The sequence below is a fragment of the Bradyrhizobium sp. Kon10 genome (assembly GCF_055807395.1).
Genome location: NZ_JBVVOZ010000004.1, coordinates 1 through 54700 on the forward strand (window position 1 = coordinate 1; position 54700 = coordinate 54700).

Below are 54700 nucleotides of genomic sequence, written 5' to 3' on the forward strand. Positions count from 1 at the left end.
ACCAGCGGAAGCTCTCGACGTATTGCTACGGATGAGCCATACACGAACTGTTGCGACGACCGGTTGAATCCGCCCAGTACGCCGCGGCTTCCCGGCTCAACAATGGTCGCTCTGGGATACTGGGTCGTCCGGTCAAGCCGGACGACGACACCGCGTGTACGCGCGACCATGTGAACGCTTGCGGGCTTGACGGCTTCTCCTGCGATGCCACGTTCTGGTCATGTGGCGCGGCATCCTTGTTTTCCTCCTCCTGCTGGCGATCTCGACGATCGCCGCCGATGCGCGGCCGCGACAAATCAACCCAATTCCGTTTTCGCACGAGCCGTGCAGCGTCCTCGATGGCAGGCCCTGCACGCCGTCCTATTGCAGCCCGCTTGAGCCTGGTCCCTGTATTCCCGAGATCGACTATCCCTACGGCCAGAACCTCCAGCTCACGATCCAAAGCGTGCCAGCGGAGGCCGATCGCGTCAAATACCAAAAGCCGACTCACGATCTCGATACGATCGGCGACCTCTTCGCCGAGCTGCGCAGCTGCTGGTCGCCGCCATCGGACAATGCGCGCGCGGGCATGCAGATCGCCGTGCGTTTCAGCTTCAACAGGTCGGGCGGCCTGATCGGCGCACCGCGTCTGACCTTTGTGACCGCGGGCGTGCCCGCCGAGACGAGAACCACCTATCTCAATGCGATCAATTCATCGCTGAACGCCTGCCTGCCGCTGAAATTCACCGGCGGTCTTGGCGGTGCCATCGCCGGGCGGCCGATCGCGATCCGGTATGTCGACAATCGCGAGATCGGCAAGTAGCGCTTCAGTTGCGACCTGGCGCCAATCAATGATACGCCATAAGCAGGCGCGCTGGTTGAGGGGAGGACGTCGTGGGTCTGCTGGTTATGATCCTTGGGCTCGTGCTGTTTTTCGCACCGCATGTGTTCACCACCAAACGGGACGCGCGCGCGCAGGCGATCGCAAGGCTGGGCGAGGGGACCTACAAGATCCTCTACGCGCTGGTGTCTCTGGCAGGTCTGGCGCTGATCGTCTGGGGCTTTGCGCATTATCGCGCGACCGGTTGGATCGACGTCTGGTATCCGCCCAAGGCCATGAAGCACATCACGATCGCGCTGATGCTGCCCGCCGTCATCCTGGTGGTCGCCTCATATCTGCGCGGCCGCATCTATGCGACGCTGAAGCATCCGATGCTGGCCGGCGTCAAGCTGTGGGCAGTGGCGCATCTGCTGGCGAACGGCGATCTCGGCTCCATCATCCTGTTCGGCTCGTTCCTGGGCTGGGCGGTGTATGATCGCATTTCGCTGAAGCACCGCACCGATGGCGGCGCCCCGCCGATTCCGGTGGGCGGCGTGACCAACGACCTGATTGCGGTGGCAGTCGGCGTCGTGGCCTATCTGGCGCTGGCGTTTGCGTTCCATCCCGTGGTGATTGGTGTTCCCGTGATGGGGAGCTAAGCTGAGACCGCCGCGCGCCATGCGCGGAAGATGATAAAAACAAGAAGCTCAGGGCGTTCCGATGGACTGGTCACAATCTCTGATCCCGCCAATGCGGCTCGAGACGCGCTTTGGCGATCGCGTGGTGCCGGCCTTCGCCGACCGGCCCGCGAACATCTGGGCGATGATCGCAGATGCCTGCGCGCGCAATGCCGATGGCGAGGCGCTGATCTGCGGCAACATCCGGCTGAGCTGGCGGCAGGCGATGGATCAGGCCGCGCGGATTGCGTCGGGTCTGCGCAAGCTCGGATTGCAACGCGGTGACCGCGTTGCAATCCTGCTCGGCAACCGCATTGAATTTCCGCTGCTGCTGTTCGCGGCCGCGCATGAGGGCCTCGTCACAGTCCTGCTCAGCACGCGGCAGCAGAAGCCGGAGATCGCCTATGTCCTCACGGATTGCGGCGCCAGGATCCTGATTCACGAGGCCGCGCTCGCCGAGCGGCTGCCCGATGCGCGCGATGTTCCCGACGTGATCCACCGCATCGCCGTCGATCACGATCCGCAGCTCTCGAGCTTCGCGGTGCTCGCAGACAATGCACCGGCGCCAGCGCCGGTGGAGACGAGCGAGGAGGACACCGCGATGATCCTCTACACCTCGGGCACGACCGGCAAGCCGAAGGGCGCGATGCTGGCCCATTGCAACATCGTCCATTCCTCGATGGTGTTCGTGTCCTGCCTGCAATTGACCGCGGCGGACCGTTCGATCGCGGCGGTGCCGCTCGGCCACGTCACCGGCGTTGTCGCCAACATCACGACCATGATCCGCTGCGGCGGCGCGCTGATCATCATGCCGGAGTTCAAGGCCGCCGAATATCTCAAGCTCGCCGCGCGCGAGCGCGTCACCTACACCGTGATGGTGCCGGCGATGTACAATCTCTGCCTGCTGCAGCCGGATTTCGAGAATTATGACCTGTCGAGCTGGCGCATCGGCGGCTTCGGTGGAGCGCCGATGCCGGTCGCGGCCATCGAGAGGCTCACGGCAAAAATTCCCGGCCTGAAGCTTGCGAACTGCTACGGCGCAACCGAGACGACATCGCCGTCCACGATCATGCCGGGCGAGCTGACGGCGAGCCATATCGACAGTGTCGGCCTGCCGTGTCCCGGCGCGCAGATCATCGCGATGAGTGCGGTCGGGTGCGAGCTGCCGCCCGGCGAGATCGGCGAGCTCTGGATCCAGAGCGCCTCCGTCATTAAGGGCTATTGGAACAACCCCAAGGCCACGGCCGAAAGTTTCACCGGCGGCTTCTGGCATTCCGGCGATCTCGGCTCGGTCGATGTCGACGGCTTTGTTCGTGTGTTCGACCGGCAGAAGGACATGATCAACCGCGGTGGCCTGAAAATCTATTCGGCCGAGGTCGAATCCGTGCTGGCCGGTCATCCCGCCGTGGTCGAGAGCGCGATCATCGCAAAACCGTGCCCGGTGCTGGGCGAGCGCGTCCACGCCGTGGTGGTGGCGCGCACGCAGATCGGCAGCGACGATTTGCGGGCCTGGTGCGCCGAGCGGTTGTCCGACTACAAGGTGCCGGAGACAATGACCGTCACCGCCGAGCCACTGCCGCGCAATGCCAATGGCAAGGTGCTGAAGCGGCAGCTGCGCGAGCTGGTGGTGGGGGCCTGAGCGGGGCGGGCGGCCTCCGGCCTGTCCCGCGCGTTGGGTTAACGCCTTGATCGGGCTTGCTTTGCCTTGCCTCCGCCATATCGATAGGCTATCGCCGCCGCACGTGGGGACGGGTTTTCGACGCGCACAATCTGGCGCGCGCTCCCGGCCGGGCATGGGATTATCTTAAGTGTCTGAATTATTTGACGAAGTCGACGAGGAAGTCCGTCGCGAACAGCTCAAGCGGCTGTGGGACCGATATTCGATCTATTTCATCGCTTTGATGGTGCTGATCGTGGCCGCCGTCGGCGGCTGGCGCGGCTACCAGTACCTCGAGGCCAAGAAAGCCGCCGAGGCCGGCGCCGTCTTCGAGAAGGCCGTCGCGCTGTCCGAGCAGGACAAGCACGCCGAGGCCGAGGCCGCCTTTACGGATCTCGCCGCCAAGGCCCCCTCCGGCTACCGCACTTTGGCGCGGATGCGCGCTGCCGCCGAAGCATCGGCCCGCGATCCCAAGGCTGCGGCCAAGATTTACGACGACATCGCCGCCGACCGCAGCGTCGGCAGCGAGTGGCAGGATTTGGCAAAGGTTCGCGCGGCTGCCTTGCTGCTCGATAGCGCCGGTTACGGTGAGATACAGCGGCGGTTGGAGGCCTCCGCCACGCCGCAATCGACCTTCCGCCACAGCGCCCGCGAGATGTTGGCGTTGTCGGCCTGGCGCAACAACGACATGACCGCGGCCCACAAGTGGCTCGATGCGATCGCCGAGGACGGCGAAACCCCGCCGGGCCTGCGCTCGCGCGCCGAGGCGCTCCAGGCCCTGCTGCCGCCCGTCGCCAAGAGCTGACGGCCAAGTAAGCCAAGCCAAAGTGAGCTGAGACGAGATATCGATATGCGCCGTACGTCCCGCTTGATCGCAGCCGCCGTCCTGATCGCCTTCACGGGCGTCCTGGGCGGCTGCTCGAACTTCGATCCGAGCGATCTTATGGACTTCCTCGACACCAAGAAGAAGCTGCCTGGCGAGCGCAAGCCGGTGTTCCCCGAGGGCGTGCCGGGGCTCGAGCAGGGCGTGCCGAAAGAGATGTACAAGGGCGCCCAGCAGCAGGCGGATCCAAACGCGCCTGCCGTTGCAGCGTTGCCCGCGGAGCCGCCGCCCGCTGAACCGGCCAAATCGTCGAAATCCAAGGCGAAGAAGACCAGACAGCCGGTCGCGGCCGCTCCGGCCGAAGCGCCGGCCGGTGAAGTCGACGGCGAGGCCCAGCCAGAGGCAGCGCCCGCGCCTGCCGCAGCGCCACCGAAGCGGAAGATCGTCCGCAAGCGCACCACGGCGCCCCCGCCGGACCAACCCGCGCAGCAGCCGGCGCAATCGGCTCAGACCACCCAGCAACAGCAGCCGCAGGCGGCTTTCCCCGCACCGTTGCCCAGCGGCAGTTTCTCTCGCTGATATTTTTCACTGAATTGACAGTCGCCACCTCCACGGCGCACGAATGACCAATGTCCTTTACGATCGCCATTATCGGCCGGCCCAATGTCGGCAAGTCGACGCTGTTCAACCGCCTGGTCGGACAGAAGCTCGCGCTGGTCGATGACCTGCCCGGCGTCACCCGCGATCGCCGCGAGGGCGAGGCCAGGCTCGGCGATCTCGAATTCACCATCATCGACACCGCCGGCCTCGACGAAGGCGCCAAGGGCTCGCTGACTGCGCGGATGCAGGAGCAGACCGAGACCGCGATTGCGCTGGCCGATGCCTTGTTCTTCGTGATCGATGCCCGCATTGGTCTCACGCCGACCGATCGCTCCTTTGCCGATTTCGCCCGACGCGCCAACAAGCCGGTGCTGCTGGTGGCCAACAAGAGCGAGGGCAAGCACGGCGACGCCGGCGCGATGGAGGCGTTTGCACTCGGTCTCGGCGATCCCATCCAGGTCTCGGCCGAGCATGGCGAGGGGATGGGTGAGCTCTATGACGCCCTGAGCAAGCTGATGCCGGAGCCTGTCGACGAGGACGAGGCCGAGGACGACGAGCCGCTGACGGAGGAAGAGGCCGCCACGCGTCCGATCCGGGTTGCCATCGTCGGCCGCCCCAATGCCGGCAAGTCGACGCTGATCAACTATTTGCTCGGCGAGGAGCGGCTGCTGACGAGCCCGGAAGCCGGCACCACGCGCGATTCCATTGCGGTCGAGATCAATTGGAAGGGTCGCGAGTTTCGCGTGTTCGACACCGCCGGCCTGCGCCGGCGGTCGCGGATCGAGGAGAAGCTGGAGAAGCTCTCGGTCGCCGACGCGTTGCGCGCGGTGCGCTTTGCCGAAGTCGTGGTGATGACGATGGATGCGCAGAACCGCTTCGAGGAGCAGGATTTGCGCATCGCCGACCTGATCGAGCGCGAGGGCCGCGCCGTCGTGCTCGCCGTCAACAAATGGGATCTGATGGAAAGCAAGGGCGGCGGCGCCATCTCCGGCTTGCGCCGCGATGCCGACCATCTGCTGCCGCAGATCAAGGGCGTGCCGATCGTCGCCATCTCCGGCTTGATGGGCGAGGGCATCGATCGCCTGATGCAGGCCATCCAGGACGCCTATGCGCTCTGGAACAGGCGCGTCTCGACCTCGGCCTTGAACCGCTGGTTCGAGGAAGCGGTCCAGGCCAATCCGCCGCCCGCCGTCTCCGGCCGCCGCCTCAAGCTGAACTACATCACGCAAACCAAAGCGCGACCGCCGAGCTTCGTGCTGTTCTGCTCGCGCGCGGACGCGGTACCGCAGTCCTATTTGCGCTATCTGACCAATTCGATGCGTGAGGCCTTCGAACTGCCGGGTACGCCGGTGCGCATCACCTTGCGCGAGAAGGCCAATCCCTTCGCGCACAAACGCAAACGGCCGTCGTGAGCCCGGCGCCGTTCCTGCTCGCGGCGGCGTTGATGGTGGTGTGTGTCGCGATCGCGATGCGGATGTTGGCTGCCACGAAGACGATCTCGTAGGGTGGGCAAAGGCGCTCTTGCGCCGTGCCCACCATCTTCATGATCCGAAGAAGCGGTGGGCACGCTACGCTTTGCCCACCCTACGGCACCTATGCCCTTACTTCTTCACCAGCGGACACTCGCTGTCCTTGAGCGGCTTGGCCGCGTCTTCCGCCGGGATGGTGGCGACCAGCTTGTAATAGTCCCACGGTCCCTTCGATTCTTCCGGCTTCTTCACTTCGAACAGATAGGCCGGGATGAGGCGGCGGCCGTCCTCGCGCAGCGGGCCCTTGCCGAACAGCGGGTCGTCGGTCGGCAGCTCCTTCATCTTGGCGACGACCTTGGCGCCGTCATGCGGGTTGCCGCCGAGCGCTTCCATCGCCTTGAGATAATGCATCACCATCGCGTAATTGCCGGCCTGCGTCATCGAGGGCATCGCATTCTTGCTGGCCAGCGCCGCGAAGCGCTTCGACCAGGCGCGGGTCTGGTCGTTCATGTCCCAGTAGAAGGACTCCGTGAAGGTCAGGCCCTGGGCGGTCTTCAGGCCCAGCGAATGCACGTCGTTGATGAACAGCAGCAGCGCGGCGAGCTTTTGCCCGCCCTGCACAATGCCGAACTCGGAGGCCTGCTTGATCGCGTTGGTGGTGTCGCCGCCGGCGTTGGCGAGGCCCACAACCTTGGCTTTTGACGATTGCGCCTGGAGCAGGAAGGACGAGAAGTCCGCGGTATTGATCGGATGCCTGACGCTGCCGAGCACCTTGCCGCCGTTGGCGGTGACCACGGCCGAGGTGTCGCGTTCGAGCGCGTGGCCGAAGGCATAGTCGGAGGTGAGAAAGAACCAGGTGTCGCCGCCGGCCTTGGTCAGCGCTTTGCCGGTGCCGTTGGCCAGCATGTAGGTGTCATAGGTGTAGGAGACGGTGTTCGGCGTGCAGGCTTTGCCAGTCAGATCGGCGGACGCCGCGCCGGAATTCAGTAGCACCGCATTCTTTTCCTTGACGAGGTTGCTAACCGCCAGTGCGACGCCAGAGTTCGGCGTATCCGCGATCGCATCGACCTTCTCGTTGTCGATCCACTGCCGCGCGATGTTGACACCGACGTCCGGCTTGTTCTGGTGATCGCCGCTCAGCACGTCGATCTTCCAGCCCTTCTTCAGCAGGCCGGAATCCTCGACCGCCATCTTGATGGCGACCACGGAGTTCGGGCCGCCGATATCGGCATAGAGGCTCGACATGTCGTTGAGTACGCCGATCTTGACGGTCTTGTCCTGGGCGTAAGCGGATGTGGCAAAACCGAAAGCGGCGCAGGCCAAAAGGGCCGCATAGCGGCGCGCGAACGTCGTCGTCATGAAAGGTTTCCTCCATTGTCAAATATGCGGACGGCTCTCTTGCGGAGCCTTGTTCCGGCTGATGGCTCTAGCGTGTCCCACGGGGGTCGGCAATGCGCCTAAAGCCGGATGACGCTGCGTCCCGGCGTCATCCGTGGGTTAACCTTTGGGCAAAATGCGTTGAGACGCTATTTGAGCGCGTCCGCCGTCAGCTTGAATTTCTGGATCCGCTTTCCGGTGTCGACCTCGGCGGTATAGACGTTACCCTTGGCGGGGAAGTCGTCGAGTCAATCAGGCCGGCGCGCGGAAGCTCATCAGCGTGCGCGTCTTGTAGTCGTAGAACTTGCCGGTCTCGGTCCAGTCCGGCGCGCACATCGGCACGATGAATTCGGCGACCTGCTCGGGCGTCTCCAGCGTCGCCGGATCTTCGCCCGGCATCAGGGTGGCGCGCATGCGGGTGCGGACCGGGCCGGGATTGAACAGGTTGACGCGCAGCCTGGTGTTGGCCGTCTCCTGTGCCCAGGCGCGCGCCAGCGTTTCCAGCGCCGCCTTGGAGGCGGCGTAGGGGCTCACATAGGCCGTCGCCTTGTTGGCGGCGCCGGAGGTGATGAACACGGCGCGACCGGAATCGGACTGCTTCAGCAGCGGCTCCATGCAGCGGATCAGCTGGAAGTTCGCGGAGACGTTGACGGCCATGACGTCGTTGAAGGTCTTCAACTCGATATGGCCGACCGGAGACGAGGGGCCGAGCACGCCGGCATTGCCGACGAGGATGTCGAGCTTGCCGTAGCGTTCGTGCAGGCCGGCGCCGAGCCGCGCGATGCCGTCGAAATCGGTGAGGTTGAGCGGCACCAGCGTGGCACTGCCGCCCTCTTTCCGGATCTCGTCGTCGAGCTCCTCGAGCGCGCCTTGCGTGCGCGCCACCGCGACGATATGCGCGCCGGCTTTCGCCAGCGCCTTTGCCGTGGCGAAGCCGATGCCGCGCGAGGCGCCGGTGACGAGAGCGATGCGATTGGCGAGAGGGGATGTCATGGCGGGGTTTTACAGGCGTGGACCGCCGGGGCAAGCCCCCCGCACAACTGTCATTCCGGGATGGTGCGAAGCACCAGACCCGGAATCTCGAGATCCTCAGGTGCGCAATTGCGCACCATAGTTCGGTCCTGCTGGACCGCCCCGGGATGACGGCTGCGCCGTCAGCTCGCCTCCGCCAGCAACGACAGCTGCCGCGGCTGCGGCTCGGACTGGGTCTGGTCGGTGAGGTGGGTCGGGTAGGCGCCGGTGAAGCAATGATCCGAGAATTTCGGATTGGCGGGGTCGCGGCCGGGCTCGCCCATGGCGCGGTACATGCCGTCGATCGACAGGAAGGCGAGCGAGTCCGCGCCGATGATCTCGCGCATCTCTTCCAGCGAATGGGTCGCTGCCAGAAGGCCGCCACGATCGGGCAGGTCGATGCCGTAATAATCGGGATAGAGGATCGGCGGCGAAGCGAGACGGAAGTGCACTTCCTTGGCGCCGGCGTCGCGCATCATGCGCACGATCTTCTTCGAAGTGGTGCCGCGCACCAGCGAATCGTCGATCAGGATGATGCGCTTGCCTTCGATCGCGGCGCGGTTGGCCGAATGCTTCATGCGGACGCCGGATTCGCGGATCGCCTGCGTCGGCTGGATGAAGGTGCGGCCGACATAGTGATTGCGGATGATGCCGAGCTCGAACGGCACGCCGGAATGCTGGCTGTAGCCGACCGCGGCGGGCACGCCGGAATCCGGCACCGGCACGACGACGTCGACCGGCACATGGCTCTCGCGCGCGAGCTGCGCGCCAAAGGCCTTGCGCACCTCGTAGACGGAGCGGCCGTGGACGATGGAATCCGGACGGGAGAAATAGATGTACTCGAAGATGCAGGGCCGCGGTGCGATCCGCGGGAACGGCTTGTGGACGTCCTGGCCGTTCTCGTCGAACACGATGACTTCGCCGGGCTCGATGTCGCGCACGAAACGTGCGCCGATGATGTCGAGGGCGCAGGTCTCGGACGTCAGGATCGGGCAGCCGTCGAGATCGCCGAGCACCAGCGGGCGGATACCGCGCGGGTCGCGCGCGCCGACCAGCTTCTTGTTGGTCAGCGAGACCAGCGCATAGGCGCCTTCGATCTCGCGCAACGCGTCGATATAGCGCTCGATGAAGCGGCTGCGCCGGGAGCGCGCAACCAGATGCAGGATCACTTCGGTGTCGGTGGTCGACTGCATCATCGCGCCGCTCTTCACGAGCTCGCGGCGCAGCGTCAGGCCGTTGGTGAGGTTGCCGTTATGGGCGACGGCGAGGCCGCCGGCATTGAGCTCGGCGAACAGCGGCTGCACGTTGCGCAGGATGGTGGCGCCGGTGGTGGAATAGCGGACATGGCCCACCGCCATGTTGCCGGGCAGGCGGTCGATCACCTCGCGGCGCGAGAAGGTGTCGCCGACGAGGCCGAGGCGGCGTTCGCTGTGAAAGCGGCTGCCGTCGTAGGAGACGATACCGGCGGCCTCCTGGCCGCGGTGCTGAAGCGCGTGAAGTCCGAGGGCGGTGATGGCGGCGGCGTCGGGGTGTCCGTAGATGCCGAAGACGCCGCATTCCTCGCGCAGCGTATCTCCCTCCAGGTCGTCCTGAAGCTCCAGCGCGGCCGGACTCACTTGGGCGTTTGGATCGAGATCAAGCCGGGCGTCCTGGTCAGGGTGTCGCATCTCGTCCGCGCCTCTCTCTGGGTCGACTAACGTGCCGCAGGTTTCTCGATCAGCTTTTTCAGGCCGTCACGAGCCGGTTTGCTGTATCCGTCGCCACTGCCCGCGGGCTGTTGCTCGGTATCAGCTTGATCATCATCTGGTTTGTTTTTCTTGAATCTCTTCAAGATGGTGTTCTCGGGGTCATCCGGCAAGAGGGACATCAGCCAATCCCCGGTTCCCTGGAGCACCACGCGGGATTTGGCCCCCGTGACCCAGTCCGGGCGCTGCTTGTCCGGCACCAGCCAGGTGAAGAACAGGAACGCCACCACCACGATCAGAAGCCCCCGAGCCAGCCCGAACAGGAAGCCCAGGGTGCGGTCCAGCGCGCCGATCCGCGAATCCAGGATCATGTCCGAGATCCGGACCGTGATCACGGAGACCACGACCAGGGTACCGACGAACACGCCGGCGACGACGACCACGCTCGCGACCGTATCGTTGTTGAAATAGGTCTTTGCGGTCGGCAGCAGCTTGGAGAAGGAGTACAGCGTCACGATGGCCGCCGTGCCCCAGGCCGCGATCGACAGGATTTCGCGCATGAAGCCGCGGACCATCGCAAGCAGGCCCGAAATCAGCATCACACCGAGCAGGATCAGGTCGAGGAGTGTTACAGGCATCGGCTGGTCTGGTCCGCTCGTACGTCGAAGGTGCTCAGCGAATCGGTGCTTGGCCGCCGCCCTAAGTGAGGGCCAGACAGCGTTCCCGGCAAGGCCGTAACCACGCAATCCCGTGCTGCTTTTGTGACGGCTGTATAGCGGCGGGGGCGCGGGACGTCACCTCCAGCTAACCCTCTCCGCGGCGGAATCTTGCCGGTGTGGCATTTTTCTCTGCCGGAGCGCTCGACTCGCCCCGGCGGGAGCCGCGCGCGGCGATCTCGGCCACCAGGGTGGTCAGGCTGTTGATCGCATTGAGCGAGAGTCCGGCGTCGCCGCCAGCGTCGCCCCGGGCCGATTCGGGCAGCACGGCGCGCTGGAAGCCGAGTTTTGCCGCTTCCTTGAGCCGGGCCGGCGTCTGCGCCACCGGGCGGACCACGCCGGACAATGAAATCTCGCCGAAATAGACCGCATCGGTCGGTAACTGTGCGTTAACCAGCGACGAAACCAGTGCGGCCGCCGCGGCGAGGTCGGCCGCCGGCTCGTGGATGCGCAGGCCGCCCGCGACGTTCAGATAGACGTCGTGGCCGGACAGCTTGACCCCGCAATGGGCCTCCAGCACCGCGAGCACCATCGACAGCCGGCTCGGATCCCAGCCGACCACCGCCCGGCGCGGGGTGCCGAGCGAGGTTGGCGCCACCAGCGCCTGCAATTCGACCAGAAGCGGCCTTGTGCCTTCGATACCCGCGAACACGGCGGTGCCGGGCGTGCCGAGATCGCGCTCCGACAGGAACAGCTCGGACGGGTTGGTGACCTCGCGCAGGCCAAGCCCGGTCATCTCGAACACGCCGATCTCGTCGGTCGGGCCGAAGCGGTTCTTGACGGCGCGCAGGATGCGGAATTGCTGCGAGCCTTCGCCCTCGAACGACAGCACGGCATCGACCATGTGCTCGACCACGCGGGGGCCGGCGATCTGGCCGTCCTTGGTGACATGGCCGACCAGGATGATGGCCGCACCGGTTTTCTTGGCAAAACGAATCAGCGCCTGCGCCGAGGCGCGCACCTGCGTGACCGTGCCGGGGGCGGATTCCACCGTGTCGGTCCACATGGTCTGGATCGAGTCGATCACGATCAGCCGCGGCACTGCGCCTTCCGACAGCGTCGAGACGATGTCCTCCACCGAGGTTTCGGCGGCGAGCTGCACCGGCGCATCCGACAGCCCGAGCCGTTCGGCGCGCAGCCGCACTTGCGCGATCGCCTCTTCGCCGGAGATGTAGACGATGCGATGTCCGGCGCGCGCCATCAGGCTCGTCGCCTGCGTGAGCAGCGTCGATTTGCCGATGCCGGGATCGCCGCCGACCAGCAGCACCGAGCCGCGGACAAAGCCGCCACCGGTGACGCGGTCGAGCTCGGTCATGCCCGAGGACAAGCGAGGCGCGTCCTGGGTCTTTCCGGACAGGCTCTCCAGCGCGAACGTCCGGCCCTTGCGCTTGGAGCGGATCGAGACCGGCACGCTGCCGGTCGCGTCCTCCTCGGCCAGCGTGTTCCACTCGCCGCAGGACTCGCACTTGCCCTGCCAACGGTTATAGGCCGCGCCGCAGTTCTGACAGACGAAGGAGAGCGTGTTCTTGGCCATGGGGGACAGTTGAGTCGAGGTGTCGGGGGCTGCTGATAGCACGGAATGGCGCGGGCGAGGGGACATCCGCGTTGCGGGCCCCCGGCGCCCGGGAACGTCGCTTCGCATCCGGCGTTCAAGACCGTGATGCCTGTGCGCGCCGCGGTGGTCCATTCCCCGTTGTCACTCGCCCAACACCGGATCCGGGGCGACTATGGTCGACCAGCAACTTCTGACGGCCATTGTCTTCTCCGGCGGCCTCGGGCTTGGCGTCTATCATGCCGGTGCATTCGAGGCCTTCACGTCCGGCGGCGGTCCATTCGATTGGGTGACCGGCTCATCGGCCGGGGCCATCACCGCCGCGCTGGTCGCGGGCAGTGCCACGGCCGATCGCATCGGGAACTTGCGCCGCTACTGGCACGGGCCAACGAGCCCAACCCCGGTGCCCGATACCAACCGTCATTTGCTGGCCTGGTTGAGCTCGATCAACACGCGCCTTGTGGGTCATGCCCGCTTCTTCCATCCTCGGCTGCCGATTCCAGCACCGCACTTCGGCGGCCTCTACGATCTCGGCCCGACGCGGCAGCGCCTGCAACAGCTGATCGACTTCGGACGCCTCAATGCCGGTGATCTCCGCATCACCATCTGCGCGACGGATCTCGAAACCGGCGGCGCCGTATTATTCGATTCCCAGACCTTCCACCGGTTTCGTCACGCCCTCGAAGCCCGCCGGCTGCGCGCCGAGCTGCAGGGCCCTGATCGCGACGCCCTGATTTGGCTGCTGAGCTACCGGCCAGGCGCCGAGGAGGCGGGGCCGGAGAAGTCCTTTGATCTGTCGGAAGTCGCGATGGCCCAAAGGTGGCAGGCGGGCTTCCTCGACATGCAGCATGCCGCAGGACTCGCTCCCGACAAGGATGGGATCTGCAGCGTGCGCCGGCGCTAGCGCTATCCCTGCGGACTCGCTCTATGCCTTCGCGTCGAGACGCTTGCGGATGTCGCGCAGAAAGCGTGTGAGGCCCTCGTCGGCGGTCATGCCCTCAGGCGCGCCGACGGTGGTGATGCCCCAGTTCGCCAACACCGCCTCCTGCACCGGGTTGGGCTGAGACACGAATGCGAACGATCGTGGCCGGTCCTGACGGTGCCCCGATTGCTCCCATGTCTGCCAGATACGGTGCAGCAGGAGGCGGATATTCGGATCCGACATGCTGTAGCCGATGAACAGCAGCGTGCTTCCGAGAGCGTCGGCGCGAAAGCGGACATCGAGCGGCGAATTGAATGCGAGCCGGTTGAGAAAATCCGTCTCGGTCAGGACGAGCGAGGCGTCATCGTCGAAGTCGCCATGAAATTTGATGATGTGCGTGACACCGACGGTGGCGCTCGCAATCTCCTTGGCGTTGCTGATCTTGGCGTAGGGTTTTTCCAGGACGTCGAATGCGGTCTCGAGATTGCGGTCGTAGTTCGTCGTATAAATGATCGGGAAATCCAGCTCGACGATCAGCTTGTGGAGCTTCGAGGCAGCGATCTTGTCCGGATCGACCCGCCAGGTGCGGTCCAGCCAGCTCCGCAGAGGGCCAATGCCGCCGCGCTTCAGCCGATAATACTCCGCCAGCGTCTGATAGCCGCCATGCATTCCCTCGATGACGTCGCGTTCGAGACAGAGATCATCCAGCAGATGGTCGATCAGGGATTGCCAGGATGGCAGGCCGACCGCCATCGACACTCCCGCGCCGACGAACAGGATGGCTCGGCGCTGCAATATCGCGGCGGCAAGGATGTCCTGGGGCGAACGCTCCCGGTACGCAAGCCTTGTCGTCTGTTGGTCCATCTAACCTGAATGGCGCGATGAGGTGAGGGTTCCTAACGGGATGCCGCTCGGTCAGCGGGCGATGACGCGCTCTTCTCGGTCTGCTTGACGAAGCGGGCGATCAGCCGCCGCAGCTCCGCCTTGTGCACCATGCGGGCCGCGGTTTCCGCCGACAAGCGCGCGCCGCAGCCATCATTCCTCCGGCGGCGTGATCTCGAGGCAGGTCAGAACTTCCGCTCGACCATCTTGAGACGCAGCCCGGCTATTGCTTCCCCGGGATTCAAGCCTTTCGGACAAGCCTTCGCGCAATTGAGGATGGTGTGACAGCGATACGCGCAGCGGCTCGCCTTCCGGAAGTCCTCCATCATGGACTTGGTACAGGCCAGCGTGTTCTGGCCGGCGATGTTCATCGAGCAGGAGCCGCACACGCCTTCGCGGCAAGACCGCCTGAAGGTGAGGGTGGAATCGATGTTGTTTTTGATCCAGAGCAGGCCATCGAGAACCATGGGCCCGCAATCGCTCATGTCGACGAAGTAGGTATCGAGCCGCGGATTGCGGCCATCGTCCTGATTCCAGCGATAGACCTGGAATTCGCGCAACGACGTGCTGTCTGGCTTGGGCCAGATCTTGCCTGTTTCGACGCGGGAGTTTTTCGGGAGCCTGAATTCGACCATGTGGACCAAGCCATCTCGCATGCGGCCGTTCCCATGAACATGACGCACGCTGCGTGCCAATAACTTGCGTTAAGCTGCGGGTCCGCTGGATCGCGCCGACCATGTGATCGGAGTGCCTTGCTGGCGGCAATTGGAACGTTCAACACAAAGCTGCGTCATGTGAACTCCAGATTGGAGCTTCATCATGCTGAGAAGATTGTTCTTGCTTGCTTTGGGCGGGTTCGGACTCGCGGCCGACATTGAGCATCACCTCGCGATCCTGAGCAATCTCAGCGAAGTGGGATAGCGGGTGAGGAGGCCGCCATGGCGTACGCCTTGTTCAAAGACCGCGAAAAACTGAGCCGGACCTTTGTGACAAAGGAGGAGGCCTTGCAAAAGGCCGACGAAGCCGGGTTGGTCGAAGATCGCGACAAGCCTGTGCTTGAGGACGACCTCAAGATTGAGCCGTGCCCACCCGACCCCGAACCTCGCAGCGACGAAGATCTCGATTGGACGCCGGCGAGGCCGGCGTCCTGAAACCGTCCGGCTCAGCTTCTCTCGCGATCATTGTGCGTGTGATGCTGATCGCGCTCTCCGCCCCCTCCCGAGACGTGTGACTTTCGATCGTTGGTCGGCGTTCCCGGCGCGGGAACCTCGTGGTCGCGTCCTCCCTTTTCGGGATGCTTGCGGTCCTGCCGGGAAGATCCCGGACCGCCAAAGCGTTCAGTGTCTGAGTTCTTGTGCGGCATTCATCGATCCTGCTGGTAGCCTTGATTGGTCGTGTTCTGCTTGATGTTGCCGTGACGGCCCTGAGTGTCGAAGTTTTCGCGGCCGGGGACCTTTTCATCCGCCTCGATCTTCGGATCCGATCCCGGGCCCTTGTCGCTACGCTGCTCTGGCGGGACGGGGGGCATTTTGGACATGGCTTGCTCCTGTTTCGAGTTTCCGCGACCGCATGCAGAGTCGCGACCTCACACAGAGAGCAATCAGGTGCGGCGACGGTCGTTCCCTGCGCTGACGCATGTCCTTGGGACACGCACCATTGGTGGAACGAACGATTTGCGCCCGTGTTGGCCAGACAGTTGCCAGCAAGGGTTTTTCTTCATGGTCAAGGATCTGTCCCGCGAAACCGAGAAAGGCGGCACTCGCAAGGTGATGATGGCGGGATACGCGCTGGCCGCGGTCGTGTTTGCAGGTTTCATTCTCTGGTTTGCCGTTCCCCAGATGTTTGGTGCGACGGATTACCTCGGCCGCCCCTCGACAGGAGCGGACAAGGGGGCACCGGCGACGACGGTCGGCACCGGAGTTCCGACGCAGCGGGAAGGGGTCAGCAAAGCCGCCAAAGACAATCCCGCCGGCAATGAAGATTCGACCGGCGGTCGTGCGCGCGATGTCCAGCAGACCGCGAGCGCGGTGAATCTCAGCGATCAGCAACGCCAGCAGCTTCGCTCGATTATCTCAGCGGCGCATGGCCCGACCATGGATCGTCCCAATTTCGAGATGATGATCGGCACCTCCGTGCCGCGCCAGACCCAGGTTGCCGACCTGCCGCCCGAGGTCACGCAGGTGCTGAACGGCTTCTGGGGCGACCAATATCTGATCGCCGGGAATGATCTCGTCATCGTCGATCAACATTCGCGCCGCGTGGCCGGAATTATCGCCGAAGTTCGCTAAGCATGAACCGCCGCGTGCCCTCACTCAAGAGAGGAAAATGCCATGCCGAAGACGCCTGAAAACGATCCCCGGGAAACACCGCGCGACGATCCGCGACAACAAAACGATCTGCCGACGCACAGGCAGACGGACGAGCCCTGGCGCGGCAATCCGGAGAAGGAGCAGATCGATCCCAAGCGCCCGCCGATCGATCTGGAGCGATGGCAGAAGTCCAACACTCACTAGAGCGGAATGGCTTTGAGCTGAATCGATTGGCCGTGGGCTCGCTCGACCTCTCCCGCTTGCGGGAGAGGTCGGCGCGAAGCGCGACGTGAGGGTTCTCTCCACACAGGGCTTCTCGATTGCGGAGACACCCCATGCAACCTTCCCGCAAGCGCAGGGTGATCGCGTTGAGAGACTGCTCCCTGCGGGCGATCCTTCGAGACGCCCGCTTTGGCGGGCTCCTCAGGATGAGGGCGGAGCGCGCGGTAGCAGTTTCAACGGGCGCCGATGCGGCTTAGCCTCATCCTGAGGAGACCGCGGAGCGGTCGTCTCGAAGGACGAGGCGCGCGCTCAGGCCGGCCAACAACCAGATGCGACAGTCCTGTCCGCAAGCGGGAGATGGAGAGCACCTTCGCCGTGGCGAGCAGTCAAATCCTGATTTCACGATGCTCTGATGGCTGGAGAACTGGACATGGCCTGACTTCGCTTGCGGCATCTGCTCACGATGGGCGGCAGCTTTCGAAGCGATTATGCGTAGGGCGGCCCCGGGGAGACGCCTCTCGGTGATGGTCAAGCTTGCGCCGGTTATTCCCATCGCTCTCACCTGTCGAGGTGATGAATCATGGGCTGCAGAGCGCCGGTCTCGTCCAGATCGAGCGTTGCCAACGTGATCGGCAAATGGAAGCGCCTCGGCCCGGCGCTTCCGGGGTTCAGGAAGAGTATTCCGTTGATCGTCTTGATCTGCACCCGGTGCGAGTGGCCGGAAATGACGGCATCAATGTCATGCGCGGCCGGATCGATCTCCAGAGTCTTGAGATCGTGCAGGAGATAGAAGCCGCGGCCGCCAAGGCGTAGCGTTTCGGTTTCAGGATAGTGCCTCGCCCAATCGCCGACATCGACGTTTCCCCTGATCGCCGTGACGGGCGCAATTCGGCGCAGCCGCTCCAGAATGTCCGGCGTGCCGATATCACCGGCATGGATGATGTGGGACACGCCGGCGAGGTAATGTTCGACTTCCGGCCTCAGGAGACCGTGGGTGTCCGAGATCACTCCGATCCTCAACGACATGTCGGGCCGAAACTCCACTGCGAGGGTCTGCTGCAAGATTCGAGTGTAAAAGACTCTACTGCAACGCTTCAGTGCAGCACATCCAGTGGCACCTTTCCGATCTCCTCACCCTCCTGGTTCGTGATCAGAATGGAGAAGTTGCGGCCCTTGAGCTCGGGCCGCTCGGCAAGCAGTCGCCTGGCAATGACTTCGGCAACGTCCAAAGCCTGAATGTCGTCCGGCAGCTCCGAGCCGCCTTCGTCGGTCACGGTTCTCGAATCCACCAGATCGAAATGATAGCGTGGCACGTCCATCCTCGAGGTTTCCTCGGGGAACGCGCGGTCTCAGGAGTTCGTTCCGGCACGGGACTCTCGCGGTGGACCCACAGGCTTTGAGACGTATTCCAGAGCATCATACCGGCCGATACATCCTTTGTTAGCTCTATGCCGCCGCGCCGCACCGGACTTTGCGAAATGTTAGCGGACCCGGGTCCAGTTTCGGAACCGACAAAGGGATCGCGAAAAGAATGACGGTAGTTTTGCGGATATTGCTCGCCATGGGAATGGCCTGCGGCCTGCTCACGCCGACCGGCGGCGCCCTCGCGGCTGATGCAAAACCCCTCAACGTCGTCTTCGTCAATCCAGGCAAGACCGGCGAGGTCTACTGGGACATGGTCGCGCAGACCATGCAGGCCGCCGGCCGCAAGCTCAGCGTGCATGTCGAGGTGCTCACCAGCGAGCGCAATTACCGCACCATGCAGGAGCTCGGGCTCGGCGTGGTCGCACGCAGCGACAAGCCCGACGTCCTCATCCTGTCGAACGAGGAATCGGCTGCCGTCCCGATCCTCGAGGCGGCCGAGGCTGCCGGCGTCAAGACGCTGCTGCTATCGAACACCCTGCTAGGCGAGGATGCGGCTCGCCTCGGACCGCCGCGTCTAAAGCTGAAGACCTGGCTCGGCGATATCACGACCGATCTGCAGACCGCGGGCGCACGAATGGCCAATGCGCTGATCGGCGCCGCGCGCTCCGAAAAATGGCAGAGCCCGGACGGCAAGATCCACATTCTCGGCATTGGCGGCGACGAGACCACGCCGGCCTCGATTGCCCGCAATGCCGGTCTTCAGCTTGCGGTGGCGGCCGCCCCAGATGTGGTGGTGGACCGGATGCTGTTTGCAAACTGGACACAATCCGAAGCCGAGCAGGTGACGGCGAATTATCTGGGCTGGGCCTCGCGCAAGGGGATTCGTCCTGCAGGAATATGGGCCGGAAACGATCCTATGGCGCTGGGAGCGCTCAAGGCCGTCGCGGCCGCAGGCCTCGCGCCGGGTCAGGACATTCAGGTTGTCGGCCTCAACTGGTCGGAAGATGCGCTGCGCGAGATCAGGGCAGGCCGTCTGCTTTTGACCGACGGAGGCCACTTCCTGCTCGGCGGCTGGTCCATCGTTCTTTTGCGCGACTATGTCGACGGCTGCGATTTCGCAGCCAGTTCGTCCCACGTCGAGCTCAAGACGTCCGCAATCACGCGCGACAATCTTGCTTCGGTCGCCGACCTCATCGAGAGGCGTGCCTTCGACCGGATCGACTTCGCTCGCTTCAGGGCGAAGGCCGGAGCATGCGGCCGCTATGATTTCTCGGTCGATGCGCTCGTTTCTTCGCTGTCGGCCCCGGATGGCGCCAGTGATTGACGCGGATGGTGACGGTATGACCGAGCCGGATCGCAATCGGCAGGCGGCGCGTTCGCGCCCGGTCGTCCACGCGATGATCTGCGCGACCGTCCCGGTGTTGCTGCTGGTGCAGTTGCTGGCCTCGGCGGGTGTGGAAGTCTCCAGCTTCTGGTCGCAGATCAGGCAGCTCGACGCCCACATTGTCCGCGTCGCCGACAGCGGCGCCGAACTGATCGCCGAGCCGCTCTGGAAACTGCGTTACGACCAGGTCACCAGCGTGCTCAACGAGATCATGCATGACGAGACGATCGTCGCGGCGGTGGTCTATGACGACACCGGTGTTGCGATTGCCCGCATGGCGGCAGCACCGGCGGGGCAGGCTGTCGCGGAGGTCTCGCGTCCGATCAATTACAGCAACGGCAATATGGCGGTTCAGGCCGGCCGCATCGCGATCGCCTACTCCCACGCCACGCTTTACGCGGGCACGGGAGGCCGGCTCATGCTGCTCCTGGCCGTGGGCCTGCTCGGAACGCTTGCGACCGTGGTCGCGATGCGGATCTCGGCCAACATCTTCATCGGCAGGCCGCTGGCGGTCATGATGTCGGCGATCCAGCGCAGCAAGCAGGACGGCCGCGCCTATCCTGCGGACATCAGATCGTCGAACGAATTCGGTCAGCTCGCGCGCGCCTTCAACGCCATGCAGCACACGACATCAGAGGCGCTCGACCGGCTCGGGCACATGGCCTCGCATGATCCGCTCACCGGACTGCCCAATCGACGCTCCCTGACCGAGCGCCTCGCCCTCGAGAACCGGGACGCCGGTTCGTCCGACGCCCTGGTCGCGTTCTGCTTCATCGATCTCGACGACTTCAAGGGCATCAACGACACTTTCGGGCATGATGCCGGGGACAAGTTCCTGGTCTGCATTTCCGAACGGCTTCGCGGCGCAGTCGAACCAGGGGATTGGGTCGCAAGGCTCGGGGGCGATGAATTCGTGGTCATTCGACCTGAGGTCAGCGACGAGGCCGCCGCACAGGCCTTTGCAAAGCGATTGCTGGATGCCATCTCCGAGCCGATCCGGCTGCACGACAAGCAGATCGCCCCGCGCGCCAGCATCGGCGTAGCCGTGCGCCACGTCGACGATCCCGAGCTTTCACATTTGCCGGCGCTCGCCGACATTGCGCTCTACCATGTCAAGAGCAGGGCGCCCGGCACGGTCGCCGTGCTGGATGAAGCGCTGCAGCGCGACTACCGCCGCCGCAGGGATCTCGAGCTTGCCATTCCCACCGGCTTTTCCGAGCGGCAGTTCGAGGTCTGGTATCAGAGCCAGGTCGATCTCGACACCCAGGATGTCGTCGGCCTGGAGGCGCTGATCCGCTGGCGTCATCCCGAGCATGGCGTGATCGGTCCCGGCGAATTCCTGCCGCTTATCGAGCGCAGCGGCCACAACGCGCGGCTGACGCGCTACGTGCTGACCGACGCCTGCAACGCGCTGCAACTGTTAGCCGCCGCGGGCAAGGCAGACATCCGGATCGCGATCAATCTGCCGCCGTCCGAGCTTGCGGACCATTCGCTCGCCGCCGCGCTGCGCGAGACCTGCGTGCATTTCGGTGTCCCGGCCTCGTCGCTCGAACTCGAGATCACCGAGGGGTCGCTGATCAACAACATCGCCACCGCGTCCGAGACGCTGCAACGGCTGCGGCGCCTCGGTGCTACCATCGCGCTCGACGATTTCGGCACCGGCTACAGCTCGCTCGCCCATCTTCGCCGCTTTCCGATCGACAAGGTCAAGATCGACAAGGCCTTCATTCGCGAGATACCGCAAAGCGCCGAGGACAACGCGATCGTTGGGGTGATCGCATCGCTCGCGGACACGCTTGGGCTCACTTTGGTCGCCGAAGGTATCGAACGGGCTGAGCAGGCGCGGGCTATGCGCGAGATGGGCGTCAAGTTCGGCCAGGGCTTTCTCTATCACAGGCCGCAGCCGATTGATGCCGTGCTGCAATGGCTCGCGGGGCAGGCGATGTCCGGGAAGACCGAGACAATCACCGAAACGGCGCGCCTCGTCGCCGACAGCCCCTCGATCGTGCCTGAATTCGCCGTCTGAGCGCGGCTATGGCTGCATCGCGTTCCAGAGCATCGAGAGCCCGGCTGCGATCATGATCGCGTCCATCACCAGACGGAACATCTCCGGCTTGAGGTGCAGGACGAAGCGTTTGGCGATGAAGGCGCCGGCCATCAGCGACGAGCCGGCGACCAGGCCCTTGATGAAGACATCCTGCGTCAGCGCGCCGAAGCGCTCGAACGTCACGGATTTGGCGACGTAGAGGCCGAGCGAGGAGGCGGCCTCGGTCGCGAGAAAGGCGCCCTTGCTCAGGCCGTAGAACAGGAATAGCGGAACGCTGAGCGGACCGGTCGAGACCACGATCCCGGTGAGATAGCCGATCACCGCCCCGCCGATGGCGAGGTGCCAGAGATTGGCCTTGAGGTCATGCCGGGCGAGCCAGTGCCGGACCGGCACCATCGCGATCAGAAAGATGCCGATGGCGAGATCGACCGCGTGCGAGGGCAGCGCCAGCAGCGTGCGCGCGCCGAGGACCGCGGCTGGAATACCCGTGATCGAATAGGCCGCGCAGGCCCGCCAGTCGACCTCGCGCCACCACGCCAGAATCCTGGAAAAATTCGCCATGACGGAGGCGACCGCCATGATCGGCACGGCCTCCTTCGGCCCATAGGCGTAGACCAGCACCGGCATCAGCATGATCGACGAGCCCGTGCCGACGATGCCTGAGATGGTGCCGGCGACGAGGCCGACGGCGAGGACGAACAGGAAGGCCAAGGGAGCAGGAAGTGAGCTGGGAGTGAGCAGGGGCCAGTTCTTCGATGATGGCATCGTGCCGGTGTTTTGCCCGACGAGTCAAATTCGGATTCGCGAGGCTGCGCAAGCCATTGATCCGACTACGCTCGTCTACTGTGCATGGGGTTGTTCTTCACGTTTTTGGTTGGACCGTCCGGCACGCCGGTGGCCGTGATCCATCGAAAGCACAGGAGTGCGGCGCACTGCTGACAGCATGTTGGCAGCAGGGGCTCGCTATGACCACCTCCTGAGAAAACTGGAGAGAGTGGGTCATGCCGGTCGAGGGAAGCTGTCATTGCGGTGAAACGGTATTCGAGGCGACCGAGGCGCCCTCCAGCGTGACGCGCTGCACCTGTTCGCTCTGCGCCAAGCGCGGCGCGCTATGGGCCTACTACACGCCGGCGCAGTTTCGCCTGCTGTCGCCGCCGGAGAACGTCGCGACCTATCAATGGGGCACCCGCACGGTCAAACATCATTACTGTGCGAAATGCGGCTGCGGCACCTATTCGGAGTCGCCGGATTGGTCGACAGGCAAGCCCGATTTCGACAATCCCAAGATCGGCGTCAATGCGCGGCTGTTCGACGATTTCGATCTGGATGCGGTGCCGGTGAATGTGATCGACGGCAAGAATTTGTGGTGAGCGTCGTCACCGCAGCACCACCCACGCCGGCGCGTGATCGCTTGCGCCATCCTCGCCGCGGATTTGTTTGTCCACGCCGGCTTTGGCCAGGCGCGGGACGAGGGCGGGGCTGAGCAGGAGGTGATCGAGCCGCAGGCCCGCATCGCGCGGCCAGCGGTTTCGCTTGTAGTCCCAGAAGGTGTAGATGCGCTGCTCCGGATGCAGCTCGCGGATCGCGTCACACCAGCCTTGCGCGACCAGCGAGGCAAACGCGGCGCGGCTCTTCGGCTGGATCAAGGCGTCCTTGTCCCATGAGCGCGTCGGATAGATGTCGATCGCCGTCGGCGCCACGTTGTAATCGCCGGCGAGCACCACGGGCAGATCCTGCTTGACGAGCGTTTTGGTATGGCGCTTCAGCCGTGCAAACCAATCGAGCTTGTAGTCGAATTTCGGCCCCGGCTGCGGATTGCCATTCGGCAGATAGATGCTGGTGACGATGACACCGCGCACCGCGGCCTCGAGATAGCGCGCCTCGTGATCATCGGGCCTTCCCGGCAACCGGTCGCGGGTCAGCAGGGGCTCGGCGTTGCGGGCGAGGATGGCGACGCCGTTCCAGGTCTTCTGCCCGCGCCAGACGGCGCCATAGCCGGCCTTTTCGAGCGCGGCCGCCGGAAATTCGCCATCACTTGCCTTCAACTCCTGAAGCGCAACGACATCGGGCTTTGCCGCGCGCAGCCATGCCAGCAGATTGGGCAGGCGGCGGTTGATGTTGTTGATGTTGAATGTCGCAATCTTCATGTAGAGCTGATTCGGTTCTGACGTTTCGACCACCGGAGATAAAATGTCCAAGTTGAGCTTTGCCGCTATCCTCGTCGTCGCGTTCTCCGGGGTTGCGTCGGCACAATCGTCCGATCCGCGCGGTGCGTGCAAGGCGGACTATGACAAATTCTGCGCCGGCATCGCGCCGGGCGGCGGCATCGTCGCCTGCCTGAACGGCAAGCGCGATCAGCTCAGCGCGAGCTGCAAGACGGCGCTGGACAACAGGAAGAAGAAGTAGGTACCCGACAGCTCAGTTCGGCAGCCGCGGCGGGCCCGTCGGTTGCTCGACCGCCGGCGGGGAGGGCGGCTGCTCTGCGGCTTGGACCGGCCGCGCCAGCGGTTCGACCGCGTTGCCGCCCTTGTAGATGCGGGCATAGCGGCGGCCGAGGCTGGTCAGCACCTCATAGCCGATGGTGCCGAAATGATGCGCGAGCTCGTCGACGGTGATGCCGTCGCCGAGCAGTGTCACCAGATGGCCGCGTCGCGCCGCGTTGGGCGGCAGATCGGTGATGTCGATCGCGATCAGGTCCATGGACACGCGGCCCGCGACCGGGCAACGCTTGCCGGCGACGATCACCTCGGCACCGCGGGTGCCGTCATTGGAGCTGGCGGCGCGGAAGTAGCCGTCGGCATAGCCGACCGCGATGATGGCAAGCTTGGTCGGCCGCCGCGCGGTCCAGGTGCCGCCATAGCCGACGCTCTCGCCGCGCTCGACATTGCGGACCTGCACGATGCGCGCCTTGAGGTCGACCACCGGCTGCATCGGATTGTCGGATTCCGGCGTCGGGTTGACGCCGTAGAGCGCGGCGCCAGGCCGCACCAGATCGAACTGGAACGGCGCGCCCAGGAAGATGCCGGACGAATTGGCCAGCGACGCCGGCACGCCGGAAAATTCGCTGGCGATGCCACGGAAGGCGGCGAGCTGTCTGGCGTTCACGGGGCTGTTGAGCTGCTCGGCCGAGACCAGATGGCTCATGACCAGCGTGATGCCGTGATCGCCGGCATTGATGCGGGGGATGATGGCCTGCGCTTCCGCAAGCGTCAGTCCGAGCCGGTTCATGCCGGTGTCGATGTGGATCGCGGCGCCGCCGGACCAGCCGGTGCGGCGGCAGAACACGTCCCATTCGGCGAGTTCATTGAGATCGCCGATCACGGGACGGCAGTTGATTTTGGCGTAGTGCTCGCCGGTGTTCTGGAAATAGCCGCCGAGCACGTAGATCGTAGCCTCCGGCACCGACGCGCGCGCCGTGCGCGCTTCCTCGATGGTGGCGACGAAGAAGGTCTTGCAGCCGGCCTTGTTCAGCGCATGGGCGACTTGCCCGGCGCCGCAGCCATAGGCATCGGCCTTGATCACCGCCGAACATTCGGCCGGCACCGCGGTCTTCTCGAGCTTGCGCCAGTTGGCCATGATGGCGTCGAGATCGACTGTGAGCACCCCGCCATAGGCGGCGAGCGCGGCAGCCTGATTGGCTTCCGCGGAAAGAAGGCCGGATTGCGGGATCATTTTCGGGTCGGACGCCATTGTCATGGCGCCGTTTTACGCAAGAGACCGGCGCGGTTCAACCCACGGAACTCGGCAGAAACCCTAGTAGTCGCTGCCGCGGTCCGGCAAATGGCTGCCCTCGGCGAGGTCGCCGAAACGGGTGACCATGGAATCGAACTGCAGGGCAACAGTGCCGGTTGGGCCATGACGCTGTTTGCCGATGATGACTTCGGCCTTACCCAGCGCGCGATCCATCTCCTGCTGCCACTTGTGATGCTCTTCTGTGCCGGGGTTCGGCTGTTTCATGGCCAGGTAGTACTCTTCGCGGTAAACGAACAGCACGACGTCGGCGTCCTGCTCGATCGAACCGGATTCGCGCAGGTCCGAGAGCTGCGGCCGCTTGTCCTCGCGGGATTCGACCTGACGCGAGAGCTGTGACAGCGCGATGATGGGAACGCTGAGCTCCTTCGCCAGCGCCTTCAGGCTGGTCGTGATCTCCGTGATTTCCTGCACCCGGTTTTCGCTCCGCTTGCCCGAGCCGGACAGCAGCTGGATGTAGTCGATGACGATGAGATCGAGGCCCTTCTGCCGCTTCAGCCGGCGCGCCCGCGCCATCAGCTGCGCGATCGAGAGGCCGCCGGTCTCGTCGACATAGAAGGGAAGCGATTGCAGCTCGATCGAGACCTGGCGGATCTTCTCGAAGTCGGCCTCCGAGATGCCGCCACGGCGGATATTGGAGGAGGGAATGCCGGTGCGCTCGGCCACGATACGCGTGGCAAGCTGGTCGGCCGACATTTCGCAGGAGAAGAAGCCGATGACGCCGCCATTGGCGGCCTTGGTTGTGCCGTCCGCCTGGACTTCGGGCACGTAGGCCTGGGCGACGTTGTAGGCGATGTTGGTCGCAAGCGAGGTCTTGCCCATGCCGGGACGTCCCGCCACGATGATGAGGTCCGACTGCTGCAAGCCGCCCATCTTGGTGTCGAGGTCGCGCAGACCGGTGGAAATGCCGGACAGCTTTCCGTCGCGCTGGAACGCTTTTGCCGCGAGATCGACCGCGAGCGTCAGCGCCTGCGAGAATTTCTGGAAGCCGCCGTCATAGCGGCCGGACTCGGCGAGCTCGTAGAGCCGGCGCTCGGCGTCCTCGATCTGCGCTCGCGGCGCGAAATCGACCGGGGCGTCATACGCCACATTGACCATGTCCTCGCCGATGCCGATCAGGTCACGCCGCAACGCCAGATCGTAGATGGTGCGGCCGTAGTCCTGGGCGTTGATGATGGTGGTCGCTTCCGCCGCCAGCCGCGCCAGATATTGGCCGATGGTCATGCCGCCGACGTCAGTATCGGCAGGCAGAAACGTCTTCAGCGTGACGGGCGTGGCGATCTTGCCCATCCGGATCAGGCTGCTGGCGGTCTCGAAGATGGTCTGGTGCAGCGGCTCGAAATAATGCTTCGGCTCCAGGAAGTCGGAGACGCGATAGAAGGCGTCGTTGTTGACCAGGATCGCGCCGAGAAGGCTCTGTTCGGCCTCGATATTATGCGGCGCACTCCGATACGCGGGAGTTCCGGCGTCGGGCGCAAGTTTGAGAACGTTCGAATCAGTCAGGGCCATGGTCGGAATTGCTTAGCAATTTTCTTGGGCGGATGCGGGGCCGGGATAAAGCGCCGCCGCAGCCCGAAGCGGAAGCGAAAGCTCGTCGCTATCAACCGATCATTAAAGCGGTGGATGATTGGCGGTCGCGGCACGCGCCGCGCTTGACGGATTTTTGCGGAACTCGCCGGGTCCGGAAGCGGTCACGACTGCACCACGGAAATAGCCGGACATCATGAACCTAATGGATTGAGGTGCAGACGTATCAAAGAGCGCGCGATTTGGCGCGCTGGCCGCTTTCGGCGCGGGTTCAGACCAGCAGGAGATAGACCAGCGCAACCAGGGCCGCACCGACGCCGGTGGCGATCAGGGCGTAATCGGTGCGGAGGTCGTCCTGCACGTCGAATGAGGTTTGGGTCTTCTTGCTCATAGCGACGATCTAGGCCAGGGCCGACCAGACTTATGTGAAGCAGATCACATCTCCCCGGATTCTTTCGGGGGTATGACCGGAACAGGCAGGCGGGCCGGGGATTATCTCCGACGCCCCCCGAAGACGAGGCAGCGATGCGGCCAGAACGGCAGTCCCAGATTTGGCGAAGCGAGGCAGGCAGCCGGCTTTGGCTGTGCGGGCTGATCGCCGCCATGGAGCAGGCCTCGCAGCCGGAGCTGCGGCGTCAGCCGGTCGCGCCCGAAATCCTCGCGGAATTGCGCGTGCAGCTGGCGTTAGCCGCCACTTTCCCGCTGCCGCCGATTTCGACTGCTCGCCATTAGGACCTATTCACCTGCAAGCTTCAGTCTCGGTTCGGCGCCGCCCTCGAGGGTGCGCAGCCGGGCTTCTTCATGCGCGATATAGTCGCGGGTCATCGGAACCACGCCCTGGCGCCTGGTGAGCTGAACCTGGAAGTTCATCATGTGCTGCTTGCGGAACGTCATCTCGCTGGCCGCGAGATAGAACTCCCACATCAGGGCGAAACGCTCGTCGTAGAGTTGCACCGCTTCCTCGCGCCGCGCCATGAAGCGCTCCCGCCATGCCTTCAATGTCTCGGCGTAGTGCAAGCGCAGGATCTCGATGTCGCAGACCAGCAGCCCGGCGCGCTCGATCGAGGGCAGCACCTCCGAGAGCGCCGGGATGTAGCCGCCGGGAAAGATGTATTTGGCGATCCAGGGATTGGTCGAATCCGGGCCTTGCGAGCGGCCGATCGAGTGCAGCAGCATGACGCCGTCCTCGCTCAGGAGCTCGGCGCAGCGTTTGAAATAGGTGTCGTAGAACTTGACCCCGACATGCTCGAACATGCCGACAGAGACGATACGGTCGAACGGCCCGTCGATGTCACGGTAGTCCTGGAGCAGGAATCGCGCCGACCGCGCCAAACCCTTCTCGGCGGCGCGCGCGTTCGCGACCTGCAACTGTTCCGTCGAGAGCGTGACGCCGGTGACGTCGCAACCTGCGATCTCGGCCAGATAAAGGCCGAGCCCGCCCCAGCCCGAGCCGATGTCGAGCACGCGCTCGCCGCCTCTGAGGCGCAGCTTCGCTGTGACGTGCCGCTTCTTGGCGAGTTGCGCGTCGTCGAGCGTGGCCTCGGGGGTCTCGAAATAGGCGCAGCTATATTGCTTGTCGGCGTCGAGAAAGAGCGAATAGAGCCTGCCGTCGAGATCATAGTGATGCGCGACATTGCGGCGGGCGCGCGTCCGCGGATTGAATTGCTTCAGGTGCCGCGTGAGATAGCGCAGGTGCCACCACGGTTTTGCCCATTGCGGCAACAGGTCAGGCTGGTCGAGCAGGATTGCGAGGGCGTCGGCTATGGTGCCGCGCTCGACGACGAACTCGCCATCCATGTAAGCCTCGCCAAGCCCGAGTTCGGGATTGATGAGGATTCTCCGTTCCGCGTCGGCAGTGACGAAACGGACTTCGACCGGCTCGCCGGAGCCGTCGCCGGCGCAGAATTTCGTGCCGGCCGCCGTGGTCACCGTCATCGACCCGCGGCGGATGAATTGAGACAGGGATCTACGCAACAAGCCGTCCATCCGCACCTACCTCTCGAGCGCACCCGAAAAGAAGCGACTAACCCAGCTTTCACTTCCTACGCCCAGGAGCCGGCAGGGTTCCTATGCGTTTGCATGGAGATCTAAACAGCCTATTCGTGGCCTGCTATTGCGTTGTGTTCAAAGCCGATATTCCAAAATTGCAGGGTCAAATCCTTGCGCGATGAGCCTGCTTCCATTCGCGTCATAATCCGCTAAAAGGTGGCCGCCGCGCGCCGGAGGCGGGCTGCACCTCTCGGAATTCTATGGAGATGATGGGAATGTCGAGCCGCGCGCTCAGCCTCGCAACGGTGCTGTTTTTGATCGGCTTCGGCAGCGATGCCGTTCTGGCGCAGGTGACGAACCTTGAGGCCGGCAAGGCCCCGTCCCAGATCTTCGCGCAGACCTGCAATGCCTGTCACAAGAGCCCGAGAGGGCTGTTGAAAACGGTCGCGCCGGGCTCGCTGCCAGGCTTCCTGCGTCAGCACTACACGACCAGCCCCGACATGGCCGGCGTGCTGGCCTCCTATCTCGTCTCCAATGGTGCCACCGACGCCCGCTACCAGTCCAAGGACGGTGGCAAGGATGGCAAGGAGAAGAAGGATGGCGCCAAGGAGAAGGACGCCAACACCAACCCGGCGCAATCCCCCGAACGTCAGGGCCGCCGCCAGCGCTCGCAAGAGGCCGCCAAGCCGGAGGGAGAGGGCGCAACCCCGGCGCCTGAGGGGCGTCAGAAGCGCGCGGCGCGGCCGAGCGAAGAGGGTGCCAAGGAAGGTGCTAAGGAAAGTGCCAAGCCCGAGGGCCAGGCCAACGAACAACAGCCCGAGGGCCGCAAGGCCAAGCGGCTCAGCAAGCGCGCCAAGCCTGAGACCGAGGACGCCGGCGACAAGAAGGCTGAACCCAAATCCGAGCCGAAGAGCGACAGCGGCAAGATCGATTCTGGTCGCGACGAATCCAAGCCTGACAGCAGCAAGGCACCCGAGAAGCCAGCCGAGGCCAAGCCGGAAAGCGCCAAGGTCGAGCCGAGCGGCACCGAGGCGCCGGGGCTGCGTCCCGATCCGGTGCCGGCTGTGACACCGGCACCCCCGGCGGCTGCCGCGAAGCCTGCTGAGCCGTCCATGGCCAAGCCCGCTGAGGTCGCCGCTCCCAAGCCTGCTGAGGTGGCCGCGCCCAAGCCGGCTGAGCCGGCTGCCAGCGGCAGCTCCGAGCCTGCGGCCAAGTCGGAGGAGCCGTCGCCGCCCGCGACCGCAGCCGCCCCGGCGCCGGCCGAACAGTCCGGTCCGCCGGCCCCGCCGATCTCACGCTAAGGATTTTCTGGATTGATCCACGGAGGTCGCGTCCCATCGCGGCCTCGCGGCGGACGTGTTCTGCGTGAGCGAGGGCATCGAGAAGCATACGGCGACGGCGCTGGCTTCGATCGCGATGCTGAGCGAGGCCGCCGCCAAAATAAAAAGCCCGGCTGCCTGAGGCAGCCGGGCTTCGTTGCCTGCGCGAACGCGAGGCTTACTTCTCGGTCTCTTCCGCAGCCGGCGCCGGCTCGGCGTCCTGCTGGGCTTCCGGATCGAAGAACTCGCCGGCGGCCGCAATGGCTTCGGCGGCCGCATCGCGGTCCTCGTTGCGGGTCGAGATGTCCTCGCCGCGGTTGATGCGCTCGGCCTCGTCTTGGCTGCGCGCAACGGTCACGGTCACGTCGACCTCGACCTCGGGGTGGATCGCGACGGTGATAGTGTGCTTGCCGATGGTCTTGATCGGCGCGTCGAGCTGGACCTGCGGGCGCTCGAGCGCAACGCCGTCGGCTTCGAAGGCCGTGACCACGTCACGCACCGTCACCGAGCCGAACAGCTGGCCGGCTTCCGAGGCCTGACGGATCACGATGATGTTCTTGCCCTGAACCTTCTCGGCGATCTTGGACGCCTCGCCCTTGCTCTGGAGATTGCGAGCCTCGAGCTCGGCCTTCATGCCGTCGTACTTGGCGCGGTTGTCGGCCGTGGCGCGCAGCGCCTTGCCGCGCTTGAGCAGGAAATTGCGGGCATAGCCGTCGCGAACCTTCACGACTTCGCCCATGTGGCCGAGCTTGTTGACGCGTTCCAGCAAAATGACTTCCATATTCGTTCTCCTTTGAAGTGCTCTGAGTTGCAGGTTTCGGGTTTGGACTTAAGAGGTCGGCAGCGGCGGCGGCAGCCGGTTGCGCAGAAAGCGTTCGCGGAAGCCGAACACGGCGTCCGCAAGGCCGAGGATCACCATTGCGATCACCGGCCAGCCGAACACGACGACGACGGCATAGGTGGAGCCGAGCCAGAAGGCGCGGCTCTTCAGCGCGAGCGTCAGCGTATGCAGCACGGCGAAGCCGGTCAGCGCGTAGGCCATCATCAGCGCCGCCGTCGTGATCTGCGCGAACATCGCGAGCAGCCCGCCGGTAAAGCAGAACGCGAGCGCGATGCAGAGCACGGCGAGCGTCATCGGCGGCAGTTCGGCCGTCATCAAATCCGGCCAGGGACGTCGCAACCGGCCCGACGTCGCGGTCACCCTGGCGCCGAGCCAGAGGTTGAGGGTGAGGGTCATCATGGCGACGATGGTGGCGGCGGCCGGCGCGATCGTCACGAGCGCGTCGACGAACTGGTCGACCTCGCCCGAGACCTGCGGGTCGGCGGCGCGCAGGATGCGCATCAGGCCGCGCCGCAGCGCGCCGGTGATGGTCTCGGCGTCGGTGCCGAGCGTGAGCAGGGCGGCGATCGTGGTCAGGGTGGCAAAGCCCGCGATCCACAGCAGCAGGCGGCCGACCGGATACCATTCGATCTCGGGTTCGGCCGGCGCCTCGGCAACGGGAGAGGCGGTGACCTGTCGACCGAGCAGGACGAGATGACCGAGCCACCAGGCCGGCAGCGCGACGGTGACGGCGAAGGCGAGGCAGTAGGGCAGGCCGAACAGGGCGCCGAGGCCGAGCGCGGCGCCGATTCCGCCGAGTGTCGCGCAAAGCGGCCCCCAGCCGATCGAGGCCACCATCAGAGGCAGCGGTGCGAGATAGAACAGGACGAGCGAGATCAGCGCGCCCGATACGATCGAGGCGAACATCAGGGCCGACGCGGCGCCGGCGATCAGGGCTATCAGTCCGAAGGTCATCATCAGCTGTCCCGCTCCCTTCGAGCGGTTAGAGGCATCTCGCCCCAACCATCGGCGACCGGACGAGCCGGAAGCCTTATGAGTTCAAAAAGTGACGATCGGCGGCGCGGCGCCGCCGATCGTATTAGCCGTCTTAGCGAATGACGTAGGGCAGCAGGCCCAGGAACCGCGCGCGCTTGATGGCGCGGGCGAGCTCACGCTGCTTCTTCGCGGACACCGCGGTGATGCGGCTCGGCACGATCTTGCCGCGCTCGGAGACGTAGCGCATCAGCAGCTTGGAGTCCTTGTAGTCGATCTTCGGAGCATTCGCGCCCGTGAACGGGCAGCTCTTGCGGCGACGGAAAAACGGACGGCGTGCACCAGCTTCAGCCATTGATCTTACTCCGCATCCGTCGTGGTGGTTTCAGCTTCGTCGCGCGGACGGCGCGGACCGCGATCGCCGCGGAAGCCACCGTCACGATCGCCACCGCGGAAGCCGCCCTCGCGGTCGCCACGGAAGCCGCCTTCACGCTCGCCGCGGAAGCCGCCGCCGCGATCATCACGTTCGCGATCGCGATCGGCCTTGCGCATCATCGCGGACGGACCTTCCTCGAGCTCCTCGACGCGAACGCTGAGATAGCGGATCACGTCTTCGCTGATGCGCTCCTGGCGCTCGATCTCGGCGATCGCCGCGGACGGCGCGTCGATGTTGAGCAGCACGAAATGCGCCTTGCGGTTCTTGCTCATGCGGTAGGTGAGGGAGCGTACGCCCCAATTCTCGGTCTTGGTGACCTTGCCGCCGAGACCCTCGACGATGCCGGTCATCTGCGCAGTCAGCTCTTCGACCTGCTGCGTGCTCGCGTCTTGGCGCGCGAGAAAAACATGCTCATAGAGAGCCATGGAAGTCCTTTCCTCATGTTGGCGCATCGCCCGGCGTCAAGCCCTTAAGAGGCCTTCGGAAAGGACTCTGGGATTAAGCTCAGAAGGCGGAAACACGGGACGACGGGCCGACTGGCCCTGCCACATCAAAATCACAAGTGATTTGCTGAGACCGTCCGTTCAGCTCCCGGCCGGGGTCTGCGGATGCGCGCCTTATACGGATTTTGGCCGGCTTGGCAAGGTTGCAGGTCCGAATTCGGCCGGGGACGCTTCCCATAGGGCGCCTCAAGCGGCCTAGTCCCTTGCTTTATTTGTTTGTATAGCATACAAATAAAGCAAAGGAGAGGGTCCAATGGTGGAAAAGGCGGTCCATGAGCCGTTTGAGGCGATGGCCGGCGACCCCAAGCATGTCGCGCGTGCCACACGCTCGGCCGGCCGCAAGATGCGTTCCGTGCTGCTGGACGCGGCAAGCCCGCTATTCCGAGAGCGAGGGCTGTCGGGCGCGTCGATCACCGATATCGCGGCCGCCGCGAACGCATTTCCGAGCCAGATCACCTATTACTTCCGCACCAAGGAGGCGCTGTTCGTCGAATGCGCCTGCCGCGAGCTGCTGTATCTGGCGCGTGCGACCGAGCAGGCGGCGCTGAAGGCGCGCTCGCCGCAAGAGTACACGCACGCGTTGGCCGAGACCGTCACGGCAAGCGATACGATCGCCTTCTTCGCCGAAGCGCTGACGTTGACCCGGCGCCGCCAGGATCTCGCGCCATTGGTCGAGCGCACCATCGAGCGCCTGCACAGCGAAGGCGCGCGCGCCTATGCAAGCCAGGTCGCGCAGCACGGCTGGCGCTCGCTGCGTGCGCCCGACGAAAGCTCGCGGCGGTTCTGGGCGGTCGCCATCGGCGTCATCCTCGAAGGCTACGCCATGGGCCGCTCACCGGATGAGCTCTGTGCCGAGATGCTGCGCGTGCTCGGCGAGCAGGCGAAATCCACCGGCGACGCCGCGCGCCTGCGCCTTGTCGGGGATCGCGACGCTTCAACCGGTTCGGACGGGGAGAATGAGCCATGACCGCGCTTCGCATGCGTGCCCGCGATTTTCTGACCGAGGACCAGCTCGTCGACGTGCGCCGGCGCGTGACATGGAAGGGGGTGGCCTTGATTGCGCACGCCTGGGCTTTGATCATCGGCGCGATAGCGCTGGTCGCGTGGTGGCCCAATCCACTCACTTATATTCTGGCGGTTGCGATCATCGGCTCGCGCCAGCTTGGGCTTGCGATCCTCATGCATGACGGCGCGCACGGTTGCCTCTCTGCCGACGAGACCACCAATCTGACGCTGAGCCAGTGGTTCTGCGCCTATCCCATCTTTGCCGAGACGCGCGCCTATCGGCGCTATCATTTGCAACATCACGCGCGCACGCAGCAGGAGGACGATCCTGATCTCGTGCTGTCGGCGCCGTTTCCGATCACCAAGTTGAGTTACCGCCGCAAGTTCTTGCGCGATATCACCGGGCAGACCGGCTATCAGCAGCGCAAGGCGCAACTGCTCAACGCGCTCGGGCCGAAGGACTGGCCGCGGCAGCGGCGTCTGACGCATTTCCTGGAGAAGCTTGGACCGCAATGCGCCGTCAATGCCGTGATGTTCGCCGTGCTGGCCGCGGCCGGCATATGGTGGGCGTATCCGCTGTTATGGCTGCTGCCGCTCGTGACCTGGATGATGGTCATCACCCGCATCCGCAACATAGCCGAGCACGCGGTGGTCCCCGATAGCAGCGATCCTCTGCGCAACACCCGCACCACGCACGCCAATCTTCTCGAGCGCCTGTTCATCGCGCCGTATTACGTCAACTACCACCTAGAGCATCATCTCTTGTTCTACGTGCCCTGCTACAATCTGCCGAAGGTCCATCGCCTGCTCAGCGAAAGCCGGCATGCCGGGGCGATGGAAGTGCAGCCGAACTATGCAGCGGTGCTGCGGCTCGCCACCGCAAAGCCGAACAGCGACGACCGGCCGGGGCAATTGGCAAGCAGCGCCCGCCGTGCGCGCGCTGGCGCCGAGATCGGCGCGGATCAGAACGCCGGCGGGTTTTGATCAGTCGGCGTCGCGTCGAATGCCGGTTCCGGTTCCCATCTTGGCTTGACATTGCGGCCCCGGACAGTGTCTACGGCCCCCTTTGAAGCATGATCCGGAACCATCGCCCAGGCCGTGCGTAGGCGACCGCCGGTTCTCGTAGGGACCACGCGCGACAGGCAGGGAGCGCCGATGACGGCAGCATTCACGTTTCCGGGGCAGGGTTCCCAGGCGGTCGGAATGGGCAAGGCCCTGGCCGGCGCCTTCCCAGTAGCGCGCGCTGTGTTCGACGAGGTCGACGCCGCGCTTGGGGAGAAGCTGACAGCGATCATTTGGGATGGCCCGGCCGAAACCCTTCAGCTCACCGAGAACGCCCAGCCGGCGCTGATGGCGGTTTCTATCGCCACCCTGCGCGTGCTGGAATCTGAGGCGGGTTTTTCTGTGGGGCGGGATGCTGCCTTCGTTGCCGGCCACTCGCTTGGCGAATATTCGGCGCTTGCCGCAGCCGGGAGCCTGACAATTTCTGATACCGCGCGCCTGCTTCGCACCCGCGGTCTCGCAATGCAAAAAGCGGTGCCGGTCGGCGCAGGTGCCATGGCCGCGCTGCTCGGCCTCGACTATGAGGCCGCGATGGCGGTCGCCCACGAGGCGGCCCAGGGGCAGGTCTGCCAGGCCGCCAATGACAATGGCGGGGGGCAGGTGGTCGTCTCCGGCGACAAGGCGGCGGTCGATCGTGCCATCGAGATCGCCAAGGGCAAGGGCGCCAAGCGTGCCATGCTGCTGCCGGTGTCGGCGCCCTTCCATTGCAAGCTGATGCAGCCGGCTGCGGATGCGATGGCCGAGGCGCTGTCCAAAGTCACCATCAAGGCGCCGGCCGCGCCGCTGGTGTCGAACGTGCTGGCAAGCGCCATCACCGATCCCGACGAGATCCGCCGCCGCCTGGTCGAGCAGGTCACTGGCACCGTGCGCTGGCGCGAGTCGGTGGCCTATATGGCAGGGCAGGGCGTCACCCGCTTCTTCGAGATCGGTGCGGGCAAGGTGCTGACCGGTCTGGTCAAGCGCATCGCCGACGGCGCTATCGGAGTTGCAATCGGCGGGCCGAACGACATGGCCGCCGCCAAGGATGCATTGGCCGCTGCGAAGCAGGCTTGAAAGTTTGCGCACGATCTTTCCGGAAAACCGCTGCACACTTTTCCGGATCGTGCTTTGGAGGAGCTATCAATGTTCGATCTGACTGGCAGGAAGGCGCTCGTCACGGGTGCGACCGGTGGCATCGGCGGCGCGATTGCGCAGGCCCTGCATGCGCAGGGAGCCACGGTTGCGATTTCGGGAACGCGGAAAGAAGTGCTGGACGAGCTAGCCGGCAAGCTCGGCGAGCGCGCCCTTGTGCTGCCTTGCAATCTCTCCAAGGCCGACGAGGTCGAGGCGCTGGTGCCCGCCGCCGAAAAGGCCATGGGGCAGGTCGACATCCTCATCGCCAATGCCGGCATCACGCGCGACAATCTTTTCGTCCAGCTTCGCGATGAAGATTGGGACGAGGTCATCAACGTCAACCTGACGTCGACCTTCCGGCTTGCGCGCGCCGCCACCAAATTGATGATGCGCAAGCGCTTCGGCCGCATCGTCGCCATCACCTCGGTGGTCGGCGTCACCGGCAATCCCGGGCAGGGCAATTACACGGCGTCCAAAGCCGGCCTGATCGGCATGATCAAGACGCTGGGCGCCGAATATGCCAAGCGCGGCGTGACTGCGAACTGCATCGCGCCCGGCTTCATCAAGACGCCGATGACGGATGCGCTCAATGACAAGCAGCGCGAAACGATTCTGACCAAGGTTCCGGCGGCTCGTCTGGGGACGCCCGAGGACATCGCGGCCGCCGCCGTCTACCTCAGTTCGAATGAAGCTGCCTACGTCACCGGGCAAACGATCCACGTCAATGGCGGCATGGCCATGATCTGACGCTTCGTTCCGCACCGCCCACATGGGCGGCGCGGGAAGCGGCAAACGGCCGTTTCCGGAGCGAATTGAGGCTTGTAGTCAAGGCAGTTGAAGTATGGTAACCGGACCGTTCAACGGATGGGCAAAGAACGCCATTGCAGGTTTTTGAAACCCTGTATATTGGCGATGCGGAGCCTTGGCCGTCGTTCGCCGGGCCTGCATCGGTTAGGATGGGGCCAAATCAAAGTTCGTAAGCGAAGGCAGTCAACGACCACGACGGCTCGTATCGTCCCGGGGGGTCGGGTCTACAGGGAACAACACGAGGTTATGCAATGAGTGACATTGGCGAACGGGTTAAGAAGATCGTGGTCGAACACCTTGGTGTTGAACCCGAGAAGGTTGTCGACGCAGCGAGCTTCATCGATGACCTCGGCGCCGACAGTCTGGACACCGTCGAACTGGTGATGGCGTTCGAAGAAGAATTCGGGTGCGAGATTCCGGACGATGCCGCGGAGACGATTCTCACCGTCGGCGATGCCACCAAGTTTCTCGAGAAGAACGCGAAGAGCTAAGGCTCTTCATTTTCGCGGGGACAACATTGAAACCGGACGGGCCGCTTCCAAGCGGTCAGCCGGTTTCTTGTTATTGGCCGTGAATAATTCGATGCGGAGTTTTCGGATATGAGGCGGGTTGTCGTCACGGGTCTTGGCATGGTGTCGCCGCTCGGCTGCGGCGTCGAGCCGACCTGGAAACGCATCCTCAACGGCGAAAGCGGTGCGCGCAAGATCGAGAGCTTCGACGTCTCCGATCTTCAGACCAAGATCGCTTGCACCGTGGTGCGCGGCGACGGTTCGAACGACAGCTTCAATCCGGATATCTGGATGGAGCCGAAGGACCAGCGCAAGGTCGACGACTTCATCATCTTCGGCATGGCGGCTGCGGGCCAGGCGCTCGACGATGCCAACTGGCATCCCGAGTCCGAAGAGGACAAATGCGCGACCGGTACCATGATCGGTTCCGGCATCGGCGGCCTCAACGGCATTGCTGAGACCGCGGTCCTGTTGAAGGAACGCGGGCCGCGCCGGGTGTCGCCCTTCTTCATTCCGGGTCGCCTGATCAATCTCGCCTCCGGCTATGTCTCGATCAAGCATGGGCTGAAGGGACCGAATCATTCGGTGGTCACGGCCTGCTCGACCGGCGCACATGCGGTCGGGGATGCCGCGCGCCTGATTGCGCTCGGCGACGCCGACGTCATGGTCGCCGGCGGCGCTGAATCGCCGATCGGCCGCATCGGTATCGCCGGCTTCAACGCCGCCCGTGCGCTGTCGACCGCGTTCAACGAGACGCCCGAGAAGGCCTCACGTCCCTACGACAAGGGCCGCGACGGCTTCGTGATGGGCGAGGGCGCCGGCGTCCTCGTCCTGGAAGAGCTCGATCACGCCAGGCGCCGTGGCGCCAGGATCTACGCCGAGGTGATCGGCTACGGCCTCTCCGGCGATGCCTATCACATCACCTCGCCGTCGCCCGACGGCGACGGCGGATTCCGCAGCATGGCGGCGGCGTTGAAGCGCGCCGGCCTGACGCCATCCGATCTCGACTACATCAACGCGCACGGCACCTCGACACCGCTCGGCGACGAGATCGAGCTTGGTGCGGTCGAGCGGCTCCTTGGCAATGCCGCCTCGAAGGTCGCGATGTCCTCGACCAAATCCTCGACCGGCCATCTGCTCGGCGCGGCCGGCGCGATCGAGGCGATCTTCGCCCTTCTCGCGATTCGCGATAATGTCGTGCCGCCGACCATCAATCTGGACGATCCGTCGGTCGACACTGCGATCGATCTCGTGCCGCATCTGGCGAAGAAGCGCGAGGTCAATGTCGCGTTGTCGAATTCTTTTGGTTTTGGCGGTACCAATGCGTCGGTGATCTTCCGCCGCTTGGCCAGTTAGCTTGCGTTTGAAGCGAATCCACCGTTTTGCCGTATTCGGCGATAGTCATACATGTGGGCGCGTGCATTTGGCAGGACAAGCGATTGTCAGGCCGCAATTGAACCGGCAGGATTCAGGTTGCTTCGATGAGTGAAAGGCCGCCCATTTCGCCCCGGAGCCCGCGGGCAGCGCTCGAGCCCGAGCAGGTGCCGCCGCCGCCGAAGCGATCGGAGCGGGCGCGCAACCCCTTCGTGATCGTCGGCAACGCCATCATTACCCTGCTGCTGATCGCGATGATCGGTGCGGGTGGCGTTTATTATTATGGCCGGCAGGTGCTGGAGGCGCCCGGGCCGCTGCAGGAAGACAAGATCGTCAACATCCCGCAGCGCGCCGGCAAGCGCGACATCGCCGAGACCCTGAACCGGGAAGGCGTCACCGACGTCAATCCGTGGGTGTTCATTGCAAGCGTCGCTGCGCTGAAGGCGAGCTCGGACCTCAAGCCCGGTGAATACTCGTTCCAGAAGAACGCGTCGTTGCGCGACGTCATCGCCACCATCGTCGAGGGCAAGGTGGTGCAGCATGCCGTCACGATACCGGAAGGCCTGACGTCCGAGCAGATCGTGGCGCGGCTGTCCGACAACGACATCTTCACGGGCAGCGTGCACGAGGTGCCGCGCGAAGGCACGCTGCTGCCGGAGACCTACAAGTTCCCGCGCGGGACCCCGCGCGACCAGGTGATCCAGCGCATGCAGCAGGCGCACAAGCGCGTGCTGGCCGAGATCTGGGAACGCCGCAATCAGGACATTCCGGTCAAGACTCCCGAGCAATTGGTGACGCTGGCCTCGATCGTCGAGAAGGAGACCGGCAAGCCGGACGAACGCAGCCGCGTTGCGGCGGTGTTCGTCAATCGCTTGAAGCAGAAAATCAAGCTGCAGTCCGATCCCACGATCATCTACGGCATCGTCGGCGGCAAGGGCACGCTGGGCCGGCCGATCAAGCGCAGCGAGATCACGCAGCCCTCGCCCTACAACACCTATGTGATCGAGGGCCTGCCGCCGGGCCCGATCGCCAATCCCGGCCGCGCCTCGCTCGAGGCCGCCGCCAATCCGGCCCGCACCCGCGACCTCTTTTTCGTTGCCGACGGCAGCGGCGGGCATGCCTTCACCGAGACCTACGACGCGCACCAGAAAAACGTCGCCAAGCTGCGTGCCATGGAAAAGCAGATCCAGAACGACACGGTCGAGCCGGCCGACGAGGCACAGGCGCCAGCGGCCTCCGCGCCCGCAGCCGCCGATACCGCGCCAACCGCGACCACGCCGAAGCCGACCCAGCAGAAGAAGCCGCCAGCCCGCACGGCGCCGGCGCGGCAGGGCGCAGCCCAGCCCATGCCGCCGGTGATCCAGCGCTAGCGCAGGCCTGCCCACGGGACTTTGCGGATTACACTTTCCTGCAAAATAGTCTTAAGATTCGCATGCCTTGATGGCCTCGCGAATCTCATCTGTCCGGAGAAACTGACCCGATGGCGCTGTCGTCCATGACCGGCTTTGCCCGAAGCCACGGCGCGAGCGGGCCGTACACGTTCGAATGGGAATTGAAGTCGGTCAACGCCAAGGGCTTCGACCTGCGGGTGCGCCTGCCGCAGGGGTTCGACGAGCTCGAGGCCTACGCCAAGAAGCGCGCCGGCGAGCTTTTGTCGCGCGGCACCGTCTACGCCAATCTCACGGTCAAGCGCGCCAATGCCGCAGCCTCCGTCCGGGTCAATGAGGACGTGCTTAGCGCCGTGCTGAAGGCCGCTGCCGTGATCGCCGGCAAGGTCGACGCGGTGGCGCCGAGCGTTGACGGCCTGCTTGCCATCAAGGGTGTGATCGAGGTCGCCGAGCCCGAGGGCGACGAGGAGGAGGACAAGGCCGCGCGTGCCGCCGCAGCCGAAGCCTTCGACAAGGCGCTCGCCGAACTGGTCGAGATGCGCAAGCGCGAGGGGAGCTCGCTCGGGCAGATCCTGATCCAGCGGGTTGACGAGGTCGAGGTGCTGGCGAAAAAGGCCGAGGCCGCGCCGGGCCGCAAACCCGAGGCGATCAAGGCCAGGCTCACCGAGCAGATCGCTGCGCTGCTCGACACCTCCGACCGTTTCGATTCCGACCGCCTGATGCAGGAGGCGATCCTGATCGCGACCAGGGCCGACATCCGCGAGGAGCTCGACCGTATCGCCTCGCACGTCGCGCAGGCGCGCGAGCTGATCGGCAAGGGCGGTCCGGTCGGCCGCAAGCTCGACTTCCTGGCGCAGGAGTTTCATCGCGAGGTCAACACTTGCTGCTCGAAGTCGAACGACATCGAGCTGACCAATACCGGGCTCGCCATGAAAAACGTGGTCGAGCAGTTTCGCGAGCAGGTCCAGAATCTGGAGTGATCGATGACGACGGGCGGTCACGGAACTGAGGGAGTCGAGCGGCGCGGGCTGATGTTCGTGCTGTCCTCGCCATCGGGAGCGGGCAAAACGACGCTGTCGCGGATGTTGCTCGAGCGAGAGCCCGGCCTGAAGATGTCAGTGTCGGCGACCACGCGTCAGAAGCGGCCGGGAGAGGTCGAGGGGCGCGACTATTTCTTCGTTGGCAAGCCAAGGTTCGAGGCGATGGTGGAGCAGGGGGAACTGCTCGAATGGGCCACCGTGTTTGACAATCTCTACGGGACGCCGCGTGCTCCGGTGGAGGCGGCACTATCGGCCGGGCAGGATGTGCTTTTCGACATCGACTGGCAGGGCACGCAGCAACTGCACCAGAAAGCGAGTGTCGATGTAGTTCGCGTGTTCATCCTGCCGCCCTCGGCCGCAGATCTCGAGAAGCGGCTGCATTCGCGCGCGCAGGATTCCGACGAGGTGATCCGCAATCGGATGAGCCGCGCCAGCCACGAGATGAGCCATTGGGCCGAATACGACTACATCGTCATCAACCACGACGTCGATGAGGCCTTCGCCGAGGTGCAGTCCATCCTGAAGGCCGAACGGCTCAAGCGCGAGCGGCGGATTGGCCTCGTCGGTTTTGTGCGATCTCTGCAAGGTCAGCTTCAAGGCTAGGCTGCGTCAGCCGCGGCCCTTCCTTCGCCAGCCGTTCCAGCATCGCCGTGATGATGTCGATGTCGACGGCGTCCTCATCACGTGCATTTTCATCGCGAGCGGTTGGCGCTTCGTCATGGCTGTCGTCGGCAGCCAAGTCAGGCGCTGCGGCCTCGATCTCGAACCCCTCGTCGAATATCTCGCGCGCGGTCTCGTTAGGTTCTGCTTGTGCTGTCTCGGCGTGGACGGAAGGGGCCTGGGCTGCCACCCTGGCGATCGCGTCGGTGAATGCGGCGAGTTGCGGAGCCTGGGGACGCGCGGCATCGAAGTCCACCGGTCGCGGCCGTTCTTCTGCGCGGGCCGCCGGGGCCGGCGCGGCATTGAGCCACGGCGCGCGGCTGTCGTCGTGCTGCGGCTCCGCATGATCCCAGTTCACACGGCGATCGCCCGCATGAACGCGGACGCGCCCGCCTGCGAAGCGGTAGATGATGCTGGCGAGGAGGCCTGCGAGGGCCAGCGCGCCGCCCACGACCAACAGCAGCATCTGGAGCGAGCCGGTCGGCTTGTCCGCGGGCGCCTCGGCCGCGGCGAGCGTCACCGGAGCAGGGGAAATGGCAGGTTTCGCGCTCGGCTGCGGATCCGATGCCACTGGAGCAACCGGCGGCGGCGCGGGCACGGCGGCTGTCGCCGGAGTATCGGGCCAGCGCGAGGTAACGGCGGGAGGCTGCGCATTGCTGTCGGCATCGGTAGTTGCGGCCTGCGGCGCTGCTGCAGGCGCGGGCTGCGCAGTTGGGGCGGTGCTCTGCGGCGCGATGTACTCGGCGTGCGCATCCTGAACCGATGGCGTCGGCGCGGAATTCGGCTGCGGCGCGCTGCTTGCGCTCTGCGTCGTGGTTGCGGCCTTGCCGCCTTCGGCGCGCAGGTACCAGCACTGGCGATTGGTCGAGCGTTCGAGGCGATAGAACCAATGCTGTCCCTGCGGCGCCGTGCCCTTCGGCGCGGCGAGGCAATCGCCGGCCGGATTCGCCGTGCTTGCGGTGCTCGGTGCGCTCGGCACGCTCGGCGCGTTCTGCGACACGGCGGCCAATGGCGCGCCGGCAATGATGCTGCCCGCAAGCGCGGATATGAACTTCGCGGATCGGTTGCCCATCCTGGTCTCCCGGTGACGCATGACGCTACTCGTTACCTTCCCTGTCTGATCAAAGACTTGGGTGGCAATGAGCCGCAAATCCGGAGAGGATGTGGCCCAAATCGGGCCTGCGCGGCGGTTGTTCCGTCGCAAAATCAGGCATTTTCAGCACGCCTGGTCATTCCGGGGCGCGCGTAGCGCGAGCCCGGAATGACTAAGGAAATGACTAAGGAGAGGAGAGCGAATGGACAACTACGTTTAGCTGCGACAGCCCGGTGGGAGGATGCTCCGCCGCCGCTGCGCGAAGATGAACGTCACTCACGCGCGCAGCAGTCCACCAGCGCGCGCCAGATACGCTTGATTTCTACGGTCCGCTGAAGCTCGACAACGTGGTTCGCGCTCGGCTGTGGCGGTGTCGGTTCCGAGCGCATTTCTCGCGGTTCGATCCAGCGTTCGGATATGGGATCGTACCATCTGCTTGGGTTGATCAACTCAATGTCCCTTCGTTGCGTCGTAGGAGACAAACGCGCCGGAGGTCGGGTGTTCCAAAAAACCGCGCACCGGAGAGAACCCGCGTTTCCGCGCAGGAACCTAGCGTTTGCAAGGTCCACAGAAGAGCTTCTGAGAACGGCAAGTTGGCGATGGACTGCGGCGAGATCTGCGTTGCACGCCGGCCACGCTTCGAACTCTGTTCACGCCCGGAGAACTACGGGAATGCGAACCGGCTGAAGCACTCTGTTCAGGAGTGAACATAACGCGCGCGCGGATTGCATTAGCCTCACGGCCGCCGAGTGCGCCCCGTGCGCTCTGCCCGCCGGACTGCCGGCCTTTACCCACGTACGCCGCCGGCCGGCGGTCCGAGGGCGTGGCTTGCGGGCGCTAAGCAAGCCGCGCTTCGCGCTCAGCCGACCGCTGGTTGAGCGCCACGTAGCTTCGGTAGGCGTCGATCGCCTTGTTGCCGAGCATCAGCGGGCGGCGCTCACCGGTTTTCAGCTGCGCTTCGATGGCATCGAGAATGACGTTTGCGGACGCATCAGGAGAGCCGAGCTCCCCGGTCATCTCGAGGCAGCTCCAGGCAATGAAGAATGCGCTTTCGACGGTGCAGCGGATCGACATGTGCTGCCAACGCCGTATGGCCCAGGCCGTTCCGCGCGCTCGGTACGAAGCCGCGGTATATCGGGCGCGCTGTTGCGGCTCAGTTCTTCAGCACGATGCGGCCGACCACCTTGCCGGCACGGAGTTCCTCGATCCATCTCTGAACGTCGCCCATCGGCTCTTCGCGCATCGGCGTCGGCTTGATCTTGCCTGCGCGCGCCAGCGCCATCAGTTCGTGGGCCTCCGTGAGTGTGCCGACCATGAAGCCCTCGATGGTCATTCGCTTGTAGACCCATTGCACCATCGGCAGCGTGAACTGACCGCCCATCAGGCCGGAGACCACGATCTTGCCGCCGCGTGCGGCGACCGCGACCGCAAACGCCATCGACTTCTCGTTGCCGGCGAAATCGACGATCTCGTCAAAGCCCCCGTCGGTGTCCTTGAGGATACGCTTGATGACATCGGGCTCGGACGGATCATAGGCGGCCGCTGCGCCGTTGGTCAGCGCGCTGTCGCGCGCGGCCGGGCTGAGATCCGCGACCGTGATCGGCTGCTTGAACATGGCTTGCGCAAATGACAGACCCATCATGCCGACGCCTCCGAGACCGATCAGCAGGAGGTTGCGCTGGCGCGGACGGTCGACCAGGCGCTTGAGCGCGCCGTACGCCGTGACGCCCGAGCACATCAGGGTCGCGGCCTGGTTGATGGGCAGGGGATCGTAGTCCAGCAGATATTTCGCGTCCGGCACCAGCACGTGGCTGGCAAAGCCGCCATCGATGGAGACGCCGAGGAAGCGCTGCTTCGCACAAAGATTCTCGTCGCCATTGGCGCAGTCGCGGCACTGGCCGCAACCGATCCATGGAAACACAGCCTTCTTGCGGCCGACAAGCTCGGCCGGCACGTCGGGGCCGACCTCGTCGACCACGCCGGCGATCTCGTGGCCGAGCGTGAACGGCAGCGTCATGCCGCGCGTGGTGTCGAGTTTCTTGCCGCCGCCGAGATCGGCATAGCCGTCCTGGATATGCAGGTCGGAATGGCAGAGCCCGCAGCGCTCGATGCGGACCAGCACCTCGCGTCCTTGCGGCTTGGGCGTGTCGACGATGGTCTCGCACAGCGGCGCATCGAACTTGACCAGGGACTGCCGACGCATCAACGCCATATTCCTTGCTCCGAAATTTGTCTCTTAACTTTCGTTTCGTATATCGGCCAATTCACGCGCCATGGCAACAAAACCTGCAATGGGAATGGTCTCGGCGCGCCGCGTCGCATCGATGCCGGCGGCTGCGGCAAGCCGCGCGGGATCGACGCCGAGCGATTTCAGGCTTTGGCGCAGCATCTTCCGGCGTTGACCGAAGGCGGCGGCGGCAACCTGTTCGAGCATCTTGCGATCGCAGGGAAGCGGGCTTGCGCGCGGCACCAGGCGCACGACGGAGGAAGTGACCTTTGGCGGCGGCACGAAGGCGGACGGCGAAATGTCGAACAGGATCTTCGTCTCGCAACGCCAGTTGGCGAGCACGCCGAGACGGCCATAGGGCTCCTCGTCCTCGCGCGCCACGATGCGCTCGCCCACCTCGCGCTGAAACATCAGGACCATCAGCTCGTACCAGGGCGGCCAGGGCTCGCTGCTCAGCCAGCCGATCAGGAGATGGGTCGCGATGTTGTAGGGCAGGTTGGCGACGATTTTTGCTTTCTCGCCTGAGAGCAGAGGTCGGGGATCGAAGCTCGTGGCATCGCCGTGCACGATCTCGAGCCGGCCCGGATAGCGAGCGGAAATATCCTGCAACGCCGGGATCGCGCGCTCGTCATGCTCGATGGCGATGACGCGTCTGGCGCCAAGCGCGAGCAGCGCGCGCGTCAACCCGCCGGGGCCCGGGCCGATCTCGACGATGGTGGAATCGTCGAGCGGTGCCGCCGCGCGCGCGATGCGGGCGGTGAGATTGAGGTCGAGCAGGAAGTTCTGACCGAGCGATTTGCGGGCCGACAGAGCGTGCTGGCGAATGACCTCGCGAAGCGGCGGGAGGTCGTCGATTGCGCTCATCAGCTTGTTGCAGCCGCCATGCGGCTTGCAAGCCTCAATGCCGCGATCAGGCTCGCTGGATTGGCCTTGCCGGTGCCGGCGATGTCGAACGCGGTGCCGTGATCCGGCGAGGTGCGGATGAAGGGCAGGCCGAGCGTGACATTGACCGCGTTGTCGAAGGCGACCGTCTTGATCGGGATCAGCGCCTGGTCGTGATACATGCAGACCGCGCAGTCATAGGTGTCGCGGGCAGCCTCGTGGAACATGGTGTCGGCGGGCAAGGGGCCTTTCGCGTCGATGCCGTCGTTGCGCAGCGCCTTGAGCGCCGGCGCGATCACCGTCTGCTCCTCATGGCCGAGCGAGCCGTCTTCGCCGGCATGTGGGTTAAGGCCGGAGATCGCGATCCGCGGCCGGGCGATGCCGAAGCGCGATGTCAGCTCGGTCGCGACGATACGCACGGTCGAGATGATCAGCTCGCTGGTGAGCTGGCTCAGCGCCTCGCGCAAGGAAACGTGGATCGTCACCGGCACGACGGCGAGCCGCGGCGACCACAGCATCATCACCGGCTGCGGCACGCGGCCGTCCTGCTGGGCGAGCTCGGCGAGGAATTCGGTGTGGCCGGGATGACGGAAGCCGGCGCGGTAGAGCACGCTCTTGGCGATCGGGTTGGTGACGACGGCGGCGGCGCGCGCCTCGCGCACGTCGGCGACCGCCTGGCGGATCGAGGCGAGGGCTGCCGGTGCGCTCGATGCATCGGGTTTGCCGGCCTCGGCCGTCGCACGCTCGCCGGTCGCAACCACGGGCAGGGCCTCGGTGAAGGCGGCCGCGGCTTCGCTTGCGCTCACGGAAGCAATCCTGACGTCAGCACCGAGCGAGTTGACCAGCGCCTTGGCACGCCGCGCGATCAGCGCCTCGTCCCCGAGCAGATAGAAAGCCGGCAGGTTCAATTCGCGGCGCCGGAGCCAGGCAGCGATGGTAATGTCGGGGCCGATGCCGGCGGGCTCTCCCAGCGTCAGGGCGAGGGGCTTTGCAGGAGCGCTGGCCATCAGCGGTTGCGATATTCGATCATCGCCGCCTTGCGGACCTCTTCGAGATAGGCCTTCTGGGTCTTCTCGTATTTCTCGGAGTACATCTTCTCGCGGATCTCGCGCTTCTTCGGCGTGTCGATCGTGGTCGGCTTGCGCGCGCACACCACGACCATCTCGATGCCCTGCTTGGTCACCTCGGGCGCGGTCAGATGGCCGATCGGCGTGTCGTCGAGCACCTTGCGCAGCGACTCGGGCAGGTCGGCGGTCGTCTTGGTGACGGTCTCGCGGATGGTGGCATTCGGCGTCGAGCGGAACAGCGAATTGGCCTCCTCGCAGCTCGTAACCCGCGTGCGATAGCCCTCCGCCTCCTTCTGCCGCGTCTCCAGAAATGCCGGGGACGATCCGCGCGGCACGATCAGCACGATCGGCTGCATCTTGTATTCGGTGCCCTCGATCTGGAGCTGGTCGTTGCCGCCTTCCCGCACCTTGTCGGCGACGTCCTTCTCGCCGACCAGCAGCTTCTCCTTGAAGCGGCCGCGAACGAGGCTGGTCCAAACCATCTCGGACCTCATGCGGCTCTTCAGGGTTTCGGGGCGGACGCCCTTGACCTCGAGCGACTTGGTGAGCTGATCCGGCGAGATGCGCATGCGCTGCGCCATGCCCTCGTAGGACTGGTTGATGTCGGAGACGCCGGGATCGACGCCGTATTTCTTGCCTTCCTTGATCTTCACCTTGTCGTCGATCAGCTCGTTGATGACGTCCTGCCGGCTCGGAGTCTTCTGCGTCGTCAGCTGGTCGAGCTTCGAGCGCTGCTCGATATCGAAATCGGTGATGGGATCGCCGTTGACCATCACCACGATGTTCTGCGCCCGTGCCGGCGCGCCGGCCAGGATCAGCGCCGCGCCAAGGACGAGCAGGAGGAAGCGGAAGACAGGCAAGGGGGTCGTCATGGTTGTCGCTCGTATGTCAGCCGCGGTGAACCTGAGATCGGGAACACGCCGCCGTCACTTCAAACCGTTCACTGCAAGCCGCCCGCGGAACTGCTGGTGGTCGACGTGGTCGCCAGCGTGCGCAGGCCGATCTGGAACATGAACGCGTGGCTCAGCACGGGCGGCGTCGTGCCCGCGGAGTAGCTATACGAAGTTACATAGTTCGCCGCCAGCACGAAGCAATCGTCGACGTAGCCGGCGCCGAGCACATATTGGTTGATCTTGTTGGCCTCGAGGTCCCAGCGCGCCGAGCCCGACACCACCCAGTTGGTCGCGACCTTGATCGAGCCGGTGGTCAGGATGCCCTCGCGGCGGGTCAGATAGCCGAGCTCCGGCTGCGGCGCGTAATTGCCGTACATCATGCTGATGGACCAGCGATTGAAATTGGCGCGGCCTTCCGCCTCGAAGCGCTGGATATTCCAGGTCTGCTCGTCCATGCGCGAGCGGACGCTGAACGTATAGGTGCTGTTCGGCGAGTAGGCGACGCTCGCCACGTAATCGGACCGCGGCTTCTGGAGGCCGGAATCGACGCCGGTATTGATGGTGTCTTGAACCGCGAAGGAGTTCATGCCGAACAGCTGGTAGGACTGCCCGAACAGCGTCTTGACGGCGCCACCCCGGTCGAACTGCGTCGTGGCCTGCACGCCGACATTGGCGCGGCCGCCGCCCTCGACGCGGTCGTAACCGGAGAACTTGTCGACGCTGAACAGGTTCGAGGTGTCGAACACCATGCTCTGCGCATCCTCGTTCGGAAGCTTGCCGGCATAGGTCTCGTTCGGCCGGATGATGATCTGCGCGATCGGCTCGACGGTGGTCGAGCCCCAGGGCTGAACGTTGATGAAGGGATAGCGGTATTCGAGGCCGACGGTCGGCATCAGGCGGAATGCCTGAGTGTCGCCGACCGGCAGGTAGTTCGACACGCCCGGCTGGTTGGACACGTCGGAGTTGATCGCGTCGGCGCGGAGAATCGCGAACGGCGTCCAGATCTCGCCGAACGGATCGGTGTAGGACTTGCGCCACTGCGCTTCCGCCGTCAGGCGGGTGTAGGTGCCGGGGAAGCCGCGCAGGAGACATCCGTTGGGCATGCTGCGCGCACCGGGGTCGGCCGATGCAATCGCGCAGAGGCCTGAGGTGTTGGAGGTCGTCGTGATCGGGTCAAACACCGCGTCGTTGCGGGTCAGGTTGACGAAGTTGGTCTTGTACGAGAACTCGCCGCCGAACACCGGATAGTTAAGCACGTTCGAATAGTCGATCACGGGGTAGACGACCGGGACCTGCTGCTGGTTGCCCGAGAAGCTCAGGAAGTACATCGTGCGCGCGTCGAAAAAGCTGCGATTGCCGACGCCGGTCAGATAAAGCTGCGAAAGCGCCTCGGTAGGCAGGTTGAGGAACGATCCGAGCGGATCCTTATACGCCGCGAGCCGGTAGTCGGAGAAGAAGTAGTAGTCCGACATCAGGACGCCGTCCCAGCCCCAGACCCACTTGTCGTTCAGCGCGAACTGACCCTTGGTGTCGAGGGCGCCGCGGAACTGGCGGTCGCCGGGCTGCCCGGCAAATGCGCCGGGGTCGAGTTGGTCGATGCCATAGGCGCGTATCTGATAGGCGCCGTCGATCAGACGCTGCCGGAATTCGCCCTGCAGCAGCACGCCCTGCCGCGACATGAATCGTGGGGTGAAGGTCGCGTCCATGTCGGGCGCGATAGCCCAATAATACGGGACCTCAGCGCCAAAACCGGTGTTCGTCGTGCCGGGAAAGTAACCGGGCATCAGGAAGCCGGACTTGCGCTTCACGGTCGGATCGGGCGTCGAGAAATACGGCATGTAGGCGAGCGGCACGCCGTAGAACTCGAGCTGCGCCGTTTCGAAATACAGCATCTTCTCCTGCTGGTCGTGGATGATGCGGGCACCCTTGACCTGCCAGAGCGGAGGCTTCTTCGGATCGTCCCGACACGGTGCGCAAGCCGTGTAGACGCCGTTCTCGAACACCGTGTAGTTGCCGCTGGAGCGATCGGCGCGGGTCGCAGCCATGCGGGTCTGGTCGGCGGTGTCCACCCGCAGCGAATCGACGAAACCGTCGCGGTAGTCGTCGGAGAGATCCATGATCTCGGCATAGGTGATCTTGCCGTCGGCATCCGTCATGCGGATGTTGCCTTCGGCATGGAGCCGCTTGGTCTTCTGATCGTAGATGACCCTGTCGGCCTCGACGCTGGTGCCGTTGTAGAACAGCTGCACATTGCCGACCGCGGAGACACGCGAATTGTTGTAGTCGTAATCGACCTCGGTCGCCTGCACGAGCATCTGGTTGTCGTTGGGCGCCTTCGGAGGGGTTGGACGTGGCGGCCGCGGATTATAGGTGAAGCTCTGGGCGGCGGCCGGCGTCACCGCGGCAAGATCAATCATGCCGGCAAGCGATGCGACAGCGGCGAGCGCAAGCAGGGCCTTACGCGCAGACAAACCAAAACGCGCGGACAAACCAAACCCGTTCGCGCGCACGCAGGTGCGCAACGCCAAACCAGGCACGAGTCCTCGGCGGACGGTGGTCACTAGCCGTCCTCCTGATACAGCAAGGCCAAAAAGCCGGTGAGGCCGCCCACCACCACGGGCAACCACGCCGCAGCGATCGGATGCATCAACTCAGCCTTGCTCAAGTCTTCAGTCACTTTCGACAAAACGTAGAGCAGAAAGCCTGCGCCCACGCCACTCAAAACCATCTTCTGTACGCCGCCCATCCGGAAGAAGCGCAACGACACCGAGGCCGCGAGCATCACCATGGCGGCGAGCAAAAACGGCTGTGCCAGAAGCTTCTGATACTGGAGTCGATATCCGGCTGTCGCGAAGCCCGAGCTCTCGGAGGAGCGGATGTAGCTCGGTAGTTGCCAAAAGGACACAGTTTCGGGTGTGGAAAAGCTGTTGCGGACCTGCGCCTCGGTCAGCGTCGTTGGAATCTCCAGGCTGGCCTGGTCGATCGGCGGCGAGTCCAGCGTGAAACGGCGGACGCCCTTGAACAGCCAGCGGCCGGACTCGAGCGTCGCCTCGCGCGCCTCGACCCGCTCCTTGAAGTGCTGCTCTGTGTCAAACCGGAACAGGGTCAGTCCCGTGAGCCGCACGCCTTGCTGTTCGCTGCGCGCTGCATTGATGATGGTCTGGCCGTCATCGGTGACCTGATTGAGCCAGAAGCCCGACGCGTCCTGGATGCCGCCGCCGGGCGCCGAGCCGAACAGCTCCGCTTCCATGCGCTTGGAGAGCTCACGGAGGTTGGCCGAGATCGGATTGTAGACCACGGTGGCGATCACGCCGATGATGAGCGCGCTGCCGAGCGCGGGCGAGATGAACTGCCAGGCCGAGATGCCGGCGGCGCGCGCGACCACGAGCTCGAGCCGGCGCGAGAGGGCGAGATAGCACGTCATGGCGCCGATCAGCATGCAGAACGGCGTCAGCTTCTCCAGCAGCTGCGGCACCCGGAACAGCGACGTCTCCGCCACCATTACCGCGGAGGCGGAGGCAAGGCCCGAAGTCTTGCGCACCATCTCGATATAGTCGACCAGCACCAGCAGCAGGAAAATGCTCACGAAGACGCCGAGCGCCGCGACCACGAACCGGCCGGCGAAATAGCGTCCGAGCGTGTTGGTAAGCATGCTCATGCGGTGGCCGGCCGTCCGAACAGCCGCGCGATGCGCGCGTTCGACCTGTTGATCGCCTCCATGATGCCGGCGGGCGGCTCGACCACGATGCCGCCGACGATCAGCCACATGCCGGCGCCGATCGCGGTCGCCAGCATCGCATATTGAACGACTGCTGCGAGCGGCGACTTCACGGCCATCACCGAGCAGGCGAACCCGGCCATGCGCAGGCCGAACACCGCGAGCACCGAGCCGCCGATCGAGAAGTTGCGGCTCTGGCGCGTGGTGCGCGGCGCGCCGAGGAACGCGAAGGTCAGCGCCGCAAACGCAAACGGATAGAGCGGCGCCATCAGGCGATCATGCAGCTCGGACCAGAACTGGCCGGGGACGGCCTTGTAGACCGGGTCGTCCTCGGACGGCGAGAACAGCTCCCAGAGATAGCGTTCGCGGATGCCGAGAGTGACGTCGTGACCCTGGTTGGAGAATTTCGACATGTCGAAGCCGTAGCGGCCGAATGCCACCAGCGCCGGGTCGCGTTTGCCGAGCTCAAAGCGCTGGAGATTGCCGTCCTTGAGAACCAGGAACGATCCGTTGTCGTTCTTTACGACCTCGCCGTGCTCGGCGACGATCGAGACACGCTCGTTCGGATCGCGGCGGTCGTCGATGAAGATGCCGGCAAGGATGCCGCCGGGCTGGCGTTCGCGGATCCGGATCGTGAGATTCTTGTCGAGCTGGGCGAAGCGGCCGGGCTGGAGGATGTTGGTGAGCACGTCGGCGGTGATCTCGGCGTCCCATTGCTTGATCCGCCGCATGCCGTCGGGGGCGAGATAGGCCGAGATGAAAGCGACCAGCAGCGCCACCACGCAGGTGGCGTAGAAGAACGGATAGAACAGCCGGAACGGCGAGAAGCCGGCGGCATTCATCACGATGATCTCGGAATCGGTCGCGAGCTTGTTCAGCGTGTGCGAGATCGCGATCATCAGCGCGATCGGCGAGATGATCAGGACCAGCGCCGGGATGACGAGGCTGGTGATGCCGAGGAAGGTCAGGATGGTCTGACCCTGGCTCGTCATCAGGTCGATGCCGCGCAACGCCTGCGTAATCCAGATCACGCCGGTGAGGCTGACCAGGACGAGCGCAAACGACGCCAGCGTCGTGCGGAAGATATACCTATCGATTGACCCCATGCGCTACCGCACGAATCCCCACCAAGCCCCGATGCCGTCCCCGGAATTTCCGGCTGTCCGACCCATCCCGCAAGGGAGCCCCAGGGTCGTTGCAGCCATCTCGTCCGCTCGTTCAGTTTCTCAGTACCATCCCTTTGATCCGTCAACAAAATGGCTGAGCAATGGCGCCGTCAATATATGGTTAATATTTCCCTCGTTGTGGCGTAGCTGCCACGGGCGGTGCTTGGCATCGGCCCTGCCTGTGGCCCATAGTGTGGAAAGTCCAGTGAATCGCCGTTCAGATCCGAGCCTTGGCCGGGATCGCCGATCGGCAAAAGCCCCATGTTCTTGAGGAGTTACCCATGTCCGATGCCATCAAGGTCGGCTTCGTCCCGTTGGCTTCCGCCGCCCGTGGCATTCTGGTCGTGTTCTGTGACGAGGGTCTGAAGCTTGGGCCGGCGACGGCCAAGGCGCTGGCCGGTGCTGGCGATCTCGTGAAGCGGGCCGCCACCGCCACCTCATTCAAAGGGAAAAGCGGCGCGGCCCTGGACATCCTCGCGCCCGAGGGTCTGAAGGCAGACCGCCTGATCGTGATCGGCACCGGGAAGGCGTCAGCCCTGAAGGCGAACGATTTCCTCAAATTCGGCGGCATGGCGGCGAGCAAGCTCAAGGCGGGTTCCGCGGCCATGACGATCATGGCGGAACTGCCTGACGGCGCCATGACGAGCGAGCAGGCGGTTGCGGTCGCCGCGGGCCTGCGGCTGCGCACCTACAAGTTCGACCGCTACAAGACCAGGAAGAAGGATGGCGAGGAGGGGGTCTTGCGCGCCGACATCTCGCTCGCGGTCGGCGATGCGGCTTCGGCCAAGAAGGCCTTTGCCGCAGCCGGCGCGGTCGTCGAGGGCGTCATCATCGCGCGCGACCTCGTCAACGAGCCGCCGAACGTGCTCTACCCCGAGGAGTTCGCGCGGCGCGCCAGCCAGCTCCGCAAGCTCGGCGTCAAGATCGAGGTGCTTGATGTCAAGGCGATGCAGAAGCTCGGCATGGGCGCGCTGCTCGGCGTCGGCCAGGGCTCGGCGCGCCCGAGTCGCACCGTGATCATGCGCTGGGATGGCGGCAGGAAGGGCGAGGCGCCGGTCGCCTTCGTCGGCAAGGGCGTCTGTTTCGACACCGGCGGCATTTCGATCAAGCCGGCCGGCAGCATGGAGGACATGAAGGGCGACATGGGCGGCGCGGCCTGCGTCGTCGGCCTGATGCATGCGCTCGCGGCGCGCAAAGCCAAGGTCAACGTGGTCGGCGCCATCGGCATTGTCGAGAACATGCCCGACGGCAACGCGCAGCGGCCGGGCGACATCGTCACTTCGATGTCGGGCCAGACCATCGAGATCATCAACACCGACGCGGAAGGCCGGCTCGTGCTGGCCGACGTGCTCTGGTACGTGGCCAAGAAGACGAAGCCGAAATTCATGGTCGATTTGGCGACGCTGACCGGCGCGATCATGGTCGCGCTCGGCACCGAGCACGCCGGCATGTTCTCCAACAATGACGAGCTTGCCGATCGGCTTCTCAAGGCCGGTGCCGAAAGCGGCGAGAAGGTGTGGCGCATGCCGCTCGGCCCCGAATACGACAAGCTGATCGATTCCCAGTTCGCGGACATGAAGAACACCGGCGGCCGCCATGGCGGCTCGATCACCGCGGCGCAGTTCCTCCAGCGCTTCGTCGACGGCACGCCCTGGGCCCATCTCGACATCGCCGGCACCGCCATGGGTGCGCCGAAGACCGACATCAACCAGAGCTGGGGGTCCGGCTATGGCGTCCGCCTGCTTGATCGATTGGTCGCGGATCATTACGAGCGCAAATGACCTGAGATGACCGAAGTTCTATTCTACCATCTGCAAAACATGACGGTTGAGAACGTCTTGCCGCCGCTTCTGGAGAAATCG

At 64.6% G+C, this 54700-nt stretch carries 55 protein-coding genes and 1 pseudogene (1 of these 56 cut by a window edge); 28 read left to right on the forward strand and 28 right to left on the reverse strand.

The annotated features are described in order from the left end of the window. The first annotated feature begins 220 nt into the window (after positions 1-220). From AC0L2O_RS07480 to der, 6 genes are all read left to right on the forward strand, one after another. Positions 221-802 carry a hypothetical protein gene (locus tag AC0L2O_RS07480; RefSeq protein ID WP_473369271.1) on the forward strand — a complete coding sequence of 194 codons (582 nt, stop codon included), beginning with the start codon at positions 221-223 and terminating at the stop codon, positions 800-802. Between the two features lie 71 nt (positions 803-873). Then, complete coding sequence (locus tag AC0L2O_RS07485; protein ID WP_473369272.1) at positions 874-1458, forward strand: NnrU family protein; 585 nt, start codon at positions 874-876, stop codon at positions 1456-1458. Between the two features lie 61 nt (positions 1459-1519). After that, a complete protein-coding gene (locus tag AC0L2O_RS07490; protein ID WP_473369273.1) occupies positions 1520-3115 on the forward strand; it encodes a class I adenylate-forming enzyme family protein in 1596 nt (531 codons plus the stop codon). A 169-nt stretch (positions 3116-3284) separates the two neighbouring features. Next, positions 3285-3938 carry a tetratricopeptide repeat protein gene (locus AC0L2O_RS07495; protein ID WP_473369274.1) on the forward strand — a complete coding sequence of 218 codons (654 nt, stop codon included), beginning with the start codon at positions 3285-3287 and terminating at the stop codon, positions 3936-3938. Positions 3939-3983: 45 nt separating this feature from the next. Beyond that, on the forward strand, positions 3984-4535 hold the full coding sequence (locus tag AC0L2O_RS07500; RefSeq protein WP_473369275.1) for a hypothetical protein: 552 nt from the start codon (positions 3984-3986) through the stop codon (positions 4533-4535). A gap of 50 nt (positions 4536-4585) precedes the next feature. Further along, positions 4586-5968, forward strand: coding sequence for a ribosome biogenesis GTPase Der (gene der / locus AC0L2O_RS07505; RefSeq protein WP_409189069.1), 1383 nt, complete (start codon positions 4586-4588; stop codon positions 5966-5968). 189 nt (positions 5969-6157) lie between these two features. Here the strand turns inward: der and AC0L2O_RS07510 are convergent, their stop codons facing one another. From AC0L2O_RS07510 to radA, 5 genes are all read right to left on the reverse strand, one after another. Continuing rightward, a complete protein-coding gene (locus AC0L2O_RS07510; protein ID WP_473369276.1) occupies positions 6158-7384 on the reverse strand; it encodes an ABC transporter substrate-binding protein in 1227 nt (408 codons plus the stop codon). Between the two features lie 270 nt (positions 7385-7654). Beyond that, complete coding sequence (locus tag AC0L2O_RS07515) at positions 7655-8395, reverse strand: SDR family NAD(P)-dependent oxidoreductase (RefSeq protein ID WP_473369277.1); 741 nt, start codon at positions 8393-8395, stop codon at positions 7655-7657. A gap of 161 nt (positions 8396-8556) precedes the next feature. Further along, complete coding sequence (gene purF / locus AC0L2O_RS07520; protein ID WP_369724314.1) at positions 8557-10080, reverse strand: amidophosphoribosyltransferase; 1524 nt, start codon at positions 10078-10080, stop codon at positions 8557-8559. Positions 10081-10106: 26 nt separating this feature from the next. After that, positions 10107-10736, reverse strand: coding sequence for a CvpA family protein (locus AC0L2O_RS07525; RefSeq protein WP_369726783.1), 630 nt, complete (start codon positions 10734-10736; stop codon positions 10107-10109). A 166-nt stretch (positions 10737-10902) separates the two neighbouring features. After that, a complete protein-coding gene (gene radA / locus AC0L2O_RS07530; RefSeq protein ID WP_409189067.1) occupies positions 10903-12348 on the reverse strand; it encodes a DNA repair protein RadA in 1446 nt (481 codons plus the stop codon). 193 nt (positions 12349-12541) lie between these two features. Here radA and AC0L2O_RS07535 point away from each other — a divergent pair, with 193 nt between their 5' ends. Further along, positions 12542-13270 (forward strand): patatin-like phospholipase family protein, encoded by a 729-nt coding sequence (locus AC0L2O_RS07535; RefSeq protein ID WP_473369278.1) that lies wholly within the window; start codon positions 12542-12544, stop codon positions 13268-13270. A gap of 21 nt (positions 13271-13291) precedes the next feature. Here AC0L2O_RS07535 and AC0L2O_RS07540 read toward each other — a convergent pair whose 3' ends face one another. Together AC0L2O_RS07540 and AC0L2O_RS07545 are read right to left on the reverse strand one after the other, a co-directional pair. Beyond that, the gene (locus tag AC0L2O_RS07540) at positions 13292-14152 is read right to left on the reverse strand and encodes an SIR2 family NAD-dependent protein deacylase (RefSeq protein ID WP_473369279.1); all 861 of its coding nucleotides are present in this window, start codon (positions 14150-14152) and stop codon (positions 13292-13294) included. A 203-nt stretch (positions 14153-14355) separates the two neighbouring features. Then, positions 14356-14805 (reverse strand): 2Fe-2S iron-sulfur cluster-binding protein, encoded by a 450-nt coding sequence (locus AC0L2O_RS07545; RefSeq protein WP_473369513.1) that lies wholly within the window; start codon positions 14803-14805, stop codon positions 14356-14358. Between the two features lie 303 nt (positions 14806-15108). Between AC0L2O_RS07545 and AC0L2O_RS07550 the strand changes: the two genes are divergently transcribed. Beyond that, positions 15109-15321 carry a hypothetical protein gene (locus AC0L2O_RS07550; protein ID WP_369724307.1) on the forward strand — a complete coding sequence of 71 codons (213 nt, stop codon included), beginning with the start codon at positions 15109-15111 and terminating at the stop codon, positions 15319-15321. A gap of 212 nt (positions 15322-15533) precedes the next feature. Here AC0L2O_RS07550 and AC0L2O_RS07555 read toward each other — a convergent pair whose 3' ends face one another. Next, complete coding sequence (locus tag AC0L2O_RS07555) at positions 15534-15707, reverse strand: hypothetical protein (protein WP_369724305.1); 174 nt, start codon at positions 15705-15707, stop codon at positions 15534-15536. 181 nt (positions 15708-15888) lie between these two features. Here AC0L2O_RS07555 and AC0L2O_RS07560 point away from each other — a divergent pair, with 181 nt between their 5' ends. Further along, positions 15889-16458 carry a DUF1236 domain-containing protein gene (locus tag AC0L2O_RS07560; protein WP_473369280.1) on the forward strand — a complete coding sequence of 190 codons (570 nt, stop codon included), beginning with the start codon at positions 15889-15891 and terminating at the stop codon, positions 16456-16458. A 42-nt stretch (positions 16459-16500) separates the two neighbouring features. Next, complete coding sequence (locus tag AC0L2O_RS07565) at positions 16501-16683, forward strand: hypothetical protein (protein ID WP_473369281.1); 183 nt, start codon at positions 16501-16503, stop codon at positions 16681-16683. Between the two features lie 576 nt (positions 16684-17259). Here AC0L2O_RS07565 and AC0L2O_RS07570 read toward each other — a convergent pair. Beyond that, positions 17260-17727 carry a metallophosphoesterase family protein gene (locus AC0L2O_RS07570; protein ID WP_473369282.1) on the reverse strand — a complete coding sequence of 156 codons (468 nt, stop codon included), beginning with the start codon at positions 17725-17727 and terminating at the stop codon, positions 17260-17262. 68 nt (positions 17728-17795) lie between these two features. Next, the gene (locus AC0L2O_RS07575; protein WP_369724297.1) at positions 17796-18020 is read right to left on the reverse strand and encodes a DUF6894 family protein; all 225 of its coding nucleotides are present in this window, start codon (positions 18018-18020) and stop codon (positions 17796-17798) included. Between the two features lie 212 nt (positions 18021-18232). Here AC0L2O_RS07575 and AC0L2O_RS07580 point away from each other — a divergent pair, with 212 nt between their 5' ends. Both AC0L2O_RS07580 and AC0L2O_RS07585 read left to right on the forward strand, forming a co-directional pair. Next, positions 18233-19390, forward strand: coding sequence for an ABC transporter substrate-binding protein (locus AC0L2O_RS07580; protein ID WP_473369283.1), 1158 nt, complete (start codon positions 18233-18235; stop codon positions 19388-19390). A gap of 16 nt (positions 19391-19406) precedes the next feature. After that, the gene (locus tag AC0L2O_RS07585; RefSeq protein ID WP_473369514.1) at positions 19407-21476 is read left to right on the forward strand and encodes a putative bifunctional diguanylate cyclase/phosphodiesterase; all 2070 of its coding nucleotides are present in this window, start codon (positions 19407-19409) and stop codon (positions 21474-21476) included. A gap of 6 nt (positions 21477-21482) precedes the next feature. Here AC0L2O_RS07585 and AC0L2O_RS07590 read toward each other — a convergent pair whose 3' ends face one another. Continuing rightward, positions 21483-22208: a sulfite exporter TauE/SafE family protein gene (locus AC0L2O_RS07590; RefSeq protein WP_473369515.1), complete on the reverse strand. Its 726-nt coding sequence runs from the start codon at positions 22206-22208 to the stop codon at positions 21483-21485. A gap of 290 nt (positions 22209-22498) precedes the next feature. Between AC0L2O_RS07590 and AC0L2O_RS07595 the strand changes: the two genes are divergently transcribed. Continuing rightward, positions 22499-22867, forward strand: a complete 369-nt coding sequence (locus AC0L2O_RS07595; protein ID WP_473369284.1) for a GFA family protein — start codon at positions 22499-22501, stop codon at positions 22865-22867. A 6-nt stretch (positions 22868-22873) separates the two neighbouring features. Here the strand turns inward: AC0L2O_RS07595 and AC0L2O_RS07600 are convergent, their stop codons facing one another. Further along, the gene (locus AC0L2O_RS07600) at positions 22874-23644 is read right to left on the reverse strand and encodes an exodeoxyribonuclease III (protein WP_473369285.1); all 771 of its coding nucleotides are present in this window, start codon (positions 23642-23644) and stop codon (positions 22874-22876) included. Positions 23645-23687: 43 nt separating this feature from the next. On the opposite strand from AC0L2O_RS07600, the gene AC0L2O_RS07605 reads away from it, so the two are divergent. Then, entirely contained in the window at positions 23688-23903 is a 216-nt protein-coding gene (locus tag AC0L2O_RS07605) for a cysteine rich repeat-containing protein (RefSeq protein ID WP_369724288.1), read from the forward strand. Between the two features lie 12 nt (positions 23904-23915). Here the strand turns inward: AC0L2O_RS07605 and alr are convergent, their stop codons facing one another. Further along, complete coding sequence (alr, locus tag AC0L2O_RS07610; RefSeq protein ID WP_473369286.1) at positions 23916-25193, reverse strand: alanine racemase; 1278 nt, start codon at positions 25191-25193, stop codon at positions 23916-23918. A gap of 57 nt (positions 25194-25250) precedes the next feature. Further along, the gene (locus AC0L2O_RS07615; RefSeq protein WP_369724286.1) at positions 25251-26756 is read right to left on the reverse strand and encodes a replicative DNA helicase; all 1506 of its coding nucleotides are present in this window, start codon (positions 26754-26756) and stop codon (positions 25251-25253) included. A 543-nt stretch (positions 26757-27299) separates the two neighbouring features. Here AC0L2O_RS07615 and AC0L2O_RS07620 point away from each other — a divergent pair. Next, on the forward strand, positions 27300-27506 hold the full coding sequence (locus AC0L2O_RS07620) for a transcriptional regulator (RefSeq protein WP_369724284.1): 207 nt from the start codon (positions 27300-27302) through the stop codon (positions 27504-27506). A gap of 3 nt (positions 27507-27509) precedes the next feature. On the opposite strand, the gene AC0L2O_RS07625 is transcribed toward AC0L2O_RS07620, so the two are convergent. After that, positions 27510-28760, reverse strand: a complete 1251-nt coding sequence (locus AC0L2O_RS07625) for a class I SAM-dependent methyltransferase (RefSeq protein WP_473369287.1) — start codon at positions 28758-28760, stop codon at positions 27510-27512. A gap of 278 nt (positions 28761-29038) precedes the next feature. On the opposite strand from AC0L2O_RS07625, the gene AC0L2O_RS07630 reads away from it, so the two are divergent. Further along, positions 29039-30064: a hypothetical protein gene (locus AC0L2O_RS07630; protein ID WP_473369288.1), complete on the forward strand. Its 1026-nt coding sequence runs from the start codon at positions 29039-29041 to the stop codon at positions 30062-30064. A gap of 43 nt (positions 30065-30107) precedes the next feature. Then, positions 30108-30224 (forward strand): annotated as a pseudogene (locus tag AC0L2O_RS07635) (PaaI family thioesterase); the annotation flags it as partial. Positions 30225-30260: 36 nt separating this feature from the next. Here AC0L2O_RS07635 and rplI read toward each other — a convergent pair. From rplI to rpsF, 4 genes are all read right to left on the reverse strand, one after another. After that, positions 30261-30863: a 50S ribosomal protein L9 gene (gene rplI, locus AC0L2O_RS07640; RefSeq protein ID WP_369724278.1), complete on the reverse strand. Its 603-nt coding sequence runs from the start codon at positions 30861-30863 to the stop codon at positions 30261-30263. A 48-nt stretch (positions 30864-30911) separates the two neighbouring features. Continuing rightward, positions 30912-31880, reverse strand: a complete 969-nt coding sequence (locus AC0L2O_RS07645) for a DUF2232 domain-containing protein (protein WP_369724276.1) — start codon at positions 31878-31880, stop codon at positions 30912-30914. 130 nt (positions 31881-32010) lie between these two features. After that, entirely contained in the window at positions 32011-32250 is a 240-nt protein-coding gene (gene rpsR, locus AC0L2O_RS07650; protein ID WP_007592020.1) for a 30S ribosomal protein S18, read from the reverse strand. A 5-nt stretch (positions 32251-32255) separates the two neighbouring features. Next, positions 32256-32756: a 30S ribosomal protein S6 gene (rpsF, locus tag AC0L2O_RS07655; RefSeq protein ID WP_369724273.1), complete on the reverse strand. Its 501-nt coding sequence runs from the start codon at positions 32754-32756 to the stop codon at positions 32256-32258. Between the two features lie 331 nt (positions 32757-33087). On the opposite strand from rpsF, the gene AC0L2O_RS07660 reads away from it, so the two are divergent. From AC0L2O_RS07660 to gmk, 9 genes are all read left to right on the forward strand, one after another. Continuing rightward, the gene (locus AC0L2O_RS07660; RefSeq protein WP_473369289.1) at positions 33088-33801 is read left to right on the forward strand and encodes a TetR/AcrR family transcriptional regulator C-terminal domain-containing protein; all 714 of its coding nucleotides are present in this window, start codon (positions 33088-33090) and stop codon (positions 33799-33801) included. Continuing rightward, a complete protein-coding gene (locus AC0L2O_RS07665; protein WP_473369290.1) occupies positions 33798-34823 on the forward strand; it encodes a fatty acid desaturase family protein in 1026 nt (341 codons plus the stop codon). The genes AC0L2O_RS07660 and AC0L2O_RS07665 overlap by 4 nt, the downstream gene beginning before the upstream one ends. Positions 34824-34994: 171 nt before the next feature. Further along, on the forward strand, positions 34995-35954 hold the full coding sequence (fabD, locus tag AC0L2O_RS07670; RefSeq protein WP_473369291.1) for an ACP S-malonyltransferase: 960 nt from the start codon (positions 34995-34997) through the stop codon (positions 35952-35954). Positions 35955-36023: 69 nt separating this feature from the next. Beyond that, positions 36024-36761: a 3-oxoacyl-[acyl-carrier-protein] reductase gene (gene fabG / locus AC0L2O_RS07675; RefSeq protein WP_473369292.1), complete on the forward strand. Its 738-nt coding sequence runs from the start codon at positions 36024-36026 to the stop codon at positions 36759-36761. Positions 36762-37072: 311 nt separating this feature from the next. Continuing rightward, positions 37073-37312 (forward strand): acyl carrier protein, encoded by a 240-nt coding sequence (locus AC0L2O_RS07680; RefSeq protein ID WP_008130699.1) that lies wholly within the window; start codon positions 37073-37075, stop codon positions 37310-37312. Positions 37313-37420: 108 nt separating this feature from the next. Beyond that, positions 37421-38686, forward strand: a complete 1266-nt coding sequence (gene fabF / locus AC0L2O_RS07685) for a beta-ketoacyl-ACP synthase II (protein WP_369724263.1) — start codon at positions 37421-37423, stop codon at positions 38684-38686. A 125-nt stretch (positions 38687-38811) separates the two neighbouring features. After that, positions 38812-40074 (forward strand): endolytic transglycosylase MltG, encoded by a 1263-nt coding sequence (gene mltG / locus AC0L2O_RS07690; protein ID WP_369724261.1) that lies wholly within the window; start codon positions 38812-38814, stop codon positions 40072-40074. Between the two features lie 110 nt (positions 40075-40184). After that, positions 40185-41072 (forward strand): YicC/YloC family endoribonuclease, encoded by an 888-nt coding sequence (locus AC0L2O_RS07695; RefSeq protein WP_473369293.1) that lies wholly within the window; start codon positions 40185-40187, stop codon positions 41070-41072. 3 nt (positions 41073-41075) lie between these two features. Next, entirely contained in the window at positions 41076-41735 is a 660-nt protein-coding gene (gene gmk / locus AC0L2O_RS07700; protein WP_369724259.1) for a guanylate kinase, read from the forward strand. Here the strand turns inward: gmk and AC0L2O_RS07705 are convergent. From AC0L2O_RS07705 to lptF, 9 genes are all read right to left on the reverse strand, one after another. Further along, entirely contained in the window at positions 41668-42864 is a 1197-nt protein-coding gene (locus AC0L2O_RS07705; protein ID WP_473369294.1) for a hypothetical protein, read from the reverse strand. The genes gmk and AC0L2O_RS07705 overlap by 68 nt on opposite strands. A gap of 858 nt (positions 42865-43722) precedes the next feature. Continuing rightward, positions 43723-43902 (reverse strand): hypothetical protein, encoded by a 180-nt coding sequence (locus tag AC0L2O_RS07710; protein ID WP_369724255.1) that lies wholly within the window; start codon positions 43900-43902, stop codon positions 43723-43725. Between the two features lie 136 nt (positions 43903-44038). Next, entirely contained in the window at positions 44039-45097 is a 1059-nt protein-coding gene (locus tag AC0L2O_RS07715) for an alcohol dehydrogenase (RefSeq protein WP_473369295.1), read from the reverse strand. A 24-nt stretch (positions 45098-45121) separates the two neighbouring features. Then, on the reverse strand, positions 45122-45976 hold the full coding sequence (rsmA, locus tag AC0L2O_RS07720; protein WP_473369296.1) for a 16S rRNA (adenine(1518)-N(6)/adenine(1519)-N(6))-dimethyltransferase RsmA: 855 nt from the start codon (positions 45974-45976) through the stop codon (positions 45122-45124). Continuing rightward, positions 45976-47001, reverse strand: coding sequence for a 4-hydroxythreonine-4-phosphate dehydrogenase PdxA (gene pdxA / locus AC0L2O_RS07725; protein ID WP_473369297.1), 1026 nt, complete (start codon positions 46999-47001; stop codon positions 45976-45978). Before pdxA ends, rsmA begins: the two co-directional genes overlap by 1 nt. Further along, positions 47001-47933 carry a peptidylprolyl isomerase family protein gene (locus tag AC0L2O_RS07730; protein ID WP_473369298.1) on the reverse strand — a complete coding sequence of 311 codons (933 nt, stop codon included), beginning with the start codon at positions 47931-47933 and terminating at the stop codon, positions 47001-47003. The genes pdxA and AC0L2O_RS07730 overlap by 1 nt, the downstream gene beginning before the upstream one ends. Before the next feature lie 68 nt (positions 47934-48001). Further along, positions 48002-50515: an LPS-assembly protein LptD gene (locus AC0L2O_RS07735; RefSeq protein WP_473369299.1), complete on the reverse strand. Its 2514-nt coding sequence runs from the start codon at positions 50513-50515 to the stop codon at positions 48002-48004. Further along, positions 50515-51612 (reverse strand): LPS export ABC transporter permease LptG, encoded by a 1098-nt coding sequence (lptG, locus tag AC0L2O_RS07740; RefSeq protein WP_369724245.1) that lies wholly within the window; start codon positions 51610-51612, stop codon positions 50515-50517. Before lptG ends, AC0L2O_RS07735 begins: the two co-directional genes overlap by 1 nt. Beyond that, positions 51609-52778: an LPS export ABC transporter permease LptF gene (gene lptF / locus AC0L2O_RS07745; RefSeq protein ID WP_473369300.1), complete on the reverse strand. Its 1170-nt coding sequence runs from the start codon at positions 52776-52778 to the stop codon at positions 51609-51611. Before lptF ends, lptG begins: the two co-directional genes overlap by 4 nt. A 341-nt stretch (positions 52779-53119) precedes the next feature. Here lptF and AC0L2O_RS07750 point away from each other — a divergent pair, with 341 nt between their 5' ends. Together AC0L2O_RS07750 and AC0L2O_RS07755 are read left to right on the forward strand one after the other, a co-directional pair. Further along, complete coding sequence (locus AC0L2O_RS07750) at positions 53120-54619, forward strand: leucyl aminopeptidase (protein ID WP_473369301.1); 1500 nt, start codon at positions 53120-53122, stop codon at positions 54617-54619. Between the two features lie 6 nt (positions 54620-54625). Further along, positions 54626-54700: the start of a DNA polymerase III subunit chi gene (locus tag AC0L2O_RS07755; RefSeq protein ID WP_473369302.1), read on the forward strand. The gene runs 378 nt beyond the window's last position; 75 of the gene's 453 nt are visible here — the first part of the coding sequence; it begins with the start codon at positions 54626-54628; the stop codon falls past the right edge of the window.

Excerpts from the sequence above, each read along its gene's own strand:
- AC0L2O_RS07480 (WP_473369271.1), top strand. The coding sequence starts at position 221 with ATGTGGCGCGGCATCCTTGTTTTCCTCCTCCTGCTGGCGATCTCGACG.
- AC0L2O_RS07490 (WP_473369273.1), top strand. The coding sequence starts at position 1,520 with ATGGACTGGTCACAATCTCTGATCCCGCCAATGCGGCTCGAGACGCGC.
- AC0L2O_RS07500 (WP_473369275.1), top strand. The coding sequence starts at position 3,984 with ATGCGCCGTACGTCCCGCTTGATCGCAGCCGCCGTCCTGATCGCCTTC.
- der (WP_409189069.1), top strand. The coding sequence starts at position 4,586 with ATGTCCTTTACGATCGCCATTATCGGCCGGCCCAATGTCGGCAAGTCG.
- AC0L2O_RS07510 (WP_473369276.1), bottom strand. The coding sequence starts at position 7,384 with ATGACGACGACGTTCGCGCGCCGCTATGCGGCCCTTTTGGCCTGCGCC.
- AC0L2O_RS07515 (WP_473369277.1), bottom strand. The coding sequence starts at position 8,395 with ATGACATCCCCTCTCGCCAATCGCATCGCTCTCGTCACCGGCGCCTCG.
- purF (WP_369724314.1), bottom strand. The coding sequence starts at position 10,080 with ATGCGACACCCTGACCAGGACGCCCGGCTTGATCTCGATCCAAACGCC.
- AC0L2O_RS07525 (WP_369726783.1), bottom strand. The coding sequence starts at position 10,736 with ATGCCTGTAACACTCCTCGACCTGATCCTGCTCGGTGTGATGCTGATT.
- radA (WP_409189067.1), bottom strand. The coding sequence starts at position 12,348 with ATGGCCAAGAACACGCTCTCCTTCGTCTGTCAGAACTGCGGCGCGGCC.
- AC0L2O_RS07535 (WP_473369278.1), top strand. The coding sequence starts at position 12,542 with ATGGTCGACCAGCAACTTCTGACGGCCATTGTCTTCTCCGGCGGCCTC.
- AC0L2O_RS07540 (WP_473369279.1), bottom strand. The coding sequence starts at position 14,152 with ATGGACCAACAGACGACAAGGCTTGCGTACCGGGAGCGTTCGCCCCAG.
- AC0L2O_RS07545 (WP_473369513.1), bottom strand. The coding sequence starts at position 14,805 with ATGGTCGAATTCAGGCTCCCGAAAAACTCCCGCGTCGAAACAGGCAAG.
- AC0L2O_RS07550 (WP_369724307.1), top strand. The coding sequence starts at position 15,109 with ATGGCGTACGCCTTGTTCAAAGACCGCGAAAAACTGAGCCGGACCTTT.
- AC0L2O_RS07555 (WP_369724305.1), bottom strand. The coding sequence starts at position 15,707 with ATGTCCAAAATGCCCCCCGTCCCGCCAGAGCAGCGTAGCGACAAGGGC.
- AC0L2O_RS07560 (WP_473369280.1), top strand. The coding sequence starts at position 15,889 with ATGGTCAAGGATCTGTCCCGCGAAACCGAGAAAGGCGGCACTCGCAAG.
- AC0L2O_RS07565 (WP_473369281.1), top strand. The coding sequence starts at position 16,501 with ATGCCGAAGACGCCTGAAAACGATCCCCGGGAAACACCGCGCGACGAT.
- AC0L2O_RS07570 (WP_473369282.1), bottom strand. The coding sequence starts at position 17,727 with ATGTCGTTGAGGATCGGAGTGATCTCGGACACCCACGGTCTCCTGAGG.
- AC0L2O_RS07575 (WP_369724297.1), bottom strand. The coding sequence starts at position 18,020 with ATGGACGTGCCACGCTATCATTTCGATCTGGTGGATTCGAGAACCGTG.
- AC0L2O_RS07580 (WP_473369283.1), top strand. The coding sequence starts at position 18,233 with ATGACGGTAGTTTTGCGGATATTGCTCGCCATGGGAATGGCCTGCGGC.
- AC0L2O_RS07585 (WP_473369514.1), top strand. The coding sequence starts at position 19,407 with ATGACCGAGCCGGATCGCAATCGGCAGGCGGCGCGTTCGCGCCCGGTC.
- AC0L2O_RS07595 (WP_473369284.1), top strand. The coding sequence starts at position 22,499 with ATGCCGGTCGAGGGAAGCTGTCATTGCGGTGAAACGGTATTCGAGGCG.
- AC0L2O_RS07600 (WP_473369285.1), bottom strand. The coding sequence starts at position 23,644 with ATGAAGATTGCGACATTCAACATCAACAACATCAACCGCCGCCTGCCC.
- AC0L2O_RS07605 (WP_369724288.1), top strand. The coding sequence starts at position 23,688 with ATGTCCAAGTTGAGCTTTGCCGCTATCCTCGTCGTCGCGTTCTCCGGG.
- alr (WP_473369286.1), bottom strand. The coding sequence starts at position 25,193 with ATGACAATGGCGTCCGACCCGAAAATGATCCCGCAATCCGGCCTTCTT.
- AC0L2O_RS07615 (WP_369724286.1), bottom strand. The coding sequence starts at position 26,756 with ATGGCCCTGACTGATTCGAACGTTCTCAAACTTGCGCCCGACGCCGGA.
- AC0L2O_RS07620 (WP_369724284.1), top strand. The coding sequence starts at position 27,300 with ATGCGGCCAGAACGGCAGTCCCAGATTTGGCGAAGCGAGGCAGGCAGC.
- AC0L2O_RS07625 (WP_473369287.1), bottom strand. The coding sequence starts at position 28,760 with ATGGACGGCTTGTTGCGTAGATCCCTGTCTCAATTCATCCGCCGCGGG.
- AC0L2O_RS07630 (WP_473369288.1), top strand. The coding sequence starts at position 29,039 with ATGTCGAGCCGCGCGCTCAGCCTCGCAACGGTGCTGTTTTTGATCGGC.
- rplI (WP_369724278.1), bottom strand. The coding sequence starts at position 30,863 with ATGGAAGTCATTTTGCTGGAACGCGTCAACAAGCTCGGCCACATGGGC.
- AC0L2O_RS07645 (WP_369724276.1), bottom strand. The coding sequence starts at position 31,880 with ATGATGACCTTCGGACTGATAGCCCTGATCGCCGGCGCCGCGTCGGCC.
- rpsR (WP_007592020.1), bottom strand. The coding sequence starts at position 32,250 with ATGGCTGAAGCTGGTGCACGCCGTCCGTTTTTCCGTCGCCGCAAGAGC.
- rpsF (WP_369724273.1), bottom strand. The coding sequence starts at position 32,756 with ATGGCTCTCTATGAGCATGTTTTTCTCGCGCGCCAAGACGCGAGCACG.
- AC0L2O_RS07660 (WP_473369289.1), top strand. The coding sequence starts at position 33,088 with ATGGTGGAAAAGGCGGTCCATGAGCCGTTTGAGGCGATGGCCGGCGAC.
- AC0L2O_RS07665 (WP_473369290.1), top strand. The coding sequence starts at position 33,798 with ATGACCGCGCTTCGCATGCGTGCCCGCGATTTTCTGACCGAGGACCAG.
- fabD (WP_473369291.1), top strand. The coding sequence starts at position 34,995 with ATGACGGCAGCATTCACGTTTCCGGGGCAGGGTTCCCAGGCGGTCGGA.
- fabG (WP_473369292.1), top strand. The coding sequence starts at position 36,024 with ATGTTCGATCTGACTGGCAGGAAGGCGCTCGTCACGGGTGCGACCGGT.
- AC0L2O_RS07680 (WP_008130699.1), top strand. The coding sequence starts at position 37,073 with ATGAGTGACATTGGCGAACGGGTTAAGAAGATCGTGGTCGAACACCTT.
- fabF (WP_369724263.1), top strand. The coding sequence starts at position 37,421 with ATGAGGCGGGTTGTCGTCACGGGTCTTGGCATGGTGTCGCCGCTCGGC.
- mltG (WP_369724261.1), top strand. The coding sequence starts at position 38,812 with ATGAGTGAAAGGCCGCCCATTTCGCCCCGGAGCCCGCGGGCAGCGCTC.
- AC0L2O_RS07695 (WP_473369293.1), top strand. The coding sequence starts at position 40,185 with ATGGCGCTGTCGTCCATGACCGGCTTTGCCCGAAGCCACGGCGCGAGC.
- gmk (WP_369724259.1), top strand. The coding sequence starts at position 41,076 with ATGACGACGGGCGGTCACGGAACTGAGGGAGTCGAGCGGCGCGGGCTG.
- AC0L2O_RS07705 (WP_473369294.1), bottom strand. The coding sequence starts at position 42,864 with ATGGGCAACCGATCCGCGAAGTTCATATCCGCGCTTGCGGGCAGCATC.
- AC0L2O_RS07710 (WP_369724255.1), bottom strand. The coding sequence starts at position 43,902 with ATGACCGGGGAGCTCGGCTCTCCTGATGCGTCCGCAAACGTCATTCTC.
- AC0L2O_RS07715 (WP_473369295.1), bottom strand. The coding sequence starts at position 45,097 with ATGGCGTTGATGCGTCGGCAGTCCCTGGTCAAGTTCGATGCGCCGCTG.
- rsmA (WP_473369296.1), bottom strand. The coding sequence starts at position 45,976 with ATGAGCGCAATCGACGACCTCCCGCCGCTTCGCGAGGTCATTCGCCAG.
- pdxA (WP_473369297.1), bottom strand. The coding sequence starts at position 47,001 with ATGGCCAGCGCTCCTGCAAAGCCCCTCGCCCTGACGCTGGGAGAGCCC.
- AC0L2O_RS07730 (WP_473369298.1), bottom strand. The coding sequence starts at position 47,933 with ATGACGACCCCCTTGCCTGTCTTCCGCTTCCTCCTGCTCGTCCTTGGC.
- lptG (WP_369724245.1), bottom strand. The coding sequence starts at position 51,612 with ATGAGCATGCTTACCAACACGCTCGGACGCTATTTCGCCGGCCGGTTC.
- lptF (WP_473369300.1), bottom strand. The coding sequence starts at position 52,778 with ATGGGGTCAATCGATAGGTATATCTTCCGCACGACGCTGGCGTCGTTT.
- AC0L2O_RS07750 (WP_473369301.1), top strand. The coding sequence starts at position 53,120 with ATGTCCGATGCCATCAAGGTCGGCTTCGTCCCGTTGGCTTCCGCCGCC.